The organism is Actinosynnema sp. NPDC050801 (assembly GCF_040673975.1).
Classification (GTDB): domain Bacteria; phylum Actinomycetota; class Actinomycetes; order Mycobacteriales; family Pseudonocardiaceae; genus Actinosynnema.
The window spans coordinates 351,068-408,738 of record NZ_JBFAQZ010000001.1; the positions used below are offsets into that span (position 1 = coordinate 351,068).

At 71.5% G+C, this 57,671-nt stretch carries 52 protein-coding genes and 3 tRNA genes (1 of these 55 cut by a window edge); 36 read left to right on the forward strand and 19 right to left on the reverse strand.

The window, feature by feature from the left end; all coding sequences use genetic code 11:
• Positions 1–231: 231 nt before the first annotated feature.
• Positions 232–3,348, forward strand: a complete 3,117-nt coding sequence (cydD, locus tag AB0K14_RS01725) for a thiol reductant ABC exporter subunit CydD (protein ID WP_360448277.1) — start codon at positions 232–234, stop codon at positions 3,346–3,348.
• A gap of 5 nt (positions 3,349–3,353) precedes the next feature.
• Positions 3,354–4,466, forward strand: a complete 1,113-nt coding sequence (locus AB0K14_RS01730; protein WP_360448275.1) for a GAF domain-containing protein — start codon at positions 3,354–3,356, stop codon at positions 4,464–4,466.
• A 79-nt stretch (positions 4,467–4,545) separates the two neighbouring features.
• Here the strand turns inward: AB0K14_RS01730 and AB0K14_RS01735 are convergent, their stop codons facing one another.
• Complete coding sequence (locus AB0K14_RS01735; RefSeq protein ID WP_360448273.1) at positions 4,546–5,175, reverse strand: response regulator transcription factor; 630 nt, start codon at positions 5,173–5,175, stop codon at positions 4,546–4,548.
• 60 nt (positions 5,176–5,235) lie between these two features.
• Here AB0K14_RS01735 and AB0K14_RS01740 point away from each other — a divergent pair, with 60 nt between their 5' ends.
• Positions 5,236–5,718 (forward strand): GNAT family N-acetyltransferase, encoded by a 483-nt coding sequence (locus AB0K14_RS01740; RefSeq protein WP_360448270.1) that lies wholly within the window; start codon positions 5,236–5,238, stop codon positions 5,716–5,718.
• Positions 5,719–5,777: 59 nt separating this feature from the next.
• On the opposite strand, the gene AB0K14_RS01745 is transcribed toward AB0K14_RS01740, so the two are convergent.
• Positions 5,778–6,392 (reverse strand): macro domain-containing protein, encoded by a 615-nt coding sequence (locus tag AB0K14_RS01745; protein ID WP_360448267.1) that lies wholly within the window; start codon positions 6,390–6,392, stop codon positions 5,778–5,780.
• Positions 6,393–6,494: 102 nt separating this feature from the next.
• Between AB0K14_RS01745 and pheA the strand changes: the two genes are divergently transcribed.
• A complete protein-coding gene (gene pheA, locus AB0K14_RS01750; protein ID WP_360448264.1) occupies positions 6,495–7,388 on the forward strand; it encodes a prephenate dehydratase in 894 nt (297 codons plus the stop codon).
• Positions 7,389–7,536: 148 nt separating this feature from the next.
• Entirely contained in the window at positions 7,537–7,983 is a 447-nt protein-coding gene (locus tag AB0K14_RS01755) for a histidine phosphatase family protein (protein WP_360448262.1), read from the forward strand.
• A 98-nt stretch (positions 7,984–8,081) separates the two neighbouring features.
• On the opposite strand, the gene AB0K14_RS01760 is transcribed toward AB0K14_RS01755, so the two are convergent.
• Together AB0K14_RS01760 and AB0K14_RS01765 are read right to left on the reverse strand one after the other, a co-directional pair.
• Positions 8,082–8,432 (reverse strand): metallopeptidase family protein, encoded by a 351-nt coding sequence (locus AB0K14_RS01760; RefSeq protein ID WP_360448260.1) that lies wholly within the window; start codon positions 8,430–8,432, stop codon positions 8,082–8,084.
• A 4-nt stretch (positions 8,433–8,436) separates the two neighbouring features.
• Positions 8,437–9,504 (reverse strand): septum formation family protein, encoded by a 1,068-nt coding sequence (locus tag AB0K14_RS01765; RefSeq protein ID WP_360448258.1) that lies wholly within the window; start codon positions 9,502–9,504, stop codon positions 8,437–8,439.
• A 120-nt stretch (positions 9,505–9,624) separates the two neighbouring features.
• Between AB0K14_RS01765 and AB0K14_RS01770 the strand changes: the two genes are divergently transcribed.
• The 4 genes from AB0K14_RS01770 (at position 9,625) to serS (ending at position 13,399) form a co-directional block, all read left to right on the forward strand.
• Complete coding sequence (locus AB0K14_RS01770) at positions 9,625–10,317, forward strand: hypothetical protein (protein ID WP_360448255.1); 693 nt, start codon at positions 9,625–9,627, stop codon at positions 10,315–10,317.
• Positions 10,318–11,481 (forward strand): glutathionylspermidine synthase family protein, encoded by a 1,164-nt coding sequence (locus tag AB0K14_RS01775; protein ID WP_360448253.1) that lies wholly within the window; start codon positions 10,318–10,320, stop codon positions 11,479–11,481.
• 94 nt (positions 11,482–11,575) lie between these two features.
• Entirely contained in the window at positions 11,576–12,028 is a 453-nt protein-coding gene (locus tag AB0K14_RS01780; protein ID WP_360448251.1) for a DUF350 domain-containing protein, read from the forward strand.
• A gap of 120 nt (positions 12,029–12,148) precedes the next feature.
• Complete coding sequence (serS, locus tag AB0K14_RS01785) at positions 12,149–13,399, forward strand: serine--tRNA ligase (RefSeq protein WP_360448249.1); 1,251 nt, start codon at positions 12,149–12,151, stop codon at positions 13,397–13,399.
• 560 nt (positions 13,400–13,959) lie between these two features.
• Here serS and lhgO read toward each other — a convergent pair.
• Positions 13,960–15,147, reverse strand: a complete 1,188-nt coding sequence (gene lhgO, locus AB0K14_RS01790; protein ID WP_360454373.1) for an L-2-hydroxyglutarate oxidase — start codon at positions 15,145–15,147, stop codon at positions 13,960–13,962.
• Between the two features lie 10 nt (positions 15,148–15,157).
• Positions 15,158–16,030, reverse strand: a complete 873-nt coding sequence (locus AB0K14_RS01795; protein ID WP_360454376.1) for an LLM class flavin-dependent oxidoreductase — start codon at positions 16,028–16,030, stop codon at positions 15,158–15,160.
• 47 nt (positions 16,031–16,077) lie between these two features.
• Here AB0K14_RS01795 and AB0K14_RS01800 point away from each other — a divergent pair, with 47 nt between their 5' ends.
• Together AB0K14_RS01800 and AB0K14_RS01805 are read left to right on the forward strand one after the other, a co-directional pair.
• The gene (locus AB0K14_RS01800) at positions 16,078–16,896 is read left to right on the forward strand and encodes an HAD family hydrolase (protein WP_360454379.1); all 819 of its coding nucleotides are present in this window, start codon (positions 16,078–16,080) and stop codon (positions 16,894–16,896) included.
• Positions 16,897–16,938: 42 nt separating this feature from the next.
• Positions 16,939–17,880, forward strand: a complete 942-nt coding sequence (locus tag AB0K14_RS01805) for an NAD-dependent epimerase/dehydratase family protein (RefSeq protein ID WP_360454382.1) — start codon at positions 16,939–16,941, stop codon at positions 17,878–17,880.
• A 66-nt stretch (positions 17,881–17,946) separates the two neighbouring features.
• Here the strand turns inward: AB0K14_RS01805 and AB0K14_RS01810 are convergent, their stop codons facing one another.
• The 4 genes from AB0K14_RS01810 to AB0K14_RS01825 are packed head-to-tail and all read right to left on the reverse strand — an operon-like array spanning position 17,947 to position 21,464.
• Entirely contained in the window at positions 17,947–18,333 is a 387-nt protein-coding gene (locus tag AB0K14_RS01810) for a DUF2304 domain-containing protein (RefSeq protein ID WP_360454385.1), read from the reverse strand.
• A 1-nt stretch (position 18,334) separates the two neighbouring features.
• A complete protein-coding gene (locus tag AB0K14_RS01815; RefSeq protein WP_360454388.1) occupies positions 18,335–19,024 on the reverse strand; it encodes a glycosyltransferase family 2 protein in 690 nt (229 codons plus the stop codon).
• Positions 19,025–19,069: 45 nt separating this feature from the next.
• Positions 19,070–20,209, reverse strand: a complete 1,140-nt coding sequence (locus tag AB0K14_RS01820) for a glycosyltransferase (RefSeq protein ID WP_360454391.1) — start codon at positions 20,207–20,209, stop codon at positions 19,070–19,072.
• Between the two features lie 10 nt (positions 20,210–20,219).
• Complete coding sequence (locus AB0K14_RS01825; RefSeq protein ID WP_360454394.1) at positions 20,220–21,464, reverse strand: hypothetical protein; 1,245 nt, start codon at positions 21,462–21,464, stop codon at positions 20,220–20,222.
• 96 nt (positions 21,465–21,560) lie between these two features.
• Here AB0K14_RS01825 and AB0K14_RS01830 point away from each other — a divergent pair, with 96 nt between their 5' ends.
• The 5 genes from AB0K14_RS01830 to AB0K14_RS01850 all read left to right on the forward strand — a co-directional run bounded on the left by AB0K14_RS01830 (position 21,561) and on the right by AB0K14_RS01850 (position 29,444).
• A complete protein-coding gene (locus tag AB0K14_RS01830; protein WP_360454397.1) occupies positions 21,561–22,331 on the forward strand; it encodes a glycosyltransferase family A protein in 771 nt (256 codons plus the stop codon).
• Positions 22,332–22,407: 76 nt separating this feature from the next.
• Positions 22,408–24,351, forward strand: a complete 1,944-nt coding sequence (locus AB0K14_RS01835) for a DUF6541 family protein (protein ID WP_360454399.1) — start codon at positions 22,408–22,410, stop codon at positions 24,349–24,351.
• Positions 24,352–24,385: 34 nt separating this feature from the next.
• On the forward strand, positions 24,386–25,621 hold the full coding sequence (glf, locus tag AB0K14_RS01840) for a UDP-galactopyranose mutase (RefSeq protein WP_360454402.1): 1,236 nt from the start codon (positions 24,386–24,388) through the stop codon (positions 25,619–25,621).
• A 7-nt stretch (positions 25,622–25,628) separates the two neighbouring features.
• Positions 25,629–27,500 carry a glycosyltransferase gene (locus tag AB0K14_RS01845; protein ID WP_360454405.1) on the forward strand — a complete coding sequence of 624 codons (1,872 nt, stop codon included), beginning with the start codon at positions 25,629–25,631 and terminating at the stop codon, positions 27,498–27,500.
• Positions 27,501–27,587: 87 nt separating this feature from the next.
• Entirely contained in the window at positions 27,588–29,444 is a 1,857-nt protein-coding gene (locus AB0K14_RS01850) for a glycosyltransferase (RefSeq protein WP_360454408.1), read from the forward strand.
• Positions 29,445–29,540: 96 nt separating this feature from the next.
• Here AB0K14_RS01850 and AB0K14_RS01855 read toward each other — a convergent pair whose 3' ends face one another.
• From AB0K14_RS01855 to AB0K14_RS01880, 6 genes are all read right to left on the reverse strand, one after another.
• Positions 29,541–29,753: a hypothetical protein gene (locus AB0K14_RS01855; protein WP_360454411.1), complete on the reverse strand. Its 213-nt coding sequence runs from the start codon at positions 29,751–29,753 to the stop codon at positions 29,541–29,543.
• 82 nt (positions 29,754–29,835) lie between these two features.
• A complete protein-coding gene (locus AB0K14_RS01860) occupies positions 29,836–30,732 on the reverse strand; it encodes a glycosyltransferase family 2 protein (RefSeq protein ID WP_360454414.1) in 897 nt (298 codons plus the stop codon).
• A 9-nt stretch (positions 30,733–30,741) separates the two neighbouring features.
• Positions 30,742–31,557 (reverse strand): ABC transporter ATP-binding protein, encoded by an 816-nt coding sequence (locus AB0K14_RS01865; RefSeq protein ID WP_360454417.1) that lies wholly within the window; start codon positions 31,555–31,557, stop codon positions 30,742–30,744.
• Positions 31,558–31,576: 19 nt separating this feature from the next.
• A complete protein-coding gene (locus AB0K14_RS01870) occupies positions 31,577–32,503 on the reverse strand; it encodes an ABC transporter permease (protein WP_360454420.1) in 927 nt (308 codons plus the stop codon).
• Positions 32,504–32,551: 48 nt separating this feature from the next.
• Positions 32,552–33,415, reverse strand: coding sequence for a class I SAM-dependent methyltransferase (locus tag AB0K14_RS01875; RefSeq protein WP_360454423.1), 864 nt, complete (start codon positions 33,413–33,415; stop codon positions 32,552–32,554).
• Positions 33,416–33,507: 92 nt separating this feature from the next.
• Entirely contained in the window at positions 33,508–34,059 is a 552-nt protein-coding gene (locus AB0K14_RS01880; RefSeq protein ID WP_360454426.1) for a bacterial proteasome activator family protein, read from the reverse strand.
• Between the two features lie 113 nt (positions 34,060–34,172).
• Between AB0K14_RS01880 and AB0K14_RS01885 the strand changes: the two genes are divergently transcribed.
• Both AB0K14_RS01885 and AB0K14_RS01890 read left to right on the forward strand, forming a co-directional pair.
• Entirely contained in the window at positions 34,173–35,372 is a 1,200-nt protein-coding gene (locus AB0K14_RS01885) for a cysteine desulfurase-like protein (protein WP_360454429.1), read from the forward strand.
• Between the two features lie 30 nt (positions 35,373–35,402).
• Entirely contained in the window at positions 35,403–36,044 is a 642-nt protein-coding gene (locus AB0K14_RS01890) for a class I SAM-dependent methyltransferase (protein WP_360454432.1), read from the forward strand.
• Positions 36,045–36,316: 272 nt separating this feature from the next.
• Here AB0K14_RS01890 and AB0K14_RS01895 read toward each other — a convergent pair whose 3' ends face one another.
• On the reverse strand, positions 36,317–37,285 hold the full coding sequence (locus AB0K14_RS01895; protein WP_360454435.1) for an NAD(P)H-quinone oxidoreductase: 969 nt from the start codon (positions 37,283–37,285) through the stop codon (positions 36,317–36,319).
• Positions 37,286–37,340: 55 nt separating this feature from the next.
• Between AB0K14_RS01895 and AB0K14_RS01900 the strand changes: the two genes are divergently transcribed.
• The 6 genes from AB0K14_RS01900 (at position 37,341) to AB0K14_RS01925 (ending at position 44,352) form a co-directional block, all read left to right on the forward strand.
• Positions 37,341–37,988 carry a GNAT family protein gene (locus AB0K14_RS01900; protein ID WP_360454438.1) on the forward strand — a complete coding sequence of 216 codons (648 nt, stop codon included), beginning with the start codon at positions 37,341–37,343 and terminating at the stop codon, positions 37,986–37,988.
• Positions 37,989–38,051: 63 nt separating this feature from the next.
• Positions 38,052–39,578 (forward strand): M28 family metallopeptidase, encoded by a 1,527-nt coding sequence (locus AB0K14_RS01905; RefSeq protein WP_360454441.1) that lies wholly within the window; start codon positions 38,052–38,054, stop codon positions 39,576–39,578.
• A 319-nt stretch (positions 39,579–39,897) separates the two neighbouring features.
• Positions 39,898–41,226, forward strand: a complete 1,329-nt coding sequence (locus AB0K14_RS01910; protein WP_360454444.1) for a hypothetical protein — start codon at positions 39,898–39,900, stop codon at positions 41,224–41,226.
• Between the two features lie 96 nt (positions 41,227–41,322).
• Positions 41,323–42,663, forward strand: coding sequence for a hypothetical protein (locus tag AB0K14_RS01915; protein WP_360454447.1), 1,341 nt, complete (start codon positions 41,323–41,325; stop codon positions 42,661–42,663).
• A 191-nt stretch (positions 42,664–42,854) separates the two neighbouring features.
• On the forward strand, positions 42,855–44,186 hold the full coding sequence (locus AB0K14_RS01920; protein WP_360454449.1) for a hypothetical protein: 1,332 nt from the start codon (positions 42,855–42,857) through the stop codon (positions 44,184–44,186).
• A 76-nt stretch (positions 44,187–44,262) separates the two neighbouring features.
• Positions 44,263–44,352 (forward strand) — tRNA-Ser (locus tag AB0K14_RS01925).
• 178 nt (positions 44,353–44,530) lie between these two features.
• On the opposite strand, the gene AB0K14_RS01930 is transcribed toward AB0K14_RS01925, so the two are convergent.
• Positions 44,531–45,001, reverse strand: a complete 471-nt coding sequence (locus AB0K14_RS01930) for a MarR family transcriptional regulator (RefSeq protein WP_360454452.1) — start codon at positions 44,999–45,001, stop codon at positions 44,531–44,533.
• Positions 45,002–45,134: 133 nt separating this feature from the next.
• Between AB0K14_RS01930 and AB0K14_RS01935 the strand changes: the two genes are divergently transcribed.
• From AB0K14_RS01935 to AB0K14_RS01945, 3 genes are all read left to right on the forward strand, one after another.
• Positions 45,135–46,862 (forward strand): bifunctional metallophosphatase/5'-nucleotidase, encoded by a 1,728-nt coding sequence (locus tag AB0K14_RS01935; RefSeq protein ID WP_360454454.1) that lies wholly within the window; start codon positions 45,135–45,137, stop codon positions 46,860–46,862.
• Positions 46,863–47,416: 554 nt separating this feature from the next.
• Positions 47,417–48,319 (forward strand): neutral zinc metallopeptidase, encoded by a 903-nt coding sequence (locus AB0K14_RS01940; protein WP_360454840.1) that lies wholly within the window; start codon positions 47,417–47,419, stop codon positions 48,317–48,319.
• A gap of 166 nt (positions 48,320–48,485) precedes the next feature.
• Positions 48,486–49,235: a sulfite exporter TauE/SafE family protein gene (locus AB0K14_RS01945; protein WP_360454457.1), complete on the forward strand. Its 750-nt coding sequence runs from the start codon at positions 48,486–48,488 to the stop codon at positions 49,233–49,235.
• A 4-nt stretch (positions 49,236–49,239) separates the two neighbouring features.
• On the opposite strand, the gene hisC is transcribed toward AB0K14_RS01945, so the two are convergent.
• Positions 49,240–50,307 (reverse strand): histidinol-phosphate transaminase, encoded by a 1,068-nt coding sequence (gene hisC, locus AB0K14_RS01950; RefSeq protein ID WP_360454460.1) that lies wholly within the window; start codon positions 50,305–50,307, stop codon positions 49,240–49,242.
• Positions 50,308–50,428: 121 nt separating this feature from the next.
• Between hisC and AB0K14_RS01955 the strand changes: the two genes are divergently transcribed.
• From AB0K14_RS01955 to AB0K14_RS01995, 9 genes are all read left to right on the forward strand, one after another.
• On the forward strand, positions 50,429–51,106 hold the full coding sequence (locus AB0K14_RS01955) for a dienelactone hydrolase family protein (protein WP_360454463.1): 678 nt from the start codon (positions 50,429–50,431) through the stop codon (positions 51,104–51,106).
• A 133-nt stretch (positions 51,107–51,239) separates the two neighbouring features.
• Positions 51,240–51,911 (forward strand): hypothetical protein, encoded by a 672-nt coding sequence (locus AB0K14_RS01960; protein WP_360454466.1) that lies wholly within the window; start codon positions 51,240–51,242, stop codon positions 51,909–51,911.
• Positions 51,911–53,254: a PPE domain-containing protein gene (locus AB0K14_RS01965; RefSeq protein WP_360454469.1), complete on the forward strand. Its 1,344-nt coding sequence runs from the start codon at positions 51,911–51,913 to the stop codon at positions 53,252–53,254. Before AB0K14_RS01960 ends, AB0K14_RS01965 begins: the two co-directional genes overlap by 1 nt.
• Complete coding sequence (locus tag AB0K14_RS01970; protein WP_360454472.1) at positions 53,251–54,015, forward strand: ESX secretion-associated protein EspG; 765 nt, start codon at positions 53,251–53,253, stop codon at positions 54,013–54,015. The genes AB0K14_RS01965 and AB0K14_RS01970 overlap by 4 nt, the downstream gene beginning before the upstream one ends.
• Positions 54,016–54,074: 59 nt before the next feature.
• The gene (locus AB0K14_RS01975; RefSeq protein ID WP_360454475.1) at positions 54,075–56,072 is read left to right on the forward strand and encodes an acetoacetate--CoA ligase; all 1,998 of its coding nucleotides are present in this window, start codon (positions 54,075–54,077) and stop codon (positions 56,070–56,072) included.
• A 128-nt stretch (positions 56,073–56,200) separates the two neighbouring features.
• A tRNA-Ser gene (locus AB0K14_RS01980) sits at positions 56,201–56,290 on the forward strand.
• Positions 56,291–56,329: 39 nt separating this feature from the next.
• A tRNA-Arg gene (locus AB0K14_RS01985) sits at positions 56,330–56,402 on the forward strand.
• Between the two features lie 412 nt (positions 56,403–56,814).
• Positions 56,815–57,465 carry a (d)CMP kinase gene (gene cmk / locus AB0K14_RS01990; protein WP_360454478.1) on the forward strand — a complete coding sequence of 217 codons (651 nt, stop codon included), beginning with the start codon at positions 56,815–56,817 and terminating at the stop codon, positions 57,463–57,465.
• Positions 57,466–57,576: 111 nt separating this feature from the next.
• On the forward strand, positions 57,577–57,671 hold the 5' portion of the coding sequence (locus AB0K14_RS01995) for an HIT family protein (RefSeq protein WP_360454843.1). It continues 403 nt past the right edge of the window; the window shows 95 of its 498 coding nt (coding positions 1–95); its start codon is at positions 57,577–57,579; its stop codon lies beyond the right edge, outside the window.

Below are 57,671 nucleotides of genomic sequence, written 5' to 3' on the forward strand. Positions count from 1 at the left end.
GGATCCCGCTGTGTCGGATCCCGCTGTGTCGGATCCCGCTGTGTCGGATCCCGCTGTGTCGGATCCCGCTGTGTCGGATCCCGCTGTGTCGGATCCTGCGGTGTCGGATCCTGCTGTGTCGGATCCTGCGGTGTCGGATCCTGCTGTGTCGGATCCTGCTGTGTCGGATCCTGCTGTGTCGGATCCTGCTGTGTCGGATCCTGCTGTGTCCGATCCTGCTGGGAACGCACCATGAGCTTCCCCGGAGCCCCTTCCGCCAAGAAGCCGGGGAAGGGCCCGCTCGGCGCGCTGCCCGCGCTCTCGCGGTCGGCGCGCCGGGCGTTGGTCCTGTGCGCGGTGTCGGCGGCGCTGACCGCCGGCGCGTTGGTGTGGCAGGCCGTGGCGCTGGCGTCGGCCCTGGTGACCGGCGGGTCGCTGTGGCTGCTGGCGGGCGCGGTCGTGGTGCGGGCCGGGTTGGCGTGGGTGACCGAGTCGGTCGCGGCGCGGGCGGCGGCGGGCGCCAAGGAGGAGCTGCGGGCGGCGGTGCTGGACCGGGCGCTGGGGCTGGGGCCGTCGTGGATCGTGGATCGTGGCCCGGCGGCGTTGGCGGTGGTCGCGACCAAGGGGCTGGACGCGCTGGACGCGTACTTCACCCGCTACCTGCCGGCTCTGGTGACGACCGCCGTGGTGCCGGTGGCGGTGGGTGCGTGGATCCTGTGGACCGATCCCACGTCGGCGGTGCTGATCGCGGTGACGCTGCCGCTGATCCCGGTGTTCGCCATCCTGATCGGCCGGTTCACCTCGGCGCGGGTGGCCGAGGCGGCGTCGGCGCTGGAGCGGCTGTCGGGGCGGCTGGCCGAGCTGGTGCGGGCGCTGCCGGTGCTGACCGCGTTCGGGCGTGCGGCGGCGCAGGCGTCGGCGGTGCGTGAGCTGGGCGAGCGGTACCGGCGGGCGACGATGGGGACGTTGCGGGTGGCGTTCCTGTCGGCGCTGGTGCTGGAGGTCGTGGCGTCGCTGTCGGTGGCGCTGATCGCGGTGGGGATCGGGCTCCGGTTGGTGTCGGGGGAGATGGCGCTGGTCACGGGGCTGGTGGTGCTGATCCTCGCGCCGGAGTGCTACCTGCCGCTGCGGGCGGCCGGTGCGGCGCACCACGCGTCGGAGGACGGTGTGGAGGCCGTGCGGCGGGTGGCGGAGATCCCGACCCCCGGCCCGGGGACGGCGGATCCGGCCGAGCCGGTCGAGGGCGTGGAGGTCCGTGATCTCCGGGTGCGGCGGCGGGGCCGGTTCGCGCCGGACGGGGTGAGCCTGCGGGTGCGGCCCGGTGAGGTCCACCGGCTGGCCGGGCCGAGTGGTTGGGGCAAGTCGACCCTCTTCGACGTGCTGCTGGGGTTCGTGCGGGCCGATGGCGGGTCGGTGGCGGTCGACCGGTCGGCGATCGCCTGGGTGCCGCAGCGGCCCGCGTTCGCCGGGCGGACGGTGGCCGACGAGCTGGAGCTGACCACCGGCCGGGTCGACCACGCGGTGCTGGCGTCGGTGGCGGCGGAGCACCTGGTCGGGCGGCCGATCGCCGAGCTGTCGACCGGTGAGCGGCAGCGGGTCGCGGTCGCGCGTGCGCTGACCCGGGTCCGGGACGGCGCGACCGTGCTGCTGCTGGACGAGCCCACCGCGCACCTCGACCCGCCGACGGCCGCCAAGGTCATGACCGCGGTCCACGCGGCCGCCGCCGGGGGTGCGGCGGTCGTCCTGGCCACGCACCGGCTGGTCGGCTCGCCCACCGCGGACGTCGCGGCGGCCCGTGAGGTCGAACGGGCGGCTGATCGGTCGGCCGTGCCGCGGTCGCCCCGACCCACCCGGCGGCTGCTGGCGGGGGCGTTGCTGGGCACGGCGGCCTCGTTGAGCGGCGTGGCGTTGACGGCGCTGGCGGCGTACCTGATCGCGAAGGCCGCGACCCAGCCGCCGATCCTGACGCTGTCCGTGCTGGTCGTGGGTGTGCGCACGTTCGCGCTGGCCAAGGGCGTGCTGCGGTACCTGGAGCGGTTGGTGACGCACGACGCCGCGTTCCGGCACGCCGAGTCGTTGCGGGTCCGGCTGTGGCGGAGCCTGCGGCCCGGGCAGGCCGAGCTCACCCGACTGGTGGACGACGTCGACACGGTCCGCGACCTGGTGCCCCGCGTGCTCCAGCCGCCGCTGGTGGCGGTGGGGGTGTCGGTGGCGGCGGTGGTGCTGTTCGCGGTGATCCAACCGGTGGCCGGGTTGGCCCTGGCGGTGGCGCTGGTGGTCGGCGGCACGGTGGCGCCGGTGGTCGCGGTGCTCACCGAACGTCGTGCCACGGCGGTGCTCGCCCGGGGTCGGCGGCAGGTGTCCGAGCAGGTGTTGACGCTGCTCACGGCCGCGCCGGACCTGATCGCGTTCGGGGCGGACGGCACGGTGCGCGCCGAGTTGGCCCGCCGGGACGCCGAACTGGCGCGGCAGGCCCGTCGCCAGGCTTCGGGTGCGGGTGCGGCGATCGCGGTCGTGCACCTGACGACCGGGTTGGCCTCGGCGGTGTGCATCGGCCTGGCCGGTGGCGTCGACCCGCTGCTGGTACCGGTGCTGGGGCTGGTGCCGCTGGCGTTGGCGGAGGCGTTGAGCGCCCTGCCCGCGACCGCGCAGCACCGCGCCGCGTTGCGCGAGTCGTACGGCCGGATCGTGCGGCGCTCGCCGAACCGGGAACCGGCGCCGGTCGAGCGCGGCCCGGCCGGTGGTTCAGCCGGTGGCCCGGTCGGTGGCGCGGTCGGGCTCGAAGGCGTGACGGTGCGGTGGCCGGGCAGCGCGGAGCCGGTGCTGGAACGGGTGTGCGTCGACCTGCCCGCGGGCGCCAAGGTGGCCGTGGTCGGGCCTTCGGGCGCCGGCAAGTCGAGCCTGTTCGCGCTGCTGCTGGGATTCCTGGAGCCGGAGCGCGGGTTGGTCTGGCGGCCCGAGCGGGTGGCGTGGTGCCCGCAGGAGCCGATGCTGGTGTCGACCACGGTCCGCGAGAACCTCCGGCTGGGCGACCCCCGAGCGGACGACGAACGGCTGCTGTGGGCACTGGACGTCGCGGGTGTCCGGCTCGACCTGGACACCGTGATCGGCCCCACGCTGCTGTCCGGTGGCGAGGCGCAGCGGGTGGCGCTGGCCCGCGCGTTGCTCCACGACGCCGACCTCGTGCTGCTGGACGAGCCGACCGCCCACCTCGACGAGCCGACCGCGACCGCGCTGCTGGCGCGGCTGGACGACGTGCTGCGGGACAAGACCGTCATTCACATCACCCACCGACCGGAGGAGGCCGACCGCGCCGACCTGGTGCTGCACGTCGCCGACGGGCGGCTGCGGGCCAGGGCCTACCGTTGAGCACCGTGGACCCAGCCCGCGTGCTCGCCGCCTCGACCGAGATCACCTCGGCCGCCCTGGCCGGTGACGACCCGGACGCCGTCCTGCCGCTCGTGGTGCGCAGCGCCGTCGAGCTCGCCGAGGCGGACCTCGGGCTGGCCATGGTCACCGCCGACGACGGCACGTTGACCGTCGAGGCGTCCTCCGGCGACGACGACCCGGTCGGCGTGGTGCTGTCCAGCCGTTCGTCGGCGGCACGGGCGGCGCGGACCGGCGTGCCCGTGGTCGCCGACGACTTCACCACCGACCCGCGCACCGCGCCGTTCGTGCCCAAGGCGCTGCGGGGGTACGGGCCGTTCGCCGTGGCGCCGTTCGGCACCAAGGAGCGCAAGATCGGCGCGCTCGCCGTCTACCGGCGCAAGGGCGAGCGGCCGTTCAGCCCGGACACCGTCGAGGTGCTGGCCGCGTTCGCCGCGCAGGCCGGTCTGGCGGTCGTGCTGGCCGAGGGGTCGACGGCGCGCCAGCGGGTGGCGGTCTACCAGGAGCGCGAGCGCATCGCGCGCGACCTGCACGACGTGATCATCCAGCGGCTGTACGCGACGGGCGTGCAGCTCGACCTGCTCGACCGGCGGCTCAAGCTGGAGGGGCGGGAGGCGCGGCGGCTCGCCGACGCGGTCGACCAGCTCGACCAGACCATGGCCGAGGTCCGCGCCACCGTCCGCGCGCTGCGCAGCGCCGACCCGGGCAAACCCGCCGACGTCGACCTGAGGGGTTCGGTGCTGGCGGAGGCGCGCACGGCGGGCGAGCTGCTGGGGTTCGAACCGGAGGTGCGGGTCGAGGGCGACGTCGCGGACGTGCCCGCGGAGCTCGCCGACCACGCCCGCGCGGCCCTGCGGGAGGCGTTGTCGAACGTGGTGCGGCACTCGGGCGCCCGGCACGTGGGCATCGCGCTGCGCCGCACACCCGACCGGCTGGACCTGGAGGTCACCGACGACGGCTGCGGCATCCCGCGCGGGGTGGCCAAGCGCGGGTTGCGGCACCTGGAGGAACGAGCCCTCGCCGCCGGCGGCGGGTGTGAGCTCACCTCGTCGCCGCGCACCGGCACGACGATCACCTGGCACGTGCCGCTGAGCGGTTGACGCGCAGCCCCACACCAAGCGACCGGGTGACGGAGCCGGGGTGTTGCGACTCGACGGATCCGCGTCGGTCTCGGCGCCACTAGCGCGACCGGCGGGCCACCCAGGCCGCCGCTTGGGTGCGGCGTTCCATGCCGAGCTTCGACAGCACGGCGGTGACGTAGTTCTTCACCGTCTTCTCCGCCAGGAACAGCCGTTCGGCGATCTGCCGGTTGGACAGGCCCTCGCCGATCAGGTCCAGCACCCGCCGTTCCTGCTCGGTCAGCGCGTCCAGCACGTCCACCTCGACCGGGCGGCGCATGCGGTCCAGGACGCGGGCCGTGGTCTGCGGGTCCAGCAGTGAACGGCCGGCCGCCACCTCGCGCACCGCGGTCACCAGGTCCTGTCCGCGCACCTGCTTGAGCAGGTACCCGGACGCGCCCGCCATGATCGCGCCGACCAGCGCCTCCTCGTCGTCGAACGCGGTCAGCACCAGGCACCTCGGCCCGTCCGGCAGCGCGCGCAGCCGCCGGCACAGCTCGACCCCGCCGCCGTCGGGCAGCCGCACGTCCACCACGGCCACGTCGGGCCGCGTCGCCCCGGCCCGGACCAGGGCCTCGCCGACCCCGCCCGCCTCGGCCACCACCGAGATGTCGTCCTCGTCCTCAAGGAGTTCGCGCAGCCCCCTGCGCACCACCTCGTGGTCGTCTACGAGCAGCACTCGCACCGGCACGAACCAACCATAGGGCGAATGCCGGTACCCACCGCGCCCGGCCGCCAAGACAGTGCAGGGATGCTCGTACGCGTGATCGAGGAAGCCGACCGGATCGTCGTCGGCAGGCTGGTGCTGGAGCTGTGGGGCGCGCACACCGCGGTCGCCCACGGCCAGGTGTTCTTCCCCGCGAGCCTGCCCGGGTTCGTGGTGGAGCAGCAGGACCAGGTCGTCGGGCTGCTCACCTACGCCACCCACGACGGCCACCTGGAGATCGTCACCATCGACGCCCTGCGAAGAGGCCGGGGTGTCGGCAGCTCGCTGGTCGACGCCGCCGTGCATCGCGCCCGCCAGCTCGGGTGCTCCCGGGTCCGGCTCACCACGACCAACGACAACCTCGACGCCCTGCGCTTCTACCAGCGGCGCGGCTTCCGGCTCACCGCGCTGCGCCCCGACGCGGTGCGCGAGGCACGTCGGCTCAAGCCGGAGATCCCCAGCGTCGGCGACTACGGCATCCCCATGACCGACGAACTCGACCTGGAGCGTTGGGTCGCGCCACGCTAGTTGTCCACAGGCCCCAGCCGGGCTGTCCACAGGTTGTGCACAGCCGGCGGGCCGCGGCGTCACCTGCTGGGCAGCGGGCTGAACACCTCGTCCCACGCGGCGGCGACCTGGCGGGCGCACGTGGCCGGCGCGACACCGCCGACACCCGTGCCCAGACCGGGCATCGCGATCGTGCGGACGACCTCGCGCAACGGCCGGCCGTCGTCCAGCCGCCCACCCAGCCACAGCCGCAGCACGGCCCGCGCGGCCAGGTACGGGTGCACGGTGTCGCCGGGCAGCAGCTCACCGGGCTGCCGCATGGTCGGCGCGCTGATCAGCCACTCGGGCTCCGGCTCGCCGGTCGGCACGACGAGTGCCTCGCCCACGGGCAGCTCACCGCCGTGCAACCCGAGCACGGCACTGCGCACGTTCCCCTCCACCAGCGGGAACGCCCGCGCGTACACCGCGTCGATGCCACCGCGCATCCAGCCGGACGAGTTGGCGGGGCTCACCACGGCCTCGGCGACGATGTCGAGCACCGAGCCCCGGTGCACCTCGACGCCGGTCCGGCCGTCGGCCACCGCGAGCCAGGCGCGGGCCAGTGGTTCGTCGACGGCGCACAACACCAGACGGGGAACTGCTACCGGAGCGTTGATCTCACCCTCCGTATCGGCGGCGGACACATCACCCAGCATTCCAGGAGAACCCGTTGCTGCGGAACGGGGGCGGGCACCCGCCGCACGGGTGATCCTCGCCTCAACACCGTCACCGGCCGTGGTGCTCGTATCGTTGCGGCCGTGCTCGCCTACTTCGGACCGCAGGGAACGTTCACCGAGCAGGCCGCACGCGGCTTCGCCACTCCGCAGCAGGAGCTGGTGCCGTTCGACACGGTGCCCGCCGCCCTCGCCGCCACCCGCCGGGGGGAAACCGAGTCGGCGTGCGTGCCGGTGGAGAACTCCGTCGAGGGCGCGGTGCCCGCGACGATGGACGCGCTGACCGAGGGCGAACCGCTGGTCGCGGTCGCCGAGGCGGTGCTGCCGGTGCGGTTCAGCGTGCTGGTGCGGCCCGGCGGCGCGCCCGTGCGCACCGTCGCCAGCCACCCGCACGCGCTGGCGCAGGTCCGGCACTGGCTGGCCGAGCACCTGCCGGACGCCGACGTCGTCGCCACGACGTCCACCGCCGCCGCCGCGCGCGCCGTGCTCGACGGCGGGTTCGACGCGGCCGTGAGCGCGCCGGTGGCCGTGCGGCACTACCCGCTGGAGGTGCTGGCCACCGACGTGGCCGACGTCCGGGACGCCAAGACCCGGTTCCTGCTGCTGCGCCCGCCGGGCGCGCTGCCCGAGCCGACCGGCCACGACCGCACGTCGATCGTCTGCACGGTGTCCGACCGGGTCGGCGCGCTGTCGGAGCTGATGACCGAGCTGGCGCTGCGCGGCATCAACCTGACCCGCATCGAGTCGCGGCCCACCAAGGGCAGGCTCGGCGAGTACCGGTTCTACATCGACCTCGACGGCCACGTGGCCGAGGCCAGGGTGGGCGACGCGCTGGCCGCGCTGCACCGGCACTGCCCGCGGACCCGGTTCCTGGGCTCGTACCCGAAGGCAGAGCCGGGCGGCGCGGTGGCGGGCAACGAGGAGTTCGTGGCGGCGGTCGAGTGGGTCGAAGCGGTCCGGAGGGGGCACGGCGCATGAGGTTGATCCTGGTCAGGCACGGCGAGACGGCGTCGAACGTGAAGATGGCGCTGGACTCGCTGCCACCCGGCCCGCCGCTGACCGACGCCGGGGTGGCGCAGGCCGCCGCGCTGGCCGGGTCGTTGGCCGCAGAGCCGGTGCGGGGGCGGTGCGCGCGCAGCAGACCGCGGCGCCCGTGGCGGCGGCGCACGGCCTGGAGGTCGAGGTCGTGCAGGGCGTGCAGGAGATCTTCTGCGGCGACCTCGAAGGGCGGCACGACCGCGAGGCGTTCGAGATCTTCATCGCCACCGTGAAGCAGTGGGCCGCGGGCGACCTCGACGTGCCGCTGCCCGGCGGCGAGAGCGGCCGCCAGGTGCTCGACCGCTACCTGGCCGCGGTGGACGAGCTCAGCGCCGGGCACCGGGACGGCGAGACGGTCGTGCTGGTCAGCCACGGCGGGTCGCTGCGGATGGCGGCGCTGGCGCTGGCCCGGAACGTGGGTCCGGCGCTGGCCGAGGCCGGTCTGCTGCCCAACACCGGCCGGGTGGTGCTCGAACGCGCCGCCGACGGCTGGCGCTGCACGTCGTGGACCGGCGTGGACGTGGTCGAGGGCTAGCCGGAGCAGGCGGCCGGCGGCAGGCGTCGACGGGAGCAGGTGTGGGCGGGAGCCCGCGGCCGGTGTGGGCGGGAGCCGGCGGCGGCGCCGGACGAGGGCTAGCCCCAGCCCAGTTCGTGCAGCTTGGCGTCGTCGATGCCGAAGTGGTGCGCCACCTCGTGCACCACGGTCACGACGACCTCTTCCACCACGTCGTCCTCGGTGCGGCAGATGTCCAGGATCGCCTCGCGGTAGATCGAGATGCGGTCCGGCAGGACGCCGCCGTAGTCGGTGGTCCGGCTGGTCAGCGCGATGCCCTGGTACAGCCCCAGCAGGCTCGGCACCTGCGGGTTCCGGTCCTCGACCAGGACCACCACGTTGTTCATCGCCGCCGCGAACTCCGGCGGGATGAGGTCGAGGGCCTCGCCGACCAGCTCCTCGAACCGTTGACGGGTCATCTCCACCGGCATGTCGTCACCTCGACGTCGTGGTCGTGGTAGTGGCTGTCGTCGTCTCGTCGGACTTCGGGGGCTTGGAGCCCGACGAGGGCGGTGCGGCGGAGCTGGAGTTGGACTCGGAGTGCAGGGGCGCGCCGGTCGGCTCGTCCTGCTGCACGGCGGTCGTCTGGGGCGGGTTGGCCGTGGTCAGCGGCGGTGCGTTGGGGTTGCGCACGCTGCCTTCCCACGCGACCAGGATGTTGTCGACCGGCTGCGCGCCGACCTTGCAGTTGGCCAGCCGCGAGCCCGCGGCCCAGCTCTCCGCCACCCTGGTGTCCCAGGAGACGAGGAGCCCGCGGGCCTTCAGGTCGGCGCCACCGGTGTACTCGGCGGTGATCCGGGTGCACTCGCGGACCATGAGCTCGCCCTGCTGCTCGTCCGACGGGAACTCGCCGGGCGGCATCGTCACCACGCCGGTGATCTCGAACGTGTGCGGCTCCGCGCAGTCCACCGGGTCGGCCACCGACTTGGTCTCGGTGATGCCCAGGCACACGCCAGGGTCGTAGACGTCGGACTGGTCCTGGGTGCGGGCGGTGCCGTAGGCGGGGAGCAGCCCGCCGGCCGGTCCGGCCACCTGCAGGCCGCAGCGCAGCGTGCGCTGGCCCTCGCCCCACAGCCGCTCGCCCGGGTTGAGCGGCCCGACGGTGTACTTGCCGAACGGGTCGAACTTGCCGCCGAGGTAGTCCAGCGACGTCTGGACGCACCGCTCCTGGCTGATCTGCTGCCACTGCGCGTCGTCCGGGAACGGCGCCTCCGGGCCGTGAGCGGCGGAGATGTCCGCCACACCGGTCACCTCGTACAGGTGCTGGGCGGCGCAGTCGACCTTCTCGACGTCCGACAGGTCCTTCTTCGTCCAGTTCAGGCAGTCGCCCGCCTGAGCGGCCAGGACCGGGTTCACCGGGGTCGTGGCCGTGCTGCCCAGGCCACCCGGGCCGACCGGCCAGGACGTGAAGGTGCTCAGGGCGAGCAGCAAGAACGCGCCAGCAGACGCGCCGAGCATGACCATGTGGTCACCCCGACGAAACCAGCGCGTGGTCACGGACATCTACTCCATGATGCCTGTGTAGGCCGACGAACCGTTCGGGCGGGTGGAGTGTGTTGCTTTTGGGACACTCGTCACCCATTCGGCGGCCGATCTCTGTACCGTCCCCGCCGGGAGTGGCTGATGACTGAGAACGACAACACCGGGACACCCGGTCAGGGTGGGCCGAACCGACCGGACGCGCCGGGGCCGCAGGGTGGTGGCGCGTCGCCGCCGCCGTACGTGCCGCCGACGTCCCAGGGCCAAGGGCCGCCGCAAGGAGCACCTCAAGGCCCACCGCAAGGGCCGCCGACGGGTGGTCGCGGCCAGATCCGCAGGCAGGAGCCGGGGCAGACCAAGCCCCGCCCCCCGACACTGGCCGAGCAGCGCGCCCGCGCCGCGGTGATCGAGCAGCAGCGCGAGCAGCAGCTCGCCGTCGAGGCCGAGGCGCAGCGCCGCAAGAAGCTGCGCAAGCGGCTGCTCATCGGCGGTGGCGTCGGTGTCGGCGTGGTCGGCGTGGTGGCCATCTGGTACGCCGTGTCCAGCCCCGACGACGTCGAGGCGCAGTGCACCCGTGACGACGTGGTGGTCGAGGACCAGTACTGCGACGAGAACTACGCCCGCTCCAACGGCGGGTACGTCAGCGGTGGGTTCATCTACATCGGCGGCAGCTCCTACCGCTACCACTACGGCGGCACGAGCACGCCGGTCGGCTCCAAGGTCAGCGGCGGCAGCTACACCATGCCCAAGGGCGCGAACGTCTCCACCAAGTCCGGCACCGTGGTGCAGCGCGGCGGGTTCGGCGTGTCCGGCGGCAGCAAGAGCGGGGGCAGCTGAGTGCGTCGGGAGTCCTCCACGCCCCGGCCGAACTGGCAGCGCACCGTCTCCGACCAGGGGTTGGTGTTCGGCGCGCCGGCGAAGGCCGTGGACGGCAGCCCGCGCCCCTACTGGGACGAGTCGGCGCACTACGTCTTCGAGATGAGCGACGTGCTGTCGCTGGAGGCGGACGTCGAGCTGCTGCACAACATGTGCCTGGAGGCCGTCGACAACGTGGTGCTCACCGAGCGCTACCGCGACTTCGGCATCAACGAGTGGCTGTGGCCCGCGATCGCCGAGTCGTGGAAGCGGCGCGACCCGCACGTGTACGGGCGGTTCGACCTGCGCTACGACGGGCGCGGACCGGCCAAGCTGCTGGAGTACAACGCCGACACGCCCACGTCGCTGCTGGAGGCGTCGGTCGTCCAGTGGAACTGGAAGACCGACGTGTACCCCGAGGACGACCAGTGGAACTCCATCCACGAGAAGCTGGTGGAGCGCTGGGCCGAGATCGGCAACCGGCTGCCGTCCAACGAGCTGCACTTCACCTGGTCGGGCGCGGACCCCTCCGGTGAGGACCACGTCACCGTGGCCTACCTGCAGGAGACCGCGGCCGAGGCGGGCATGGACACCGTCGGCCTGGCGATCGAGGAGATCGGCTGGGACTCGCTGCTGCGGCGGTTCGTCGACCTCGAAGACGCGCCGATCAGCACGGTCGTGAAGCTCTACCCGTGGGAGTGGGTGGTGGACGAGCAGTTCGGCCACTACGCGGTGGAGACCCTGCCCGGCACCCTGTGGGTCGAGCCGCTGTGGAAGATGCTGCTGTCCAACAAGGCGCTGCTGGCCGTGCTGTGGGAGATGTACCCGGGCCACCCGAACCTGCTGCCCGCGTTCCTGGACGACCCCGGCCTGCTCACCGAGTACGTGCGCAAGCCGCGGCTGGGCCGTGAGGGCCAGAACATCCAGATCGTCGCCCCCGGCTACGAGACCCAGACCAGCGGGGTCTACGGCAAGGAGGGCTTCGTCTACCAGCTGTTCGACCCGCTGCCCGAGTTCGACGGCTACCGGCCGGCGCTCGGCGCGTGGGTCGTCGGCGACGCCTCGGCGGGCCTCGGCATCCGCGAGACCGTCGGCCTGGTCACCGACGACGGCGCGGCGTTCGTGCCGCACAGGATCGTCGAATGACCTGCTCAGCCACCCCCGGCACCACGCCACACCCGACGTCACCGGCTCCTTCACCGGCGGCACAACCGATCAACCTGCATACCACGGAGGGTCTGTGATCTCCCCACTCGCGTTGGACGCCGGCTTCGGCGCCGCCATCGGCCGGGGCGTCGGCGCAATCGCGCTCTACGCGGTCGTCGGTCTGGTGCTGATGATCGTCGGCTTCTACGCCATCGACTGGACCACCCCCGGCAAGCTCAGCGCGCTCGTGCGCAACGGCGCCCCGAACGCGGTCATCGTGACCGCGGCGGGCCTGGTGAGCATGGCGCTGATCGTGGTCGTGGCGATCTACAGCTCGGCGGGCAAGCTCGACGAGGGCCTGCTGTCGTCGCTGATCTTCGGCTTCGTCGGGATCATCGTCCAGGTGCTCGCGGTGCGGCTGCTGGAGTGGGTGACCAGGCTCGACATCGGCTCGCTGATCGAGTCGGACCGCTTCGCGCCGGCGAGCGTCGTCGTGGCCGCCGCGCACTTCGCGCTCGGCCTCGTGGTCGCCATCGCGATCTCGTAGCGCTCCGGTCCGAACCAGGGACACCACACCGCTCCCGACCCGACCACCCGGTCGGGTCGGGAGCGGTCGTCGTCTCCAGCGGCCTGTAAACCGCTTCCGGTCGGGTACTACGCTGCCGGTGTGATTGACCTGAAGGCACTGCGCGAGAACCCGGAAGCCGTCCGCGCGTCGCAACGCGCGCGTGGCGAGGACGAGACCGTGGTCGACGCGCTGCTGTCCGCCGACGAGCGCCGCCGGGCCGCCATCGCCCGTGCCGACGCGCTGCGCGGCGAGCAGAAGACGTTCGGCAAGCAGGTCGGCCGCGCCAAGGGCGAGGAGCGCGACGCGCTGCTGGCCAAGGGCAAGGAGCTGGCCGCCGAGGTCAAGGCCGCCGAGGCCGAGCAGTCCGCCGCCGAGGCCGAGCTGACCGAGCTGCACCGCGCCGTGCCGAACGTGGTCCACCCCGACGCGCCCGCGGGCGGCGAGGACGACTACGTCGTGCTCAAGCACGTCGGCGAGCGCCGCGAGTTCGACTTCGAGCCGCTCGACCACCTCGACCTCGGGGTGCGGCTCGGCGCGATCGACATGGAACGCGGCGCGAAGGTGTCCGGCTCGCGGTTCTACTTCCTCACCGGCGTCGGCGCCCAACTGGAGCTCGCGCTGCTGAACATGGCCGTCGCTCAGGCCACCGCGGCCGGGTTCAAGCTGATGATCACCCCCACCCTGGTCCGGCCGGAGATCATGGCCGGCACCGGGTTCCTCGGCGCGCACGCGAGCGAGATCTACCGCCTCGAAGCCGACGACCTGTACCTGGTCGGCACGTCGGAGGTGCCCCTGGCGGGGTACCACGCGGACGAGATCCTGGACGGGCCGAAGCGGTACGCGGGCTGGTCGTCGTGCTACCGGCGCGAGGCGGGCTCGTACGGCAAGGACACCAGAGGCATCATCCGCGTGCACCAGTTCAACAAGGTCGAGATGTTCGCCTACGTCAAGCCGGAGGACGCCGAGGCCGAGCACGCGAAGCTGCTGGCCTGGGAAGAGGAGATGCTGGCCAAGATCGACGTCCCCTACCGGGTCATCGACACGGCCGCTGGCGACCTCGGCAGCTCGGCCGCGCGCAAGTTCGACTGCGAGGCGTGGATCCCGACCCAGCAGGCCTACCGGGAACTGACCTCCACCTCGAACTGCACCACCTTCCAGGCCCGCCGCCTCAACGTCCGTTATCGGGATGAGAACGGAAAGCCCCAGATCGCCGCCACGCTCAACGGCACCCTGGCCACCACGCGCTGGATCGTGGCGATCCTGGAGAACCACCAGCAGGCCGACGGTTCGGTCGTCGTCCCGGAAGCCCTCCGCCCATTCCTTGGCCTGGAAATCCTCAAGCCGAACTAAAGCCATCGGACGCCCGGACGGCCGGAAGGCCAGCGGTGATCGACGAGGTCACGCGCACCGGACTCGCGCACAACGGACCCGGAACCGACCCACCGAGGCCCGATTTGACATGGGTTCGGGTGCCATAGGCTGGACGAAGCCGGGCAGGCTTGGCGGGCGCTTTATCCGCCAGGCCTGCCCGGCTTTGGCCTGCCTGGGGTGCCCGTAAGGGCCCCATGTCAAATCGAGCCGGACTGAACAATTGGTACGTGAAGAACCCCTAAAAAACAAAAACAAAGCAAAAGCAAGAGCGTCCTCGCCGGACGGGCAGATCAGCAGGATGGTGGGGTTCCTAGGCCAACTCCCGTACCAGCGTGGTCCGGACTTCGTGCCATCCCGCCGACCTCCACAAGGGCAACCACACGTGTCAAGGGGGCGGCAAAGGACCCACGACCGGGCAAGCCTGAACAGTGCCCCCTTGACACGCGCGGTAGGGCTGCGCCAGGTCGGCGGGATGGCACGAAGCCCTCCCTTTTGGGGAAAGGACGTGGCAGTTCACGATCAGGGAAAGGGGTGGCAGTTCACGACCAGCTGAGTTCGGTCTGGGCGGCGACGTGGTGGCCGATTTCCAGCGCGGAGGTCGCGGCGGGGGAGGGTGCGTTGAGGACGTGCACCTGGCGTGGTGCGGTGTCGATCAGGAAGTCGTCCACCAGGGAGCCGTCGGAGCGCATAGCCTGCGCGCGCACGCCGGCGGAAGCGCGGACGAGGTCGTCCTCACGGATCGCGGGCACGAGGCGGGCCAGGCTTTCGGCGAAGCGCTTGCGCGACAACGATCGCAGCACCTCCTCGGCGCCGGTGCGGGCGAACCGGCGGGCGAGTCGCCAGGTGCCGGGGAACCGGGCCACGTCGGCCACGTCGGACGGCGAGAAGTCACGCCACCGGTAGCCCTCGCGGTGCAGGGCGAGCACCGCGTTGGGTCCGGCGTGCACGCTGCCGTCGAGCATCCGGGTCAGGTGGACCCCCAGGAACGGCAGCGCCGGGTCGGGCACGGGGTAGATCAGCCCGCGCACCAGGCGTCGCCGGTCGTGCCGCAGTTCGTAGTACTCGCCCCGGAACGGCACGATCGCCGCCGACGGGGTGACGCCCGCCAGCCGCGCCACCCGGTCGCTGTGCAGGCCCGCGCAGTTCACCAGCGCGTCCGCGCGCACCACGCCCCGCGTCGTGGCCACCTCGACCCCACCACCGCTGAGCGCCCGCCGGATCGCCAAGGCGGGCGTGTGCAGGCGCAGGTCGTGGCCGTTCAGCTCCCGCACGAGAGCCGCGCACACGGCCGGGAAGTCGATGATGCCCGTGCTCTCCACCCGCAGCGCGGCCACCGCGGCCACCTCGGGCTCGTACTCCCGGGCCTCGTCCACGCCGATCCGGCGGGCGGGCACGCCGTTGGCCGCGGCGCGCTCCGCCAGCGCCTCCAGTCGCGGCACCTCGTCCGGCGAGGTGGCGACGACGAGCTTGCCGCACACGTCGACCGGCACGCCGTGCTCCTTGGCGTAGGCGACGATCGAGGCGTTGCCCGCGACCGACATCCGCGCCTTCAACGACCCCGGCTTGTAGTACAGGCCCGCGTGCACCACGTTGCTGTTGTGCCCGGTCTGGTGCGCCGCCCACCGCGGCTCCTTCTCCAGCACCACCACGTCGTGACCGCGCCGGGCCAACTCCCGCGCGGTCGCGAGGCCCACGATCCCGCCACCGATCACCACGACTCGTCGCACGGCGGAGACGCTAGCCGACGAGTTCGGGCAGCACGTCGGCCGCGACCTGCTCCAGCACCGACTCGCTGCCCGCGTACACGCCATCCGCGCGCGGCCAGTGCACGACCAGGTCGGTGAAGCCCAGTTCACCGGCCCGACCGGCCACGTCCCGGAAGTGCTCCACGCCGCTCAGCGAGTACACCGGGCAGGAGTCGGCGTTGAGGTGGAAGTCGATCGACTCCTTGGCCCGCCCGATGCCGTCCAGCACCTCGCGGAACCGCTCGGCCATCCCGGCCACGCCCCGCCACCACGCCGCCTCGTCGTCGGTCTCCGGCCCGGTGGTGACCCAGCCGGTCCCGTACCGCGCCGCGACGCCCATCGCCTTCGGCCCGTTCGCCGCGACCACGAACGGCACCCTGGGCCGCTGCACGCAGCCGGGCGCCCCCCGGGCCTCGCGGATCTCGTAGTGCTCACCGCTGAACGTGGTCCGCTCCCGGGTCAGCAGCAGGTCCAGCGCGGTCACGAACTCCTCGAACCGGCCCTGCCTGCCGCGCGCCGGCGTGGCGCCCATCACCTCCGTGTCGTACCCCACACCGCCGGCGCCGACGCCGAGCGTGAAGCGGCCGTCGGAGAGGTCGTCGAGGGCGAGCAGCTCACGGGCGAACGGCACCGGGTGGCGGAAGTTCGGCGACGCGACCAGCGTGCCGAGGCGGATCTTCCCGGTCACCGAAGCCGCTGCTGCCAGCGTCGGAACGGCGCCGAACCACGGTCCGTCGACCAGTGAGCGCCAGCCCAGGTGGTCGTAGGTCCAGGCGTGGTGGAAGCCGTACTCCTCGGCTGCCTTCCACTTGTGTTCGGCCATCCACCAGCGGTGTTCGGGCAGGATCACAATCCCTGTGCGCACCCGGCGACGGTAGCCGAGTCCCTCCTCCGGGAGTGCACCATGTGGGGGTGCAGAGACCTTCCCTTGTGGCATCCGACGTCGACGGCACCCTGCTGACCCCCCTGGGACGGGTCAGCCCGCGCACGGCGGGCATGGTCGGCCGGGTGCTGGCCGCCGACGTCCCGTTCGTGCTCGCCACCGGCCGCCCGCCGCGCTGGGTGCCGGACGTGGCCGCGGCGGCGGGCCTCACCGGCTACGCCGTGTGCTCCAACGGCGCGGTGCTCTACGACATCGGCGGCGACCGCGTGGTCTCGGCCGAACTGCTCACCCCCGAGCAGCTGACCGACCTGGCCTCCGTGCTGGACGAGGCGCTGCCCGGCTGCGCGATGGCGGCCGAACGCGTCGGCGAGTCCGCCCGCAACCCGGCGGCGGCCGAGTTCATCGCCGACGAGCGCTACCTGCACCCGTGGGACGAGGGCGGGCAGCCGCTGCCCGGCCACCAGCGGGCCCAGCTGCTCGGCAAGCCCGCGGTGAAGCTGCTGGTCCGGCACCCGGGCATGACCTCGGACGAGATGGCGCGGGCGGCCGGACCGCTGGTCGGCGACTCCGTGGCGCTGACCTGGTCGACCAACGAGGGCCTGCTGGAGTTCGCCGCACCCGGCGTGACCAAGGCGTCGGGCCTGGCCGCGGTCGCGGAGCTCCTCGGTGTGCCCGCGCGCGGCGTGCTGGCGTTCGGCGACATGCCCAACGACGTGCCCATGCTGACGTGGGCGGGCCACGGCGTGGCCATGGCCAACGCCCACCAGGACGCCTTGGACGCCGCCGACGAGGTCACCGCGGCCAACTCCGAGGACGGGGTGGCACTGGTGCTGGAGCGGTGGTTCTAGGCTGCCCGTGACGACTCCCCGACCGACTCTGGAGAAACACCCGTGCGCGCACTCGTGACCGGCGGTGCCGGCTTCATCGGTTCGACCCTGGTCGACAGGCTCCTGAGGGACGGGCACGAGGTGCACGTCGTCGACGACCTGACCAGGGGCAAGCGGACGGCGCCCGCCGATCCGGCCCACGCCGACCGCTACTCGTTCTCGCGGGTGGACATCACCTCGCCGGAGCTGGCCGACGTGGTGGCGTCGTTCGGGCCCGAGGTGGTGTTCCACCTGGCCGCCCAGATCGACGTGCGGGTGTCGGTGGCCGAGCCGCTGCTCGACGCCAACAAGAACGTGCTGGGCACGGTCAACCTCGCCGAGGCCGCCCGCCGCGCGGGCGTGCGCAAGGTGCTGTTCGCCTCGTCCGGCGGCTCGATCTACGGCACGCCCGAGGCGCTCCCGGTGGCGGAGACCACGCCGATCAACCCGAAGTCGCCCTACGCGGCGTCCAAGGTGTCCGGCGAGGTGTACCTGAACACCTACCGGCAGCTGTACGGCCTGGAGTGCACCCACCTGGCGCTGGCCAACGTGTACGGCCCCCGGCAGGACCCGCACGGCGAGGCGGGCGTGGTGGCCATCTTCGCGTCCGCGCTGCTCGCGGGCCGCCCGACGAAGGTGTTCGGCGACGGCGGCAACACCCGCGACTACGTGTTCGTGGAGGACGTCGTGTCGGCGTTCATCGCGGCCTCCGGTGAGGCGGGCGGCGGTCGGCGCTACAACATCGGCACCGCGCACCAGGTGTCCGACCGCGAGCTGCACACCCTCGTCGCGCAGGCGGCGGGCGTGGCCGACGAACCCGAGTTCGCCCCGGCCCGCCTCGGCGACCTGCGCGCGTCGGCCATCGACCCGTCGCTCGCGCAGGCCGAGCTGGGCTGGAAGCCCGAGGTGGACATCGCCACCGGCGTGCGGCTGACCGTGGACTACTTCCGCTCGCTGGAGGGCTGACCGCGCACGGCGAACGGGCCGGTCACTCCCACCCGGGAGTGACCGGCCCGTTCGCGTAGGTCCAGGTCAGGCGGTGTGCGCCGGGTCTTCCGCGCGCTCGACGACCGCGGGGGCGTCGGCCGGCTCGGGAGCCTCCGCGTTGCGCAGCGCGATGGCGCGGGCCAGGCGCGCGTAGCGCAGCTCCAGCTCCTTGAACCGCAGGTAGGTGTTGATGGTCTGGAAGCCGAACGCCACGACCAGGGCGTAGAGCAGCAGGTCGGTGCCGCGGCCGACGCCGACGAACTCGGCGACCTTCGAGACCTCCACCGGCCTGACGACGGCGACCACCGCGAGCACCAGGAACAGCAGGAAGCCGATCTTGACGCCGGCCGCGGTCTTGGTCGTGCCGTGGTTCTTGAGGAAGAACACCAGCAGCACGATGACCGCGGCGATGAGCAGGAACTGGATCAGCATGTCAGCGCCTGGACCCCGTCTTGAGAGCCGAGTCGAACAGGATGTTCACGCCGTTGATGAGCGACTGCCCCTTGGACATCGAGTACTCCGTGTAGAGGATCTCGACCTGCTCCTCGGTGACCCGCCACCCGCGCTGCGAGATCATGTCGACGATCTGCGACGCGTGGCCCATGCCGTTCAGCGTGATGCGGAGCTCGTCCGCCACCTTCTTGTTGAACACCCGCAGCCCGTTGTGGGCGTCCGACAGCTTCAGCTTCCGCAGCCGCGGGCTGATCGCCACCACGGTCCGCAGCACCACGCGCTTGATCAGCGGGATGTGGGAGGCGTCGCCCTTGAACCGGGTGCCGACGATGATGTCGACCGGTTCGGCGCGCAGCCGCTCCAGCATCCGCACCACGTCCGCGACCTGGTGCTGGCCGTCGGCGTCGAAGGTCACGAAGTACTCGGCGCCCGGCCGCGCGCGGGCGTACTCGACGCCCGTCTGGATCGCCGCGCCCTGGCCGAGGTTGACCGGGTGCTGCACCAGGTGAGCGCCCGTGCCGCGGATCGCGTCCGCTGAGCCGTCCCGGCTACCGTCGTCGACGCACACGATGTTCGGGAACGTCTGGAGCGCGTTGCGCACCACGTCCGCGATCACCTGTGCTTCGTTGTAGACGGGCACGACCAGCCATACGTCAGACTGGTCCGCCACGGCGGCCTCCCTGGCGAGTGAGTCGGATGGGGTTCGCGCAACAGGCTAGCGCGCGGTCCGGTCCCCGCCGTCGCCGACCAGCATTGCGGTGAACTCGGCGATGGTCCGCTCCCACGAGAAGCGCTCGCGGGTGATCTCGCCGAGCTTCGCCGCGCGGGCCTCGCGCTCGGGGTCGGACACGGCCGACTCCAGCGCGACGGCCAGCGCCTCGGGGTCCCGCGCGGGCACCAGCCAGCCGGTCACGCCGTGGTCCAGGATCTCGGCCGTGCCGCCCACGTCGGTGGCCACGACCGTGCAGCCGATGGCCGCCGCCTCCAGCACGGTGGTCGGAAGGCCCTCGGTCCAGCTCGGGTTGACGAACAGGGTGGCGCAGGCCATCTCGCGCAGCGCGGTGTCGTGGTCGACCTCGCCGAGGAACTCGACGCTCTCGTCCAGGCCGAGCCGCTCCACCTGGGCGCGCAGCTCCGCCGCGGCCGGGCCGTCGCCGCACAGCCGCAGCCTCAGCGGCACGCCCCGCCGGTGCAGGGCCGCGGTCGCGGTGAGCAGGTCGGCCACGCCCTTGCCGTTGATGAGCCTGCCCACGAAGCAGGCCACCGGGGGGCCGTCGCCGACCGGTCGCGAGGTCACGCCCTCGGGCAGCTCGATGCCCCGGTACAGCACCGTCGCCTCGCGCTTGGCCAGGTCGCTCACGAACCGCCCAGCCGACTGCGACACCGCGACCACGCCGTCGGCCCAGCGCAGCACCGGTTGGCTGGTCAGCAGGTCGACGGTGGCGGCGACGAACCGGACGAACCAGCCGCCGCTCTGCACCGGGCTCGACCCGTGCTCGACGTGCAGCCTGCGCAGGCCCTTCCGCTTGGCGAACAGCGCCGCCCACAGGTGCGGCCAGTAGAACCGGGTGTGCGTCATCAGCACGGTGTCCGGGCCGCACAGCGCGCGCAGCTTCCTGGTGAAACCGGGGTAGGGCACGGGGTAGTGCGAGATCACCTCTCGCCCCGGCCAGCGCACCACGGTCCACCGGTCGCCCAGCCGCTGCACGCCCGCCGGCGCGCCGACGGCGGAGGTGAACACGGTGATCCGCAGGTTCGGGTCGGCCTCCAACATGCGCCGGTGCAGTTCGTGCGCGTACGCCTCGACCCCACCCTTGTGCGGCGGGTAGTAGACCGGCATGTCGACCAGGTGCACGGCCACGAATCTAAGCCCTGTCCCGATGCCCGAGCAGGCCGCCCCAGGCCAGCGCGGCGGCGGTCAGCCACGCCAGCACCATGCCGAACGCGACGCCCATGACGCCGAACAGCAGGCCCAGGCCCGCGACGAGGGCGATCTCGGTGACGAACTGGACGGTGCGCACCCTCGGCCCGAGCCACGCCCGACCGCTCGCCTTGCCCGCGACCAGCGCCGTCTGGGCCGTGGCCAGCAGGAACGCGTACGCCAGCAGCACCAGCACGACCGGCCGCAGGCCTTCCCACGGCGTGCCGAGCGCGGCGGTGAGCAGGTCGGCGGGCGCGACCAGGGTCAGGCCCGCGAACACCAGGCTGACCACCGCGGCCAACCCGGAGACCAGCACCGGCGCCCGCACCACCTCGCGGGCCGACCGGCCGGCCAGGTGCGCGAGCAGCGCGTTGCTGATGCCGATGAACAGGACGGTGAGCGCGGTCACCGGGACCAGCGCCTTGCGCAGCAGGCCGAGCCCGTCCAGGCCGACGACCCACGCGGTCACGCCGAACGTGGCCCAGGTGCCCGCGGTCAGGTAGATCGCGTCGATGAGGAACCCCGGCAGCAGCGACCGGCGGTCCCGCAGCCAGTCGCGCACCGCGCCGACCGCGAACGGCCCGCCGGTCAGCCACGCGCAGGCCGCCGCCACGGGCACCGCGGTCAGCGCCCAGATCAGGTAGGTGGACGAGGCGTCCAGCTCGCCGACGAGCACGGCCACGCCGACCGCGCCGAGGAACAGCACCAGCCACGAGCCGTCCAGCGCCAGCGCCCGCAACGGCCGCTGCCGCGCGTACGAGACGTACCGGCCGTGGTCGAGCACCGCGGTGAACGGCGAGGCCAGCGCCTGGATCAGCAGCAACGTCCTGGCGGGCCCGTCCAGCAGCAGCCCGACGACCAGGCACACCACCCCGATCGCCAGACCGAGCAGCAACGAGGTCGCCGCCGCGCCGCGCACGCCGCGCGCGTCACCGTTCGCGACCGCCTTGGCCACCAGCAGCGGTTCCGCCGCGACCGCGCGACCGAGGTACCACTGGCCGATCTGCACGATCGCGACCAGCGAGAACACCCCGAACTCGGCGTCGGTCGACACCGGCGCGGCGACCAGCTGGACGGCGAAGGTGATGGCGCTGAACACCAGCTGGTCGATGGTGACCGCGGACTGGCGCACCGCCGTGCCGGCCAACGCGCGCAGACCGTCGAGCCTGGATCTGTTCGCCGCCGTCACGGTGTCCTCTGCTTGCGGGGTGCGGATGCTCAAGGGTGCTGGAGCGGGCCTTACTGTACGGCGTTGGCCGATCCCTCCCCGCAGCAGGAGAACCCCATGCCATCGCCGGTGTCCGTGGTGATCCCGTGCGCGCCCGAGGCGGACTTCCTGCCCGAGACGCTCCGCTCGGTCGCCGAGCAGACCCACCAGGACTGGGAGGTCGTGCTCGTGCTGGACGGCGAGTGCGAGCGCAACCGGGCCGCCGCGCGCACCCTCCCCGACGACCGCGTGCAGGTGCACCTCACGCCCGCGCCGCGCAGCGGGCCCGCCGTCGGCCGCAACATCGGGCTCGACGCCGCCAAGCACGACCTGGTGGCCTTCCTCGACGCCGACGACCTGTGCATGCCGCAGCGCCTGGCGCACCAGGTCGCCGTGCTGGAGCAGCGGCCCGGCCTCGGCCTGGTCGGCGCGTGGGCCCGGCAGATCGACCCGTCCGGCCAGGTCGTCGGCGAGATGCACTCGGCCATCGGGCCCGAGGTCGCGCGCACCATGCTGCTCTTCAACTGCCTCATCACCTCGACCGTCGTCGTCCGCAAGGAGCTGGCCGCGCAGGTGGGCGGCTTCGACCCGCGCCTGGTGCGGCTGGAGGACTACGACCTGTGGCTGCGCGTGATGGCGCGCGCGGACGGCGACGTGCTGCCCGAGGAGCTGGTCGGCTACCGCGTGCACCCCGGCCAGTACAGCCGCGGCGCGCTCATGGGTCGGCACACCAAGCTGTTGCGGCGGTCCAAGCAGGCGCTGGCCGAGCGGATCGGCGTGAGCGGCCTCGGCGTCGCCGCCCGGCACGCCGCGTGGCTGGGCGTGCAAGTGGCCCACCGCCGCTGGTGAGGACCGCGCGGGTACTCTGCGGTCGCGAGCGGGACGGGGACCCGCGCCCACGCCAAGTGATCGGGTTGCTGACACGATGAGTGCTGCACTGCTGGTGCTGTTGCTGCTCTGGGTGCCTGGCCTGTTGTTCGGCGCGGCCATCCGACTGCGGGGGTGGACGCTGGTCGCCGCGGCGCCCGCGCTGACCTACGGCCTGGTCGCGATCGGCGGCCTGCTGCTGGGCAAGCTCGGCGTCTCGTGGACGCTGCTCACCTTCGGCGCGTGGGCGCTCGCTGCCTCGGTCGTGCTGTTCGCCGTGACCACGCTGGTGCAGCGCCGGTGGCCCGCCCGGGTCGAGGACGACGAGCCGCGCGTGTCGCGCCGCGGCCACCTGGTCGTCGCCGCCGGTGTCGCGATCGGCCTCGCGGTCGGCGCGGTCACGTTCCTGCGCGGCATCAGCAGCCTCGACCGCCTCGCCCAGGACTGGGACGCGCCGCACCACGGCAACCTCGTGCGCTGGCTCGCCGAGCACCAGACGTCGCTGGTCTCCAGCGCGGGCGCGATCGGCAACCAGCCGGAGAACGCGAACTACTTCTACCCGGCCACCTACCACCAGCTGCTGGCGCTGCTGCTCGACCAGTTCGGCGTCACGCTGCCGCAGCTGCTCAACTCCGGCGCGCTGAGCACGGTCCTGGTGTGGCCGGTCGGCATCGCCGCGATGGGCCTGGCGTGGAAGCTGCCCGCGCGCATGGTCGCGCCGGCCGCCGCCGTGTCCACGTGGTTCTCCCCGTTCCCCTACGACTCGCTGTGGCGCGGCCCGCTGTGGCCCTACGTCGCGGGCATCGCGCTGCTGCCCGCCGTGCTGGCGCTGGTCACGTACCTGGTCCGGCCGCGCGGCATCACCGGGCCGGTCGCGATCGCGGTGTCGGCGGCGGCGCTGGTCGGTCTGCAGCCCAGCCTGGCGTTCATCCTCGCCGGCCTGCTCGGCGTGATCTTCCTGGCCTGCGTGCTCCGGCTGGTGCCGGTCGACTGGAAGCGCGCGTGGCCGACGCTGGCGGCGGTGGCCGTGCTGGGCGCGCTCGGCGCCGCGCCGCTGATCCTGCCCTCCATGGGCGCGGCCGACGGCGTGGCCGCCATGGTGTGGCCCTCGGAGGCCACGCCCGCCGGCGCGTTCGGGCAGATGCTGACCTTCTCCGGCGTGGTCGACTTCCCGCAGTGGTGGATCGGCGTGCCCGCGCTGTTCGGCATCGTGGTCATGGCCCGGCGGCGGCTGATGGTGTGGATGGTCGGCGTGTGGCTCGCGTTCGGCGGGCTGTACGCGGTGACCGTGTCGCTGGAGGGCGCGATCATCCAGCGCCTGACCGGCTACTTCTACAACGACCACTGGCGGCTCGCGGTCATGCTGCCGCTGCCGGGCGCCATCGCGTTCGGCGTGGCCGTGGTCGCGGTCGGCACGTGGGTCGTCGACCGCTACGCCGGCCGCGTGCCCGCGCTCGCCCGCTCACCCTGGGCGCCGGTGGCCGTCAGCGTGGTGTTCTTCCTGCTCATCGGCCTGATCAGCGGCGCGTACATCGGGCGCAACAGCGCTCGCCTGGCGGGCAACTACCAGAACGGGCCGACGGTCAGCGACGGCGAGCTGGCCGCCTACCGGTGGCTGGCCGAGCACGTGCGGCCCGGCGAGCGGGTGATGAACGACGTGTTCGACGGCAGCGGCTGGCTCTACGCGATGGCCGAGGTCGAGCCGGTCGAGTGGACGTTCTACGGCACGCCCGCGGGCACGCCGAGCAACTACCTGGTCAAGCACCTCAACGAGCTCGACGAGGACCCGGAGGTGCGCGAGGACCTGACCGAGCTGAAGGTCCGGTACGTGATCATGGGCCGCGGTTTCGTGCGCAAGGAGAACCGCATCGCACCCGGGTTCGTCGGCCTGGACCGCACGCCGGGCTTCACCGAGGTGTTCCGGAACTCCGATTCGGTGATTTACGAAATCGAGGGCCAGGCGAGCGCGGTCGAAGGCGCCTCGGCGGGGGCCGGCCGGTGAGCGTATCGACCCGTCAGAGTCTTGCTTTCACCCCATGGGGTGTGGGCAGTCGCGTCCGGTCACTGCCGTACCCTCGACTGCTGTGAGCTTCGCTGGATTTGACCTGATCGTCGTCGGTTCCGGTTTCTTCGGCCTGACGGTCGCCGAACGCACCGCATCACAGCTCGGCAAGCGCGTGCTCGTGCTGGAACGCCGTGCCCACATCGGCGGCAACGCCTATTCCGAGGCCGAGCCCGAGACGGGCATCGAGGTGCACCGGTACGGCGCGCACCTGTTCCACACCTCCAACAAGCGGGTGTGGGACTACGTCAACCAGTTCACCGAGTTCACCGGGTACCAGCACCGGGTGTTCGCGATGCACGCCGGCCAGGCCTACCAGTTCCCCATGGGCCTGGGCCTCATCTCGCAGTTCGTCGGCCGCTACCTGAGCCCCGAGGAAGCCCGCGCGTGGGTCGCCGAGCACGCCGCCGAGATCGACTCCAAGGACGCGAAGAACCTGGAGGAGAAGGCGATCTCGCTCATCGGCCGCCCGCTGTACGAGGCGTTCGTGCGCGACTACACGGCCAAGCAGTGGCAGACCGACCCGAAGGAGCTGCCCGCGGCGGTCATCAGCCGCCTGCCGGTGCGCTACACCTTCGACAACCGCTACTTCAACGACACCTACGAGGGCCTGCCCGTCGACGGGTACACCGCGTGGTTGGAGCGGATGGCGGACCACCCGAACATCGAGGTGCGGCTCGACACCGACTACTTCGACGTCCGCGACGAGATCCCGGCGGGCACGCCCGTGGTCTACACCGGCCCGCTCGACCGCTACTTCGACTACAGCGAGGGCTGGCTGGGCTGGCGCACGCTCGACTTCGAGCAGGAAGTCCTGCCGGTGGGCGACTTCCAGGGCACGCCGGTCATGAACTACAACGACGCCGAGGTGCCGTACACCCGGATCCACGAGTTCCGGCACTTCCACCCCGAGCGCGAGTACCCCGCCGACAAGACGGTCATCGTGCGCGAGTTCTCGCGGGCCGCGGAGAAGGAAGACGAGCCGTACTACCCGATCAACACCGCCGAGGACCGGGCGAAGCTGGAGCGCTACCGGGAACTCGCGCGGCGCGAAGCCGCCGAGCGTAACGTCGTCTTCGGTGGTCGACTGGGCACCTACAAGTACCTGGACATGCACATGGCGATCGGTTCCGCGCTGAGCGTGTTCGACAACAAGATCGCCCCGCACCTGGCCTCCGGTCGGGCGCTGGACGGTTCGCTGGAGGACTGATTCGGTTATGTCGGGCAACTCCACCCTCGTCGAGCACGAGGCTCCGGAGAAACTGCTGGCGCAACGCGGCCTGTTCGCCGGGCCGTCGCAGATCGTCTCGGAGGACCTCTACGCCGAGATCTCCCAGGGCATCGCCGACCGCGAGCGGCACCGCCTGGTCGTGCACCCGCACGCCACGGTGTCGATGAACACCTACTTCGGCCGGTTCCCGGCCACCTACTGGCAGCGGTGGTGCGTCAGCCCCGAGGTGGAGCTGAGCCTGACCCTGACCGGTTCCGGCACGGTCTCGGTCGTCGCGTCCGACGCCGAGGGCGAGTCCCGGACCATCGTCGCCGAGCAGGTCTCCGGGGCGAAGACCCAGGTCGTCACCATGACGGCGAAGATCGACAAGTTCACCGACGGCGGCGCGCTGTGGTTCGACGTCGTCACCGGTGAGCACCAGCTGGTCGTCGAGCAGGCCCGGTGGACGGTCGCGCCGCCCAGGCGGGTCCGGCCGACCGCGATCGTGATCTGCACGTTCAACCGGGTCGAGGACTGCCTCAACACCATGGCGGCCCTCGCGTCCGACTCCGAGCCGCTCGGCCTGGTCGACGCGGTGTACGTGGTGGACCAGGGCAGCGACGCGGTCGAGTCGCGGCCCCGGTTCGCCGAGGTCTCCGCCGCGCTGGGCGACAAGCTGCGCTACATCCGCCAGCCCAACCTCGGTGGCGCCGGCGGCTTCACCCGCGGCCTCTACGAGGTCATGGAGGTCGACCACGCCGAGCACGCCAACGTGCTCTTCATGGACGACGACGTGCTGTGCGAGCCGGAGATCGTGGTCCGCACGACCGCGTTCGCCAACCGCACCGCGCAGCCGGTCATCGTCGGCGGCCAGATGCTGTACCTGCTGCACCCGAACCACCTGCACGTGGGCGCGGAGTACGCCAACCTCGACACGCTGGCCCCCGGCCAGGTCGTGGAGGGCGCGCTGCACGACGCCGACCTCACCGGGTACGACGAGGAGACCGGCAAGCGCAACGTGCAGGACCGCCGGGTCGACGCGGGCTACAACGGCTGGTGGTCGTGCCTGATCCCGTCGGAGATCGTCAAGGCGGTGGGCTACCCGCTGCCGCTGTTCTTCCAGTGGGACGACATCGAGTACGGCTTCCGCGCGCGGGCGCACGGGTTCGCCACGGTCACGCTGCCGGGCGCGGGCGTGTGGCACGCCGACTTCCACTGGAAGGACTGGGACGACTGGCACCGGTACTTCAACCTGCGCAACGCCCTGATCACCTCGGCGCTGCACAGCCAGTTCGACCCGAAGCGGATCTGCCGGTCCATGGCGGGCCAGCTCGCCACCTACCTGGTCGGCATGCAGTACGGCCTGGCCGCCACCCAGCTCAAGGCCATCGAGGACTTCCTCAAGGGCCCCGACGTGCTGCGTGACGGCGGCGTCGAGGCGGCGGCGGAGATCCGCAAGCTGCGCGCCGAGTTCCCCGAGACCATCAAGCACCCGGCCTCGGAGGTGCCCGGCATCTCGTCCGGCGACCTGCCGCTGATCACGGCGCCGCCCGCGCCGCGGCTGTTCGCGCCGGTGCTGGCCAAGCGCGTGGTCAACCAGCTCCTCGGCCGCAGCGTGCACGACGTCGGCGCGGTGGCCGCGGGCGACTCGGCGTGGTGGCACGTGTCGCTGTTCAACACCGCGGTGGTCACCGACGCGTCCCAGGAGGGCGTGCGGGTCCGGCGGCGCGACCGCGAGCTCGCCATCCGGCTCGGCAAGCAGGGCACCAGGCTGCTCAAGGAGCTGTACCAGCGCGCTCCCGAGATGCAGCGCGCCTACCGCGACGCGATGGGCGAGCTGACCAGCCGCGAGAACTGGCAGCGGTTGTACGACCTCTGATCGGTGTGGCGGGGCGGCCCTTCGCGGGTCGCCCCGCTTCTCTTCCTCCCCGTCCTCCTCACGCGCTTCTCACCGTAGGGACCTGTTGTGGACGCAGTGCACCGGATCATCCTGCCGAGGGACGACGACCCGCTGGACGTCCGGCCGATGTACCTGGACGAACCGCAGAACGTGCACTGCCAGGTGGACTCCCGGCGCGGCCTGACCGTGCCCGAGCACGCCAAGGTGTCGTTCGCGACCTACTTCAACGCCTTCCCCGCCAGCTACTGGAAGCGGTGGACGGTCGTGGACGAGGTCGTGCTGCGGATGCGGGTGCGCGGCTCCGGCCGGGTCGACGTGTACCGCTCCAAGCCCAGCGGCGACGTCGTGCACCTGGAGGGCGAGTTCGTCCGGGACGCGGCGGACTGGACGACGCTCGAGTTCCCGGTGTCGCTGCGGCCGTTCGAGGACGGCGGGCTGATCTGGTTCGACGTGTTCACGCACGAGGCGGTGCTGGAGATCCAGGACGCCGAGTGGGCCGTGCGGACGCCGTTGCCGGCGAAGAAGGTCGCGGTCAGCATCACCACCATGCGCCCGCACGACGCGGTGGCGGCGCTGCGGGCGCTGGGCAGCGACCCCGCCGTGCTCGACGTCGTGAGCAACGTGTTCGTGGCCGACCAGGGCGCGGTGAAGGTGCGTTCGGTGGCGGGCTTCGCGGAGGCGGAGGCCGGGCTCGGCGGCCGCCTGGAGGTCATCGAGCAGGACAACCTCGGCGGCGCGGGCGGGTTCACCCGGGGCATGTTCGAGGCGGTCGAGCACACCGACGCCGACCAGATCATGCTCATGGACGACGACATCCGGCTGGAGCCGGAGGCCGTGCTGCGGTCCAACGCGTTCGCGCGGGCGGCGGCGTCGCCGGTCATCGTCGGCAGCCACATGCTGAACCTGCAGGCCAGGACCAGGATCCACAGCACGGCGGAGATCGTCGACCTGGGCACCTGCTTCTGGCGGGCCGCGCCGGGCGCGGTGACCGACCACGACTTCGCCACGTCGTCGCTGCGCGAGACGCCCGAGCTGCACCCCAGGGTCGACGCCACCTACAACGGCTGGTGGATGTGCCTGTTCCCGCGCGAGGTGGTGGAGCGGACCGGCTACCCGCTGCCGCTGTTCATCAAGTGGGACGACGCCGAGTACTCGCTGCGGGCGCTGGAGCACGGCTACCCGACGGTGTCGCTGCCGGGTTCGGCGGTGTGGCACATGCCGTGGACGGACAAGAACGACTCGACCGACTGGCAGGCCTACTTCCACACCCGCAACCGGCTGGTCCTGGCCGCGCTGCACAGCCCGTACGACGTGCGTTCGGTCATCGTGAAGCACGGGTTGAAGCTGTCGCTGCGGCACCTGCTGTCCATGGAGTACTCCACCGTGGCGTTGCAGCAGAAGGCGATCGAGGACTTCCTGGCGGGCCCGGCGGGGCTGTTCGACTCGCTGCGCACGGCGTTGCCGATGGTGCGGGCGATGCGGGCGGAGTTCAGCGACGCCCAGCGCCTGGAGTCGGCGCGCGAGTTCCCGCCGCCGACGTTCGACATGGTGCGCGCGGAGGCGTTGCTCCAGCCGTCGAGGAGCAAGGCGACGATCGCGGTGCGCGCGGCGAAGTCCGTGCTGCACAACCTGCGCCCGCCGCAGCCCGCCGCAGGCGACCGGCCGCAGCTCAACGTGCCCGCCCTCAACGCCCGGTGGTTCCTGCTGGGCAACCTGGACAGCGCCACGGTCTCCACGGCCGACGGCACCGGCGTCGCGTTCTACAAGCGCGACCCCGAGCAGTTCCGCACCCTGATGGCGAGGGCCGTCCGCAACTACCGCAGGCTGGGCAAGGAGTGGCCCCGGCTGCGCCGGCAGTACCGCGACGCCCTGCCCGACCTCACGTCGGCCGAGCAGTGGCGCAAGGTGTTCGAGAACCGCTGACGCCCGCCGACCGCTGAGGCACTGAGGACCGCCGACCGCTGAGGCGCTCGTGACCGCCGGGGACCGTCGAAGGCCGCCGGTCCGAGGGCCGCGTGGCTAGTCGAAGTGCGCGGCGACGACGTGGCTGAAGTTGACCACGAACTCCTTGCCGTCGGCGGTCGTGATGGCCTGGGTGTGGCCGTTGCGCACGACCTGGATCAGGCGTGAGCCGAGGTCTTCGGCGGTCTCCTGGGATATCTTGACGGAGATCGGGTTCGGGTTCGCGGCCAGGTGCAGGACCAGCGTCGTCTTACGCGCTTCAGAAGTCATGCCGACAGCCCACCATCGGTGGGTTGACCAGGCAAGACAGGTTCGCCGTCAGCGATTCCGCGCCAAGCTGAACGCGGGCGGCTCACTTGCGGAAGAAGCGCTCCCGCTGACCCAGGCGCACCAGCTTCAGCCACTCCAGGAACGCCTTCGGGTCGCGCCGCACCGCGATGAAGTACAGCCCGAACCGGAACGCCTCCAGCAGCCCCAGCTTGCGCATGCCCGGCTGCGACAGCAGGTACCCGCGGTTGCGGTAGGTGTAGTAGCGCTTGACCGCGTTCTCCGGGTCCTGCGCGTGGAACCGGCCGCCGAGCATCGGCTTGAACTCGTCCGAACCGTCGGGGTGCAGGTAGGCGACCTTCAACGACGTGCCGAACGGCAGGCCGGTGCGCACCAGCCGCCGGTGGATCTCCACCTCGTCGCCCCGGAAGAACAGCCGGTAGTCCGGCACGCCGATGACGTCCACCGTGGACGCCTTGAACAGCGCACCGTTGAACAGCGACGCGATGCCCGGCAGGAAGTCGGTGCCCAGCTCGGCCGCGTTCCGCTTCCACGTCAACCCGCGCCGCAACGGGAACGCGAGCTTCTCCGGCCGCTCGATGTTCGTCACCATGGGCGAGATCGCGGCCAGCTTGCGCCGCTTCGCCTCCTCCAGCAGCACGGCGAGCACGGTCTCGTCCGCGGGTCGCCCGTCGTCGTCGGCCAGCCACAGCCAGTCCGCGCCCAGCGACAGCGCGTGCAGCATCCCCAGCGCGAACCCGCCCGCGCCACCCAGGTTGCGGTGCGAGGCCAGGTAGGTGGTCGGGATCGGGCACTGCGCGACCAGGTCGTCGACCGGCTGGTCGGGCCCGTTGTCCACGACCACCAAGTGGTCGAGGGGGCGGGTCTGCGAGGCCAGCACCTTCAACGAGTCGGCCAGCAACTCGCGCCGGTGCCGGGTCACCACGACCCCGACGACGGAGCCCTCCGGCAGTGCGCCCACGACGCTCACCTACTCGCCACCGTTCCCGCTCAGCACCCTCGGCTGACCGATCCGCTCCAGCGTCTCCGGGGCCATGTTCTCGAACGGGTCACGCCCCTTGTAGGAGGTGAGCACCTCCCGCAGCGATCCCTGCATCTTGACCTTGCCCTCGTCCATCCAGATCGCCGTGGTGCAGAACTCGGCGAGGAAGTCGTCGGAGTGGTTCGCGAACACCAGGATGCCCGATCGCTTGACCAGGTCGTTCATCCGGTCGCGCGCCTTGGCCATGAACGCCGCGTCGACGGCGCCGATGCCCTCGTCCAGGATCAGGATCTCCGGGTCGATCGACGTCACGATGCCCAGCGCCAGCCGCACCCGCATACCCGTCGAGTAGGTGCGCAGCGGCATCTGCAGGTAGTCGCCGAGCTCGGTGAACTCGGTGATGTCGTCGACCCGCTTCTCCATCTCCTTGCGGCTCATGCCGAGGAACAGACCGCGGATCATGATGTTCTCGTACCCGGAGATCTCCGGGTCCATGCCGACGCCGAGGTCGAACACGGGCGCGACCTTGCCGACGACGCGCGAACTGCCCCGCGTGGGCTCGTAGATGCCCGCGAGCAGCCGCAGCAGCGTGGACTTGCCGGCGCCGTTGTGGCCGACGAGCCCGACCCGGTCACCGTGCCGCAGCGAGATGTTGATGTCGTGCAGGGCTTCGATGATCGGGACGCGGCCCTCGGAGCCGATCTTGCCGCCGACCTTGCCCAGCGCGAGCTTCTTCAGCGACCTCGACTTGGCGTCGAAGATCGGGAAGTCGACCGAGGCGTTCCAGACGTCGATGCTGACCATGATGTGTTTGCGGCCTCACTCAGACCCAGTAGGAGACGCGGGCACGGTAGTTCCGCATCGCGATCAGCGCCAGTCCCCAGCCCACGACGGTGAACGCGCCGACGACCACCCAGTGGTGCCAGTCCTGCGCGTGACCGAGCATGGGGGCGCGGACGATCTCCACGTAGTGGTAGATGGGGTTCAGCTCGGCGATCAGCATGCGCCAGTCGCCGTTCTCACCGCTGCCTTCGCCGCCGGTGACCTTGTTGAGCACGCCGACGTGCCAGACGATCGGCGTCATGAAGAAGATCAGGTTGATGAAGCTGCTGATCACCGGCGGGATGTCGCGGAACCGGGTGCTGATGATGCCGAACAGCAGCGCGACCCACACCCCGTTCAGCACGACGAGGGCGAGCGCGGGGATGGCCAGCAGCACCGTCCACGACAGGCCCGGCTGGAGGATCTTGTCGCCTTCCATCTTGTAGCTCTCGGTCAGCGTCGGGAAGAAGATCGCGACGACGACCAGGTAGACGACCAGGTTGTGGAAGAGGAAGAGCGTCTGGCGCCACACCATGCGCAGCACGTGCACCGTTATGGGCGCGGGCAGGTGCTTGATCAGGCCCTCGTTGGCGATGAAGACCTCGGTGCCCTCGGTCACCACGCCGAGGATGAAGTGCCAGATGATGAACCCGGCCGTGACGTACGGCAGGAACGTGCCCAGCTCCTGGTTGAACAGCTGCGAGTAGAGCAGGCCGAGCGCGAGCGCCGTGGTGCCCATGGAGATCGTGATCCACAGCGGGCCGATGACCGACCGGCGGTACCGCTGCTTGATGTCCTGCCACCCCAGGTGGCCCCACAGCTCCCGCTGCCGCCAGGCGTCGCGCACGTCGCCGAACGCGCGCGCGAACGTGCGCGAGTTGGGTGCCAGGGGAGCGGGAGGCCGCTCGACCGTACTCGTGGGTTGCACGAGTGGTGAGACTACCGGCGACGGGGTGTGGGCCCTGTCGCCGGGCTGTCACGGTGCGGTCACCCCTGCTTCGCCGGCCTCCGGCACCGCGGTCACCTTCATGATCACCTGTTCGTGATCGTACGTGTACCCGCAGTAGTCGAACTCGATCCCGGTGCGCTCGACGTACTCCGTCCAGGCCTTGTGCTCGTGCTCCTGCCACCCCGGGTAGTTGAAGTACTCGTCGAAGACGATCACCGTGCCGGGCACCAGCCGCGGCCCGACCAGGTCGAGCACGGTCTTGGTGGAGGAGTACAGGTCGCAGTCGACGTGCAGGAACGACACCGGGCCGGGGTGGCTGTCCAGGAAGGCGGGCAGGGTGTCGTCGAACCAGCCGACGACCAGCTCGGCGCCGTCCACGTCCGGCAGGCCGTCCATGCCGAACAGGCCGGCCGGGAAGCCGTTGCGCCAGTCCTCGGGCAGGCCCTCGAACGAGTCGAAGCCGTACACGTCGCGGCCCTCGAACGCGGTGGCGATCAGCTTGAGCGTGCCGCCGGTGTAGACGCCGAACTCCAGCGCCATGCCCTTGGCCTCGACCAGGCCGAGGCCGTGCTCCAGCGTCGCGTGCGGGTGGCCGAAGTGCGGCGCGGTCGGCAGGTGCCTGCGCACGAACCGGGCGCTCTCCAGGGCCGCTTCCTGCTCACCGGCGAACACCAGGTCGCGCCGCGCGCGGACCTCGTACTGGACCGTGGCGTCGACCGCCCGGTCGGCCTGCCTGCGCAGCTGCTCCACCTCGTGCTGGAGCCGGGCGATCCGCTGGGCCTGCTCGTGGTGGTAGGGGCGCACGACGTCGTCGATGACCCGGAAGATCTTGCCGCGCACGCGCTTCCGGAATTCTTCGACGAACGGGCTGTGCCGGACTTTGTCGAGCACTTGACGGCTCCTCTCGCGGGTGTGGCGGTGAACACGTTCGGGCAGCGCGGTGCCCGTTGTCCAGTCCACGACCTCACCGCCGCACCGGAACGTTACAAGTACTGACCAGTCCCCCGGATGTGCGGACCGCTCTCCCCGTCGGCGTGACCCGTGCCGGCGGGCAGCGCGCGACCGCGCATCTGCTCCAACTGGACGCGCGCGGCCATCTGCTGGGCGAACAACGCCGTCTGGATGCCGTGGAACAAGCCCTCCAACCAGCCCACCAGCTGCGCCTGGGCGATCCGCAGCTCCGCGTCGGAGGGGGTGCCCTCCTCGGTGAACGGCAGGGAGAGCCGCTCCAGCTCGTCGCGCAGCTCCGGCGCGAGGCCGTCCTCCAGCTCGTCGATGGACCGCTTGTGGATCTCCTTGAGCCGGTTGCGGCTGGCCTCGTCCAGGGGTGCGGCGCGCACCTCCTCCAGCAACTGCTTGATCATCGTGCCGATCCGCATGACCTTCGCCGGCTGCTCGACCAGGTCGGTCACGTCCTGGCCGCCCGCGTCGTCGCCGGACGGCAGCCGTGCGGCGCCCACCGGGGCGCCGTCCGGGCCGACCACGACCACGTGCCGCTCGTTGTCCACCTGATCGTCTCGGGATGCCTCGCTCATGCCTCCCATCCTGGCCCGATCGGGTGGCGCACGCCGAACCGGGTCACAGATCGGGTGGCAAACCCGCGGCCCCTGCTGTCGCTCGGGGCGGCGTCCTCCGTACGGTGTGCGGCATGGCGTTCGACGTCGCCCGAGTCCGTGGGCTGTTCCCCGCGCTCGGCGACGGCTGGGTTCATCTGGACGCTCCTGCGGGGATGCAAGTACCCGAACAGGTGGCCACGGCCGTCTCCACCGCGCTGCGCGCACCCGTCTCCGGGCCGGGTGGCATCTTTCCCGCCTCGCAACGCGCCGAGGCCATCGTCGACGCGGCCCGGCGGGCCGTGGCCGACCTGGTCGGCGCCGACCCGGCCGGCGTGGTGCTCGGCCCGAGCTCGGCGGTGCTGCTGCAACGGCTGTCCGACGCGCTGTCCGAGGGCTGGTTCCTCGGCGACGAGGTCGTGGTGTCGCGGCTGGACCACCCGGCGAACATCGCGCCGTGGCAGCGGGCCGCGCAGCGCACCGGCAGCGTGGTCCGGTGGGCCGAGGTCGACATCGAGACCTGCGAGCTGCCCGCCTGGCAGTACGACGACCTGGTCACGCCCAAGTGCAAGCTGGTCGCGGTGACCGCCGCGTCCGGCTCCGTCGGCACCCGACCGGACCTGCGCAAGATCGCCGAGGCCGCCCGCCGCACCGACGCGCTGGTCGTGGTGGACGCCTCCTCCGCCGCGCCGTTCGTGCCGCTGGACATCACCGCGATGGACGCCGACGTGGTGGCCGTCTCGGCGAACAACTGGGGTGGGCCGCCGGTGGGCGCGCTGGTGTTCCGCGACCCTTCGATGCTCGACCTGCTGCCCTCGGTGGCCGTGGAGCCCGGCGCGCGGGGTCCCGAACGCCTGGAACTGGGCCCGCACGCCTACCCGTTGCTGGCGGGCCTGGTGGCATCGGTCGAGTACCTGGCCGGGATGGACGACGCCGCGGTGGGTCCGCGCCGGGAGCGCGTGCTCACGTCGCTGGGTTCGGTGAAGGCCTACCAGGCGGGACTTCTGGCTAACCTCATCAACGAACTGCGATCGCTCCGTCACGTCATGGTGATCGGCGACGCCATGCGGCGGGTGCCCGCGCTGGCGTTCACCGTGGCCGGCGTGAAGGCGACCGACGGCGTCGAGCACCTGTCCGAGCGGGGCGTGTGCGCGTTCGCGGACTCGGGGCAGCACGGCGTGTTCTCGGTGCTGGGCGTGGGCGAGGTCGGCGGGGCGATCCGCGTCGGCCTGGCGCACTACACGAACGCGGTGGAAGTGGACGAGCTCGTGCGGGCGGTCGCCGAGCTGGGGTGAGGTCGGGTGTGCTGAGACCGGGGGAGATGGGTGGACGACCTGCTGTCACGGGAGCTCGCCGATCTCGCCGCCCTGCACCGCCTGGCGCCCCTGATGTCGGAGTACCTGCCCAACACGGCGCACGAGCTGCGCCCCGCCGCGCTGGCGGCCGTGGTGGACGAGGTGCTGCTCGGGTCGCGGACGGTGCTGGTCGAGTGCGGGTGCGGGGCGTCGTCGGTGGTGCTGGCGCGGTTGCTGGCCCGGCGCGGGTTCGGGCACCTGCTGTCGGTCGAGCACGACGAGCGCACGGCGGCGTTCGTGGCCAGCCAGTTGCGGCGCGAGGGTCTCGGGCACGTGGCGCGGGTCGTGCACGCGCCGCTGACGCCGCACCCGGCGGCGTTGGGGAACGCGCAGTGGTACCACCCGCAGCTCGTGCACGACGAGGTGTCGGCGTACGTGGAGCGGTACGGGTTGGTGGACCTGCTGCTGGTGGACGGGCCGCTGTTGGGTGATGCGAGGTATCCGGCGTTACCGGTGTTGCGCGGGGTGCTCGCGCCGGGGGCGGCGGTGTTGGTGGACGACGCGGAGCGGCCCGGTGAGCAGACGGTGTTGTTGCGGTGGGCGGAGGAGTTCGCGTTGAGGTTCCGGACGACGCCGCGGACGTTCCTGGCTAGTGCGACGGCGTTGGAGTGAGTCGCCAAGAGGGAAGATCAAAAAACAAAGAGCGTCCTCGCCGGACGGGCAGATCAGCAGGATGACGGGGTTTGGACGGTCTGTGCGGCTGTGTTGGTGGTCGGGTTCCGTGTCATCCCGCCGACCTCCACAAGGGCAACCACACGCGTCAAGGGGGCCGCTCCAGCGCAAGGTGCGGTAGGGATGAGAGTGCCCCCTTGACACGCGCGGTTGGGCGTAGCCAGGTCGGCGGGATGACACGGAACCCTTGTTCTGGCGAGGTGGGTGAAGGGTCAGGTGGTGAGGACGAGCTTGCCGAAGACGTGGCCGGCTTCCAGGGCGCGGTGGGCGTCGGCGGCGCGGGTGATCGGCAGGTGGTCGTGGACGATGGGCTTGACCTGGCCTGATGCGATCAGTGGCCAGAGGTGCTCGCGTACTTCGGTGACGATCCGGCCCTTGCCGTTGGGGCCGTCGACCGGGCGGAAGCGCAGGCCGGTGCCGGTGACGCTGGCGCGCTTGGACAGCAGTTTGCCGATGTTCAGCTCGCCCTTGACGCCGCCCTGGAGGCCGATGATCACCAGGCGGCCGTCCGGCGCGAGGACGTCGACGTTGCGGTCCAGGTAGGCGGCGCCCATGTTGTCCAGCACGACGTCCGCGCGGCGGACCTCGGAGACGAAGTCCTGCTCGCGGTAGTTCACGAGGACGTCCGCGCCCAGTTCGGCGCACCGCCGCAACCGCTCGGCCGAGCCGGCGGTGACGGCGACGCGGGCGCCGAGCGCCTTGGCGACCTGGATGGCGTGCGTGCCGATGCCGCCCGCGCCACCGTGCACGAGGAACGTCTCGCCGGCTTCCAGGTGCGCCGCCATCACGACGTTCGACCAGACCGTGCACGCGACCTCGGGCAGTGACGCGGCGGTCACCAGGTCGACGCCCCCCGGGAGGGGCAGGAGTTGGGCGGCGGGGACGACGACCCGTTCCGCGTAGCCGCCGCCGGCCAGCAGCGCGCACACCTGGTCGCCGACCTGCCAGCCCGTGACGCCGTCGCCGAGCGCCGCGACGGTGCCCGAGCACTCCAGGCCGAGCACCTCCGACGTGCCCTTCGGCGGCGGGTAGTGGCCCTGGCGTTGCAGCAGGTCCGCCCGGTTCACCGCGGTAGCGGCCACGTCCAGCAGCACCTCGCCCGGCCCGGGTTCGGGATCCCGAACCTCCGTCCAGGTCAGCACGTCCGGTCCGCCGGGTCCACGAGTGGTGATCGCGCGCATGATCCGACGGTAATCCGGTCGCCCTCCGCACGCGCGGTCGCCACCATCGACGGGCATGAAGCACTGGCCGCTGCACGACCTCGTGCTCCGCACGCCCCGCCTGGAACTGCGCCCGGACGACGACGAGGGCCTGGCCGAGTTGGCGGACCTGGCGCTGGACGGCGTGCACGCGCCGGACTGGATGCCGTTCGGCCTGGAGTGGACCGACGCGCCGCGCGACCGGCTGGGCGTGAACACCCTCCAGCACTACTGGCGGGTCCGCTCGACGCTGTCGCCGCGGCGGTGGACGGTGAACTTCGTGGTGCGCCTCGACGGCCGGGTGGTCGGCACCCAGGGCCTGGGCGCCGAGGACTTCCCGGTGCTGCGCGAGGTCACCACGGGGTCGTGGCTCGGGCTGCGGCACCAGGGTCGTGGGATCGGCACGGAGATGCGGGCGGCGGTGCTGGTGTTCGCGTTCGACCACCTCGGCGCGGTGGCGGCGCGGTCGAGCGCGTTCGCCGACAACCTCGCGTCGCACGGCGTGAGCCGCAAGCTCGGCTACCGGCCGGACGGCACGTTCACGCAGGTCCGGCGCGGTGAGCCGGCCGAGCAGATCCGGCTGCTGGTGACACCGGCGACGCTGCGCCGACCCGACTGGGCGCTGGAGGTGACCGGTGTCACGCCGTGCTTGCCCTTGCTCACAGGGCGAGAACCCACCGAGTGACGGATTGTTTTCACCCCCGTCACTTGTGATGGTTCGGCATCCGTAGTGAAGGGGAACTCGATCATGTCAGGTAGAACAGGGATCCGACGCGCGGCGATCCTCGCAGCGTCCGCGTCCCTCGCACTGGTCGCCGTTCCGGCCGTCAACGTCGCCTCGGCATCGACGCTCGACGGGCCGAAGCTGGCCAAGAACCTCACCAAGAACGTCACGGTGGAAGGTGTCCACCGCCACCTCATCGCCTTCCAGCGCATCGCCGACCGCAACGACGGCAACCGCGCCGCGGGCACGCCGGGCTACGACGCGAGCGTCGAGTACGTCGCGGGCAAGCTGCGCGGCGCGGGCTTCGACGTGACCACGCCGGAGTTCACCTACCCGGTGCAGATCACCGACGCCGCGACCGCCAAGGTCGGCTCGACGACCTACGAGAACATCCCGCTGGAGTTCTCGCCGCAGACGCCGGTCGGCGGCATCACCGCCCCGCTGCGCGTCGTGCCCGAGGACACCACCCCGGGCTGCGAGGCGACCGACTTCGCGGGGCAGGACTTCGCCGGCGCGGTCGCCCTGATCCGCCGCGGTTCGTGCACGTTCGACGTCAAGCACCGCAACGCGGCCGCCGCGGGCGCCGTCGCGGTGATCATCTCGAACAACCGCGAGGGCACGCTGGCGGGCGTCACGCTCGGCTCGCCGGGCCTCGTGCCCACTGGCGGCGTCACCCAGGCCGACGGCAACGCGCTGGCCCAGCTCGGTGGCCAGCCGGTGACCGTCGACCTGCGCTACCACGAGGAGGACCGGGTCTCGCGCAACGTGATCGCGCAGACCAAGACCGGTCGCACGGACAACGTCGTGATGGCGGGCGCCCACCTCGACAGCGTCGAGGACGGCGCGGGCATCAACGACAACGGCACCGGCTCGGCCGGCCTGCTGGAGACCGCGCTGAAGCTCGGCGGGTCGCCGAAGGTCAACAACGCGGTGCGGTTCGGCTGGTGGGGCGCCGAGGAGCTCGGCCTGGTCGGGTCGACGAAGTACGTGCAGTCGCTGACGTTCGAGCAGCAGCTCGACATCGCGCTGTACCTGAACTTCGACATGATCGGCTCGCCCAACGCGGCGTACTTCGTCTACGACGGTGACAACTCCGACGGTGTCGGCGCGGGCGAGGGCCCGTACGGCTCGGCGCAGATCGAGCAGGCGTTCGTGCAGTACCTGACGGTCGAGAAGGGCGTGCAGACCGAGGGCACCGACTTCAGCGGCCGTTCGGACTACGGCGAGTTCATCGCGCAGGGCATCCCGGCCGGTGGTCTGTTCACCGGCGCCGAGGGCATCAAGACCGAGGCGCAGGCGGCGAAGTGGGGCGGCACGGCGGGCGTCGCCTACGACCCCAACTACCACGGTTCGGGTGACAACCTGGGCAACCTGGACCGCGTCGCCCTGGACCGCAACGCCGACGCGCTGGCGTGGGTGGCGGCGTCGTACGCGATCAGCACGGAGAGCGTGAACGGCGTGCCGGCGCGGGCGCAGCGGGCCGAGGCCCGTGCGGCGTCCCTGCGTTCGCTGCACGTGGAGGAGCACCACTCGCACGCCGATGTGGCGTGAAACACGGCTGAACGAGTAACGAAAAGGCCGGTCCCCCACGGGGCCGGCCTTTTTCGTCCGGTCCGGACAGTCCACAGAGGAATGGCCGGCCCGCCGGCGGGACAGCCATTCCGCGCACCGCACGGAAAAAGTGAAAACCGACCACATTTCGCTTTCGCGCGGTCGTGTTCCTGGGGTAGCGTCCCGGCCGTTCGGTCGAGTCGGGGGCTCGTCCCACGGGGGGGTCGCGTACCGCGCTGCCCACGTCCGCGAGTCTGCGCCGCGGACGGGTTGGTGGACCGACGTCGCCAGTTCCCCTTGCAGCCAGGAAAGAGGATCAATGCGTCGTTCCACCGCGCTGCTCGTCGCCGCGGCGGCGAGCGCGGCCGTGGTGACGGCCGCGGCTCCGGCCTCCGCCGAGCCCGCGCCCGTCGACAACGGGGACCGGGTCGCCCGCACCGAGGCGTCGTTCGACCGGGTTCCCTTCGGCACCAAGAAGACCGACGGCCAGGGGGTGGGTGCCGAGTCCTACGGCGCCGGGCGGTTCATCCCGTCGCCGGCGCCCCGTCGCGTCCTGGACACCCGCAGCGGTCTCGGCCGTGACGGTGTCACCGCGCCGGTCGGCGCCGGCGGCCGGATCGAGGTCGCCATCGCCGAGCTGCCGAAGTTCACCTTCGCGGTGGTGCTGAACGTGACCGGCACCTCGCCGAGCGCCTCCACCTACGTGACCGTGTGGGAGGGCGGCGCCGTGGACAGGCCCGGCGTGTCGGTGCTGAACCTGGTGCCCGGTGAGACCCGCGCCAACTCGGTCACCAGCTCGGTGTCGATCGACCACAAGATCAACCTCTACAACAACGCGGGCAGCACCCACCTGATCGCCGACGTGGCGGGCGTCTACGTCTACGACTACCCGAGCCCGGACTACACCACCCCCGGTCGGTACTTCGCCAACGGCCCGGCCCGCGTGTACGACTCCCGCAACAGCGGTGGCCCCTTCTGGGCCGGCCAGACGCGCACGGTCGACCTCGCCCCGGCGGGCGTGCCCTCCGGCGCGACGGCGGTGTCGCTGAACGTCACCGGTGTCGACGCGACGGAGAACACCTACGTGACCGCGTGGCCGTCCGGCTCCGACCGGCCGACCGCGTCGAGCCTCAACGTGGCGCCCGGTGCCACCACGCCCAACGGCGTGACCGTCGGGATCGGCGCCGACCGCAGGATCAACCTGTACAACAACGCGGGCTACCTGAACCTGGTCGTCGACATCACCGGGTACTACCTGCCCACCGAGAACGGCGGCGCGGACTTCTACCCGGTCACGCCCACCCGCTCGTACGACACCCGCGAGCACGGCTGGCCGATCCTGCCCGGCGACACGATCACGCTGCTGTTCATGAGCTCCGACGTGGTGACGGGCAACAGCCTGCTGATGAACCTCACCGGCACCGAGCCGACCCAGAACACCTACATCACGGCGTACCCGGCCGGCGAGGCCAAGCCCAACACCTCGGTGCTGAACCTGGCCCCCGGCCAGACCGCGCCGAACATGGCCACGGTCCGCCTCGGCAGCGCGTACGACGACCGTGACGGCACGTACCGCCCCGCGCACTCGTTCTACAACAACGCGGGCAACACGCACCTGGTCGTCGACGTGTTCGGCATCTTCGCCTAGTCGAGCCCCGGGAGAGCGACGGAGGGCCGGTCCGCCTGCGGGAGGCCGGCCCTTTCGCTCTTCCACCTACTTCGCCCTGCCCAGAAACGAGGATCGATGCGTCGTTCCACAGCGCTGCTCGTCGCCACGGCGGCGACCGCGGCCGTGGTGACCGGCGTGGCCCCGGCCACCGCCGAGCCCGCCCACAACGGGGAGAAGATCGCCCGCGCCGAGCTGGCGCCGGGCGGTGCCGGTCGTCTCGGCCGCCCCTTCGGCGCGAAGGAGGCCGGGAGCACCGGCCAGGAAGCCGAAGCCGAGCCGTTCGACGGCACGCGGTTCATCCCGACCGCTCCCCGTCGCGTCCTGGACACCCGCAGCGGCCTCGGCCGCGACGGCGTCACCGCGCCGGTCGGCGCCGGCGGCCGGATCGAGGTCCGCGTCGGCGACGTCCCGCAGTACACCGAGTCGGTCGTGCTGAACGTGACCGGCACCTCGCCCACCGCCGCCACCTACGTGACGGTGTGGGAGGGCGGCGGCATCACCAGGCCCGGCGTGTCGACCCTGAACCTGGTGCCGGGTGAGACCCGCGCCAACTCCGTCACCACCTGGGTGTCGCCCGACAGCACGGTCAACCTCTACAACAACGCGGGCAGCACCCACCTGATCGCGGACGTCGCGGGCTACTACGTCCGCGACAATCCCGGCGTCGGCTCCACCCCCGCCAAGTTCTTCGCCACCGGCCCGGCGCGCGTCTACGACTCGCGCAGCACGTCGCGTGGCGCCTTCTACGCCGGCGAGTCGCGCGGCATCGACTTCACCTCGGCGAGCGTGCCCTCGGGCGCGACCGCGGTGTCGCTGAACATCACCGGTGTCGACGCGACCGAGAGCACCTACGTGACCGCGTGGCCGTCCGGCTCGGACCGGCCGACCGCGTCGAGCCTCAACGTCGTGCCCGGTGGCGCCACGCCGAACGGTGTGACCGTCGCGCTGGGTGCCGACCGCAAGGTCAACCTGTACAACAACGCGGGCTTCCTGAACCTGGTCGTCGACATCACCGGGTACTACCTGCCGACCGAGAGCGGTGGCGCCGACTTCTACGCGGTGACACCCACCCGCTCGTTCGACACCCGCGAGTACGGCGAGTCGATCTGGCCGTCGGAGACGCTCACGCTGCTGTTCATGCACCCCGACGTGGTGCCGGGCAACAGCCTGCTGATGAACCTGACCGGCACGGAGCCGACCGCGCACACCTACATCACCGCGTACCCGGCCGGCTACAGCAGGCCCAACACGTCGGCGCTGAACCTGGTGCCCGGTCAGACCTCGCCGAACATGGCCGCCGTCCGCTTCGGCAGCGCGTACGACTACGACGCCGGCGTGTACCGCCCCGCGCACTCGTACTACAACAACGCGGGCTACACGCACCTGGTCGTCGACGTGTTCGGCATCTTCGCCTAGCACAGCGACGAAGGCCGGTCTCCCCGCGCGGGAGGCCGGCCTTTTCGTTCGCCCACGACGAAACCGGGTCGGGGATGCCCGGAATCCGCCGCCCGTGATCACCCCGCCGGGATAGCGTCGGCGTCCGTGCCGCGGACCGGTCGGTGGACCGACGTCGTCACCCACCTCGCCCCGTCCGGAAATGAGGATCGATGCGTCGTCCCGCAGCGCTGCTCGTCGCCACGGCGGCGACCGCGGCCCTGGTGACCGGCGTGGCCCCGGCCACCGCCGAGCCCGCGTCCGGCCGCGACGGCGACCGGGTCGCCCGCACCGGGGTGTCGTTGACCGGCACCAGCCGCCCGTACCGCACCGGGAGCACGGGCCGAGGGCTCGGTGCCGAGGTGTACGACGGCACGCGGTTCATCCCGTCCGCCCCGCGACGAGTCCTGGACACCCGCAGCGGCCTCGGCCGCGACGGCGTCACCGCGCCGGTCGGTGCCGGTGGCCGGATCGAGGTCGCCGTCGACGGCCTCCCCGAGCACACCCTCGCGGTCGTGCTGAACGTGACCGGCACCTCGCCGACGGCCGCCACGTACGTGACGGTGTGGGAGGGCGGCGCCGACGTGCCCCGGCCCGACGCGTCGTCGCTGAACCTGGTGCCGGGGGAGACCCGCGCCAACTCGGTCACCACGTGGGTGTCGGCGACCGGCACGGTCAACGTCTACAACAACGTGGGCAGCACCCACCTGATCGCCGACGTCGCGGGTTACTACGTCCGCGACGACCCGGGTGCCGCGCACCCCACCCCGGGCCGGTACTTCGCCACCAGCCCGACCCGCGTGTACGACTCCCGCACCACCGGTGGCGCGTTCTGGGCCGGTGAGTCGCGCGGCATCGACTTCACCTCGGCGAGCGTGCCCTCGGGCGCGACCGCGGTGTCGCTGAACATCACCGGCGTCGACGCGACCGCGACCACCTACGTGACCGCCTGGCCGGCCGGCTCGGACCGGCCGACGGCGTCCAGCCTCAACGTCTCGCCGGGTCGCACCACGCCCAACGGCGTGACCGTGGCGCTGGGCGCCGACCGCAAGGTCGACCTGTACAACAACGCGGGGTTCCTGCACCTGGTCGTGGACATCGCCGGGTACTACCTGCCCACCGAGAACGGGGGCGCGGACTTCTACCCGATCCGCCCCACCCGCGCCTACGACACCCGCGGCGACGGCGAGCCGATGTGGCCCACCGAGACGATGACGCTGCTGTACACGGACCCCGACGTCGTGCCGGGCAACACCCTGCTGATGAACCTGACCGGCACGGAACCGACCGCGCACACCTACGTCACGGCGTTCCCGACGGGCTACGACCGGGCCGGCACCTCGTCGCTGAACCTGGCGCCCGGCCAGACCGCGGCCAACACCGCGGCGGTCCGCTTCGGCAGCGCGTACGACCCGGCGGCAGGCGTCCACCGCCCGGCGCACTCGTTCTACAACAACGCCGGCTACACGCACCTGGTCATCGACGTGTTCGGCATCTTCGCCTGATCGGACACCCGCGCGGGGCGGCCCCGACCGACGGCGTGCCTCGCCGAGGACGCCCGTCGGCTAGGCTCCTGGGCGAGGTAGCGTGCCCGAGCGGCCTAAGGGACACGTCTTGAAAACGTGCGAGGGTTGATCCCCTCCGTGGGTTCAAATCCCACCGCTACCGCCACGGCAGGTGTCGGAGACAGGGGACGTCGCAAGACGTCCCCTGTCAGTCTTCACCGCGCTCGCCTGGTCGGGATTTCATGATCTTGCGTCCGGGACGAACACCGAATCGGAAATCCGCGACCGGGATGGTGGCCCCGGACGGTGTAACGCGTTCAGGCGTCCCGGCAACCTCCGAGCGGTTACCCGTTCACGTCCCGCAGGTGCGTGATGATCCGCTCGAAGACCTCGGCCACCACCCGCTGCTCCTCGCGCGACAGCAGGTCGATGATGTGCTCGCGCACGCCCTCGACGTGGGTCGGCGCGGACGCCTCCAGCAGCGCCATGCCCTCGTCGGTCAGCTCGGCCAACACCCCGCGGCCGTCGTCGCGGCACTCCCGCCTGCGCAGCAGCCCTTCCCGCTCCATCCGCGCCACCTGGTGCGACACCCGGCTCTTGGACGACGCCACCTCGTCGGCCAGCTGCGACATCCGCATCCGCCGCCCCGGCCGTTCGGACAGCCGGACGAGCACCTCGTAGTCGGCGAGCGACACCCCGTGCCCGTCCTGCAGTTCGCGGTGCAGCCGGTCGGCGAGCATCGACGCCCCGACCACGTAGTTGCGCCAGGCGCGCATCTCGCCATCGTCCAGCCACCGCGGCTCGTGCTCAGTCACCCCTCAAGGCTATGCCGCACATCTCCGTTAACGGACGATCCATGAACATGTCTGGTGCCGGACAGCTCCGGGAGGCAAACTCCTGCGCCGTACCGCGCCCTCCTACCGGGGCGCCGCAGGGAGGAACCACCCCATGACCTCGTTCAGACGCACCGCGCAGCGCTCCGCCGCGCTCGCGGTCACCGCCGCCGCGGCGCTGGCGGTCACGCTCGTGCAGAACCCCGCGCAAGCCGACAACAAGCCGGCGCGCACGGTCGACGTGCGCCTGATCGGCATCAACGACCTGCACGGCAACATCGAGCCGCCCACCGGCTCCTCGGGCCGCGTCACGCTCTCCGACGGCACGCAGGTCGAAGCGGGCGGTGCCGCCTACAACGCCACCCACATCCGCAACCTCCAGGCCGAGGTGCGCAACTCGGTGATCGTCGGTCAGGGCGACCTGATCGGCGCCTCCCCGATCGTGTCCGCGCTGTTCCACGACGAGCCGACCATCGAGGTGCTCAACAAGGTCGGCATGGACACCACGGCGGCGGGCAACCACGAGTTCGACGAGGGCTACCAGGAGCTGCTGCGCATGCAGCGCGGCGGCTGCCACCCGACCGACGGCTGCCAGTTCCGCGACACCTACGAGGGCGCGGACTTCCCGATCCTCGGCGCGAACGTGACGCTGGCGCAGAACGGCCGCCCCGCGCTGCCGCCGTTCTGGGTGGAGTTCCGCGACGGCGTCCCGATCGGCTTCATCGGCATGCCGCTGAAGGACGTGCCGATCCTGGTCGACCCGAACGGGATCAAGGAGCTGGCGTTCGGCGACGAGGTCGCCGCCGCGAACCGGTACGCCGACCTGCTGAACTGGCTCGGCGTGAAGTCGATCGTGCTGCTGATCCACCAGGGCGACAGCACCTCCGGCGGCGGCCCGAACGACTGCCGCACCGTCCCGAGCGGCCCCGGCCGGACCATCGCCGAGCGGGTCAGCCCGAAGATCGACGCGATCTTCTCCGGCCACAGCCACCAGCACTACAACTGCACGGTGAACGACCCGGCGGGCAACCCGCGCCCGTTCATCGAGGGCCTGGCGTTCGGCCGCGAGCTGTCCGTGGTCGACCTCAAGATCGACAAGCGGACCCGCGAGGTCGTCCGGTCCGCGACGGTCGCCCGCAACCACGTGGTGACCAAGGACGTGCCCGCGGACCCGGAGGTCCAGTCGATCATCGACCTGGCCAAGTCGAAGTCCGGCCCGATCGCCAACCGCCCGGTCGGCACCATCGCGCAGGACATCCTGCGCGCGCAGAACCCGGCGGGCGAGTCGGCGCTGGGCAACCTGATCGCCGACTCCCAGCTGGCCGCCACCACGGACAACGGCGCGGTCCTCGCGCTGATGAACCCGGGCGGCGTGCGCGCCGACCTCACCTACGCCTCCTCGCCCGCGGGCGAGGGCAACGGCGTGGTGACCTACGGCGAGGTGTTCACCGTGCAGCCGTTCGGCAACATCCTGCAGACGGTCACGTTGAGCGGCGCGCAGCTCAAGGCGGCGCTGGAGCAGCAGTGGCAGGTCGTCAACGGCGCGACGCGGCAGATCATCCTCCAGCCGTCCGAGGGCCTGACCTACTCGTGGTCGGCGTCGGCCCCGATCGGCTCGAAGGTGTCGGGCATCGTCCTCAACGGAACGCCGTTGGACCCGGCCGCGAACTACCGGGTCACGATCAACAGCTTCCTGCAGGGCGGCGGTGACGGCTTCAGCGCGTTCACCGGCGGCACCGCGATCACCGGTGGCGGGATCGACCTGGACGGCTTCACCGCCTACCTGACCGCCAACCCGAACACCGCCCCGCCGGCGCTCGGCCGCATCACCACCACCCCGTGAGAACACGCGCCGTGGGCGGGCGCCACGGCGTCCGCCCACGGCGCGCTCACGGTGCGCGACGGCCGGCCCACCGAGCTGGATGAATCTCATTTCACCAGTTCAGGGGCTTCTCCAGCGGTTGTGCATCGCGCCGATCAAGCGCATGCTCGATGCAGGACCTGCCACCGGCGGAACCCGAGCTGACCCGCCGATGGCACGCCCGGAAGGGGTAGGTGGTGCGGTGCAGGTAAGTCCTCGCGGTGACGAACCGCGTTCGAGCCGCGACCCCGCGGGCGGAGCGGTCCCTAGACCGGCCCGATCGCGAACGTGAGCGGTTCCGACGAGGGGTTTCGAGCGCACGGCGCCACCGGCGCCATCGCCGCGCTTGACGATGTTGACCCGGGATGTCTCAGAGTGCCGTCTCCACCGTCGGCACCGACCGGAGTCCACGCCGACCTCGTCACGCAGGTTTCGTCACTTCCACATGGGAAATCCCAGGTGCGGTGCCCCGACGTCGGGTCCCGCACCTGGGACTCGTGCTGTCCGGGTTCGGTGCGCAACTGGGAGGCCTCGCGGTGCAGTTCAACGAGAACGCCGAGCTCGACACGTCGCAGGTCACCGATCAACGCGGGGTCGGCGGCCGGGTCGCCCTCGGCGGCGGTGGGCTCGGGATCGTCGGTCTGATCATCTACTTCGTGCTGTCGCAGCTCGGCGGTGGCGTGCAGCTGCCGTCCGGCTCCGGGTTCGGCGACGTCACCGACGGCCAGCAGGTCGGGTCCGAGGCCATCAAGGAGAAGTGCCGGACCGGCGCGGACGCCAACCGCGAGTCCGACTGCCGCGCGGTGGCGTTCATCAACTCGATCCAGGCCTACTGGACCGACCAGTTCGCCCGGTCGGGCCGGACCTACCAGCCCGCGCAGACCAACTTCTTCTCCGGCGGCGTGTCCACCCGGTGCGGCAACGCGTCGTCCGCGGTGGGGCCGTTCTACTGCCCCGCGGACGGGCAGGTGTACATCGACCTGGGGTTCTTCCAGGAGATGCAGCAGAAGTTCGGCGCCACGGGCGGGCCGTTCGTCGAGGCCTACATCCTGGCCCACGAGTACGGCCACCACGTCCAGAACCAGCTCGGCACGTCCGACCGGGTGGACCGGGAGTCCGGGCCGACGTCAGGCTCGGTGCGGCTGGAGCTGCAGGCCGACTGCTACGCGGGCGCCTGGGCCAACCACGCGCAGAACGTGCCCACGGCGTCCGGCCAACCGCTGATCACCGGCGTGACGCAGGACGACGTGAACGCCGCGCTGGACGCCGCGGCCCGCATCGGCGACGACTTCATCCAGGGCGAACTGGGCGGCGGCCACGTCGACACGACCAAGTTCACCCACGGCTCGTCCGCGCAGCGCCAGAAGTGGTACACGACCGGCTTCGACACCGGCGACCCCACCCGCTGCAACACCTTCGACACCGACAACCTGGGCTGACCCGCCGCGCTCGAACCGCGATGATCCTCACTTCCGAGGGCCACGTTCCCCCGTTCGCCCTAAACTGCCCACCAATGTCTCTGGACCTGACCACCACTACCGCGAGGTCGCGACTTCCAGGCGACCTCGCCGCCGTCTGCGGAGCAACGGCCGTTAGACACCTCTCATGACGACGCTGGAAGCGGTCATCGTCGTCCTGGCCGGTGTGTTCGCCGGTGGGATCAACACGGTGGTGGGTTCGGGCACCCTGGTGACGTTCCCGGTGCTGCTGGCCGTCGGCTACCCGCCGGTGGTGGCCAACGTGTCCAACAGCCTCGGTCTGGTGCCCGGCTCGCTCAGCGGCGCGTGGGGCTACCGCCGGGAGCTGAGCGGCCAGGCGGGCCGGGTGAAGCGGCTGCTGCCCGCCTCGGTGCTGGGCGCGGTGGTCGGCGCGATCCTGCTCGTGGTGCTGCCGGAGGACGCGTTCTCCAGGATCGTGCCGGTGCTGATCGCCATCGCGCTGGTGCTGGTGGTCGCCCAGCCGTGGCTCAACCGCAAGCTCGCCGAACGGGAGCGGCACGAGCACGGCGGCCTCGCGCTGTGGATCGGCGTGTTCCTCGCGGGCGTCTACGGCGGCTACTTCGGCGCGGCCCAGGGCGTGCTGGTGATGGGCCTGATGGGTGTGCTGATGAGCGAGCACATCCAGCGGATGAACGCCCTGAAGAACGTGCTGACCGCGTTCGTGAACCTGGTCGCGGGCGTGCTGTTCATCTTCATCGCCGACGTGGCGTGGCTCGCGGTGCTGCTGCTGGCGGTCGGCTCGGTGGTCGGCGGCCAGCTCGGCGCGAAGGTCGGCCGGCGACTCCCACCCGCCGCGTTGCGCGCGGTGATCGTGGTGGTGGGAGTCGTGGCCATCACTCAGTTGCTGACCCGCTGAACGCTCAGCCGGTGAAGGACCGGGCCGCCGCCAGGAACGCGTCGTTCTCGTCGGGCTCGCCGATCGTGACGCGCGCGCCGTCGCCGACGAACGCCCGCACGACCACCTTGTGCGCCAGGCAGTGCTCGTTGAACGCCGCGGTCCGCTCGCCCAGCGGCAGCCACACGAAGTTCGCCTGCGACTCGGGCACCTCGAACCCGGCGGTCAGCAGCTCGCCGCGCACCCGTGCCCGCTCGGCCACGATCGCGCGGCACCGCGCCATCAGCTCGGCCTCGGCGTCCAACGACGCCAGCGCCGCGACCTGGGCCAGCGCGTTCACGCTGAACGGCACGTAGACCTTGCGCAGCGTCTCGGCCACCGCGGGCGAGGCCACCGCGTACCCGACCCGCAGCCCGGCCAGCCCGTAGGCCTTGGAGAACGTGCGCAGCACGGCCACGTTGTCCCGGCCCGCCGCCCACTGCGCCTTCGCCAGCTCGACGCCGTCGGGCACGTCGGGGTCGTCCACGAACTCCTTGTACGCCTCGTCGATCACCACGAGCACGTCCGACGGCACCCGCTCGATGAACCGCTCGACCTCCGCCCTGCGCAGCGCCGTCCCGGTCGGGTTGTTCGGGTTGCACACGAACACCAGGCGGGTCTTCGGCGTGATCGCGTCGGCCATCGCGTCGAGGTCGAGCCCGTGGCCCGGCGTCAGCGGCACCTTGGCCTGCCGCGCGCCGACGACCGCGGTGATGATCGGGTAGGCCTCGAACGAGCGCCAGGCGAACACCACCTCGTCCGCGTCGGCGCAGGTGGCCTGCACCAGCTGCTGGCACAACGTCACCGAGCCGCAGCCGACGGCCAGCTGCTCCACGGGCACGCCGAGCTTGTCGCCCAACCGGGCCACGAGGTCGGTGGCGGCGGTGTCGGGGTAGCGGTTCACGGCGGTGGCCGCGTCCGCGATGGCCCGCACCACGCTGGGCAGCGGTCCGGCCGACACCTCGTTGCTGGCCAGCTTGATCGCGCCGGGGATGGTCTTGCCGGGCACGTATCCGGGCAGGGCAACGAGGTCGGCGCGGGTTCGCACGGTCATCCAAGGACTCCCTTCGGGGTTCTGAGCTGGACGTTATCCGGTGAAAGAGCCGTATGGGTCATACCTGCCGTACCGATGCTCACGTTGACTGGCGTTCACCCCCACGTGGAAGGGTTGGCCCATGATTCCTACCCGCACCGAGACGCTCTCCCTCACCGACGGCCGTGAGCTGCGGCTGACCGTCGCCGAGCCGGAGAACGCCGTCCGCGGCGGCCTGGTCGTCCTCCACGAGGCGCGTGGCGTCACCGACACGGTCCGCGTCCTGGTGAGCTCACTGGCGGCCGAGGGGTGGTTGGCGGTCGCGCCGCACCTCTACGACGAGGTGTCCGGCGACGAGGCGCCCGCGATGGTGAGCACGCTGTCCGGTGACGCCGTGCTGGCCGACACCGACGTCGCGTTCGTCTGGTTGGGACAGCAGGGCGTGAGCCAGGACCGGATGGGTGTCATGGGTTTCGACCTGGGCGGATCGGTCGCGATGGTGGTTGCGGGAAGCCGAACCATCGGTGCCGCGGTGACCGTCGGAGGTGGTGGGATCCTGGATCCGCTGGCCGAGGGGCTCCCGTCGCTGGTGGAGGTCGCGGAAGAGCTGACGTGCCCGTGGCTCGGCCTGTACGGTGACGACGACGCCGAGATCCCGTTCAGCGACGTGGAGAAGTTGCGCGACGCCGCGGCGGCGGCACCCGTCGCGACCGACGTGGTCCGGTTCTCGCACACCAGCCACCGGTTCGACACCACGCCGGAGGTCAGCGCGGAGGCCTGGCAGCGGGCGTTGAACTGGTTCGACTCGCACCTGCGTTAAGCCTCTGGTCGGCGGCTTGGAACCGAACGTGCTTCCCGGTACATCTAAGGGAGGCGTCCGGAACGCCTGGTTCCTCCTCGTCGTCGGCTAACGCGCGGTGGGCCCGCGGCGAATCGCAGTGCAGGGGGTAGTGATGAGCGACGGGAACACGGTTCCACTCGCGGGAGCACCCACGGTGCAGATCCCGCCTGGTTTCACGCCGTCCGCGGCTCCGCCACCGGCGGTCGCGACGCCGGCGCCTGCCGACGTGCCCGCGGCCCCGGCGGCCCCGGTCGCCGCCGCGCCGCCGGAGCCTGCCGCGCCGCCGGAGCCTGCCGCGCCGCCGGAGCCTGCCGCCGACACGGGTGCCACGGTCACCGTGCCGGCCGCGGCCGAGCCCGTCGCGGTGAAGCCGGTGACGGAGAGCTTCGCGACGGCGGCGCAGGCCGACCTCGACAAGGCCACCACCGCGTTGGGCGCGGTGGACAAGGGCTCGGTCCAGCTCGACCTGGACAAGCAGGGCGTCGACGACCTGCTCAAGCTGGTCTCGAAGGCCCGCAACCTGGTCGACACGGTGCACAGCCGCGCGGTGAACAACCTCGACGTCGAGCTCAAGTTCGGCAACAACTGGGTGAGCGACGCGATCAGCCGACGGCTGCGCGAGGTGGCGGTGGGCAACGAGGAGTCGGCGGTCAACGTGATCGGTGACTTCATGCAGGTGCTCTTCGAGGTCGAGGAGACCATCCGCGAAGCGGCGCGGAACCTGGAACGGGCCGATGACGAAGCGGCGGACGCCTTCGGTTCCGCCGGGGAGGCCAAGGGCTGATGGGCGACAACAAGCACGGCGGCAACCACGGTGGCCACGGCCAGGGTCACGGTGGCCAGGGCCACGGCGGTCACGGCGGCGGTAACCACGGTGGCCACGGCAACGGTCATGGCCACGACAAGCCCTCCGACCTCGGCCAGAAGGTCGACTGGATGACTTACAGCCACCAGCAGCTGTGGGACATGATCAACACCGGTGTCGACCTCAAGGCCGCGGGCAGCGCCCAGGCCGACTGGGCGGCCGTGGGCAACGCGCTCGGCGAGGTGCAGTCACTGCTCGCCAAGGCGATCGGCCAGTCCAGCCAGGCGTGGACGGGCGAGTCCGCCGAACGCGCCCGCGAGGCGCTGGAGTCGGTGGAGAAGTGGGCGCTCAACACCAGCGACCACGCCGACAACGTGGCCAAGTGCATCGCCACCGAGATCGACCACGTGCAGACGGCGCGCGAGATGATGCCGCCGCCCGCCCCGGCGCCCCCGGTCGTCACGCCGGTCGCCGGCACCGCGGTGACCCCGGTCGCCACGCCCACCCCGGTCGCCTCGCCGCGCTCGCCGCTGGTCGGGCACCGGACGGTGGACGACGTCGGCGGCTTCCGCACCCCGGTCCCGGTGTCCGACGAAGGTCTGGTCGCGAGCCCGAACCTGCCCAGGTCGGTCGGCGCGTTCACCGGCATCGACAGCATCGCCGCGCCCGCGGTCGACTCGGTCCTCACCGCCGACGCGACGCACCGCCAGGCCGCCGAGGTCATGGCGATGTTCCAGCTGAACTCCTACGAGGTCGACCGCACCGTGCCGTCCTTCGCCCCGCCGACCAACCCGGTCGCGCCGCCCCCTCCGCCGCCCGTGGTGATCACGCCCAACCCGCCTGTCGGCGACGGCGGTGGTGGCAGCGGTGGCGCCGGCCACCCGGTCGCGGCACCCACTACCAACCCCGGTGGTGCCGCCAACCAGCGGCCCGGCGGCACGTCCGCTCAGTTCGGTCGCGGTGGCGCCGGCGGTGGTCGTGGTGGCTTCCGCGGTCGCGGCGCCATGCCGACGCCCGTCGGCGCGAGCGGTGGCGGTGGTGGCGGCGGCCCGATGGCCGGTCCCGGTGGCGTGACGGGTGCGCTCGGCGGCGGCGACCGCGGCGGCTCCGGTGCCAACCCGGGCAGCGTGACCAGCCAGTTCCAGGCGCCCAAGTCGGTGACGCCGCAGTCCGGCATGATCGGCGCCGCGCCGATGGCCGCGCCGCCGCCCGTCGCCGGCGCCGGTGGTGAGAAGGACCGCAACCGCCCCGGGTACCTGGAGGACGACGACAACGTCTTCGGCGTCGACCGCAAGGCCGCACCACCGGTGATCGGCCTGTGACCGAGCGCATCTTCCGGCTCAGTGAAGTGGAGTTCTTCCTGCTCTGGCAGGCGGTCCACCGCGACGCCCACCCGGTCCCGCTCGGCACCAGGCACTTCGGGCACACCCAGCGGGAACGCTCCGCGCTGATCGAGACCGCGTCCCGCGACCTCGCGGGACGCGGTCTGGGCACCGTGCAGCGGCCCGACGAGGAGTTGTACGGGTTGCTGCGCGGCCTGGCCGAGTTCGAGATCGGCCTGGAGGTGTTCTTCACCGTGCGCGGCGCCCCGGCACGCGGGCTGGCCACCGCCGCGTGGCACGGCGCGTTCGCGGGCAGGCTCGGCAACCAGGTGCAGGTCGCCGGGTTCCGGCCGACCGCGCTGGCCGCCACCACGGTCAACACCCTGCCGCCTGCGCCGCCCGGCACCGGCCGGTCGGTGAACGTGCGCTGGGACGACTACCTGGCCGCCGGCAAGGCGGGGGAGGACGACGGCAGCGAGGGGTTCCTCGACTCGCTGCGCGCCGTCGGCCTGCGCGAGCCCGAGGCCAACACGCTGATGCGCGCCGTGACCACGCGCAGCGGCGGCGGCCAGGTCGGCGTGATCGCCCGCAACCGGGCCGGCTACCTGCACCCGACCGGCGCGGTCGTGTCCTGGCTGGACACCGCCGACGGCCGCTACCTCGTGCGGCGGGACGACGGGTGGCTCGTCGTCGCGCCCACGGACGCCCAGCGGCTGATCTCCGCGGTCGAGGGACTGGTGGCGAGCGCCGGCCGGAACTGACCCGGTGTGTGGGTGGTGACTGTGGTTCCGGGCCGTCGGATCGGCTAGGAACTTCAGGTATGACCGAGATGCGTGCCGGCACCGCCGCCGGCGAGGTGGAAGTCCTGTGGCGCCCGGACCCCGACCGGGTCCAGGACACCAGGATGACCGCGTTCCGCTCCTGGCTCGCCTCGTCGAAGGGCCTGGATTTCCCCGACTACCCGTCGCTGTGGGAGTGGTCCACCTCCGACCTGGAGGGGTTCTGGGGCGCGATCGCGGAGTTCTTCCAGGTGGTGTTCCACAGCGCGCCCACGGGCGTGCTGGAGGCCCCGGTGATGCCCGGCGCGGTCTGGTTCCCCGGTGCCACGCTGAACTACGCCGAGCACGCGTTGAGGGGCCCGGACGGCGACCTGGCCGTCGTGTTCCACCGGGAGGACGGGCTGTCGTCCCAGCTCACGTACGGGGAGCTGCGCCGTCGGGTGGCCGCCGTGCGCGCCGGGTTCGCGGAGCTCGGCGTGCGGCGCGGTGACCGGGTGGTCGCGCTGGTGCCGAACTCGCCGGAGGCGCTGATCGCGTTCCTGGCGGCGGCGTCGCTCGGCGCGACCTGGTCGTCGTGCTCGCCGGACTTCGGGGCGCGGGCGATCGCCGACCGGTTCACCCAGATCTCGCCGACCGTGCTGGTGACCGTCGACGGGTACCGGTACAACGGGCGGGCGTTCGACGTGCGGGCGACGGTGGAGGCTCTGCGGTCGGAGATCCCGTCCCTGCGCGCCACCGTGATGATCGACTACGTCGGCGGCACCCCGCTGCCCGGCGCCGTGACGTGGGACTCACTGCTGGCCTCGCACGCCGACGCCCCGCTGGCCTTCGAGCCGGTGCCGTTCGACCACCCGCTGTGGGTGCTCTACTCGTCCGGCACCACGGGCCTGCCGAAGGGCATCGTCCAGGGGCACGGCGGGATCGTGCTCGAACACCTGAAGATGCTGGCGCTGCACAGCGACCTCGGGCCGGGCGACCGGTTCTTCTGGTTCACCACCACCGGCTGGATGATGTGGAACTTCCTCGTCTCCGGCCTGCTGGTCGGGTCCACGGTCGTGCTGTTCGACGGCAGTCCCGCGCACCCCGACCTCGACGTGCTGTGGCACCTGGCCGAGCAGCACCGCGTGACGTACTTCGGCACGTCGGCGCCGTACATCCAGTCGTGCCTGAAGGAGGGCGTCCACCCGGCCGACCGCTACGACCTGACGGGGCTGCGCGTCGTCGGCTCCACCGGCGCGCCCCTGACCCCCGAGGGTTTCCGCTGGATCGCGTCGGCCGTCGGTCCGGACATCCAGATCGCGTCGGTCTCCGGCGGGACCGACCTGTGCACCGCGTTCGTCGCCGCGGCCCCCGACCTGCCGGTCTGGCTGGGAGAGCTGTCGTGCCGGGCCCTGGGAGCCGCCGTGGAGTCGTTCTCGGAGGCAGGCGTCCCCGTGGTCGAGGAGGTCGGCGAGCTGGTCATCACCAAGCCGATGCCCTCGATGCCGGTGTTCTTCTGGGGCGACGAGGACGGCTCGAAGCTGCGCGAGGCCTACTTCTCCACCCTCGAGGGCGTCTGGCGGCACGGCGACTGGATCAAGATCACCGGACGCGGCTCGGCGGTCATCTACGGCCGCAGCGACTCCACCCTGAACCGCGGTGGCGTGCGCATGGGCACCAGCGAGTTCTACCGCGTGGTCGAAGGTCTGCCCGGCGTGGCGGACTCGCTGGTCATCGACACGTCCGGCGCGGGCCGGACCGACGGCGAACTGCTGTGCTTCCTGGTCCTGGAGCCGGAGGTCGCCCTGGCCGACCTGGAGCCCCGCCTGAAGGCGGAACTGCGCACCAACCTGTCACCGCGCCACGTGCCGAACCGGTTCGTGGCCGTGGAGGAGATCCCGAGGACCCTCAACGGCAAGAAGTGCGAGGTCCCGGTGAAGAAGATCCTGGCCGGCACCCCGCCCGAGCGGGCGGTCAGCCTCGACGCCCTGCGCAACCCGGCGTCACTGACGCCATTCCTCGACCTGGCACGAGACCTACCTCACGCCACCACCCCCTGAACGCCCGGTGAACGCCCCCCTCCACCCACCTGTACCGGCTCTGACCAGCGAGGATGCCGTAAGGAGGGGGGCGTTTTGCCTGAGCACCGGGGGCATGTGTAATCTATGCGTCGTAGCCGAGGGCTCCGGGAGGCTTCGCCTAGTCTGGTCTATGGCGCCGCACTGCTAATGCGGTTTGGGTTTATCGCCCATCCCGGGTTCAAATCCCGGAGCCTCCGCAACACCCGGCTTCGGCCGGGTGACAACTGAAGAACGATGCGCTCGTAGCTCAACGGATAGAGCATCTGACTACGGATCAGAAGGTTGCAGGTTCGAATCCTGCCGAGCGCGCACTGGTCAGAGCCCCTGTGGAGAACTTTCCACAGGGGCTCTGACCGCATTGTGACCGCAGTTCACTTCTCGGCCGCCTCATCGAGGGCGCCTCGCCGGTCCAGTGGGCACGACGCCCACGCTGGAACGCCATCGCATCGCTGGACCGTCGTTGTGGGCGATCACTACAGAGGGTCACCTGGTGACCACGCATGCCCGTGACAGGCTGTCACCGTGTCTCGTTTGGCTTGCTTCTGAATGACCCTAATGGGCGAGGCATGCTTGTTGTGCAGCGGAAACGTAGAAACCGCTCGTCGTCTCCGCATATTTGCGGAACTTATGCGTGGTAATGTTCGCGCCCTGGTGATGCGCAGGCTTCGGCCGCCATACGATTCTTGCAGGGGAAACCATGGCTAATGTTGCCCTGAGTCATGTGGTCGTAGCGGTCGACGGGCCTGCGGCCGCTGGTAAAACCACGACTTGTCTCGCGCTCGCGGACACCTTCGGGCTGAAATATCTTGAGAGCGGTAGGACCTATCGCCTCCTTGCTTTTGAGGCGTTGCGGCGGAGTATTTCCGTCGACGACGAGTCGGCTGTGGTCTCTCTGTGCGAAGAGCTCATCAAGTCGAACCGGACCACGGGCCTGCTCGAGGTCGACCGGCACGACGTCGGCGACCTCCGCTCGGGAGCCGTCAACATCGCGGTCTCCGCCGTGGCCAAGTTCCCCGAGCTGCGCAGGCGGGTGACCGAACTGGTCCGCGTCTGGGCTGGCGCCCAGGGCGGGTGCGTCGTCGAGGGGCGCGACATCGGCACGGTGGTCTTCCCCGCGGCGCCCATCAAGTTCTACTTGACGGCCACACCTGAGGCCAGAGCGGCTCGCCGCGTCGTCCAAGAGCGTGCGGGGTCGTACGAGGACGTCCTGAGGGACGTGGTGCGTCGCGACGAGGCCGATATGTCCAGGGCTGCATCCCCGCTGGTACCAGCTGACGACGCCGTCGTGATTGACACCACCGACCTCGCGGTGCACCAAGTGGTCGACCTCATGACCTCGCTGTGTCGACGCTGCGGAGTGGCGATTCCATGATCGTCAGGCTTGGAAACGTGTGACCAGGAGAGTCACGTGACATTCACCCGGTGAGTTGGTCGAAGTGTGCCGAAAGGGTTCAGTCTGGCTCTGAAGCACGCTAGGTTGACCATGCTGGCAGAACGGCAAGTGTTCGAATCGGTGGTGACGTGTGAGGCGAGAGGTCTGATGGGGCATTCAGCAGTAATGAAAAACGCCGAGGTCGC

Bases quoted from the DNA above. Each gene is read 5' to 3' on its own strand.
- cydD (WP_360448277.1), top strand. From the start codon at position 232: ATGAGCTTCCCCGGAGCCCCTTCCGCCAAGAAGCCGGGGAAGGGCCCG.
- AB0K14_RS01740 (WP_360448270.1), top strand. From the start codon at position 5,236: ATGCTCGTACGCGTGATCGAGGAAGCCGACCGGATCGTCGTCGGCAGG.
- AB0K14_RS01745 (WP_360448267.1), bottom strand. From the start codon at position 6,392: ATGCTGGGTGATGTGTCCGCCGCCGATACGGAGGGTGAGATCAACGCT.
- AB0K14_RS01760 (WP_360448260.1), bottom strand. From the start codon at position 8,432: ATGCCGGTGGAGATGACCCGTCAACGGTTCGAGGAGCTGGTCGGCGAG.
- AB0K14_RS01765 (WP_360448258.1), bottom strand. From the start codon at position 9,504: ATGTCCGTGACCACGCGCTGGTTTCGTCGGGGTGACCACATGGTCATG.
- AB0K14_RS01770 (WP_360448255.1), top strand. From the start codon at position 9,625: ATGACTGAGAACGACAACACCGGGACACCCGGTCAGGGTGGGCCGAAC.
- AB0K14_RS01810 (WP_360454385.1), bottom strand. From the start codon at position 18,333: ATGCTGATCCAGTTCCTGCTCATCGCCGCGGTCATCGTGCTGCTGGTG.
- AB0K14_RS01830 (WP_360454397.1), top strand. From the start codon at position 21,561: ATGCCATCGCCGGTGTCCGTGGTGATCCCGTGCGCGCCCGAGGCGGAC.
- AB0K14_RS01835 (WP_360454399.1), top strand. From the start codon at position 22,408: ATGAGTGCTGCACTGCTGGTGCTGTTGCTGCTCTGGGTGCCTGGCCTG.
- glf (WP_360454402.1), top strand. From the start codon at position 24,386: ATGGGGTGTGGGCAGTCGCGTCCGGTCACTGCCGTACCCTCGACTGCT.
- AB0K14_RS01845 (WP_360454405.1), top strand. From the start codon at position 25,629: ATGTCGGGCAACTCCACCCTCGTCGAGCACGAGGCTCCGGAGAAACTG.
- AB0K14_RS01855 (WP_360454411.1), bottom strand. From the start codon at position 29,753: ATGACTTCTGAAGCGCGTAAGACGACGCTGGTCCTGCACCTGGCCGCG.
- AB0K14_RS01865 (WP_360454417.1), bottom strand. From the start codon at position 31,557: ATGGTCAGCATCGACGTCTGGAACGCCTCGGTCGACTTCCCGATCTTC.
- AB0K14_RS01880 (WP_360454426.1), bottom strand. From the start codon at position 34,059: ATGAGCGAGGCATCCCGAGACGATCAGGTGGACAACGAGCGGCACGTG.
- AB0K14_RS01885 (WP_360454429.1), top strand. From the start codon at position 34,173: ATGGCGTTCGACGTCGCCCGAGTCCGTGGGCTGTTCCCCGCGCTCGGC.
- AB0K14_RS01895 (WP_360454435.1), bottom strand. From the start codon at position 37,285: ATGCGCGCGATCACCACTCGTGGACCCGGCGGACCGGACGTGCTGACC.
- AB0K14_RS01900 (WP_360454438.1), top strand. From the start codon at position 37,341: ATGAAGCACTGGCCGCTGCACGACCTCGTGCTCCGCACGCCCCGCCTG.
- AB0K14_RS01905 (WP_360454441.1), top strand. From the start codon at position 38,052: ATGTCAGGTAGAACAGGGATCCGACGCGCGGCGATCCTCGCAGCGTCC.
- AB0K14_RS01910 (WP_360454444.1), top strand. From the start codon at position 39,898: ATGCGTCGTTCCACCGCGCTGCTCGTCGCCGCGGCGGCGAGCGCGGCC.
- AB0K14_RS01915 (WP_360454447.1), top strand. From the start codon at position 41,323: ATGCGTCGTTCCACAGCGCTGCTCGTCGCCACGGCGGCGACCGCGGCC.
- AB0K14_RS01920 (WP_360454449.1), top strand. From the start codon at position 42,855: ATGCGTCGTCCCGCAGCGCTGCTCGTCGCCACGGCGGCGACCGCGGCC.
- AB0K14_RS01935 (WP_360454454.1), top strand. From the start codon at position 45,135: ATGACCTCGTTCAGACGCACCGCGCAGCGCTCCGCCGCGCTCGCGGTC.
- AB0K14_RS01945 (WP_360454457.1), top strand. From the start codon at position 48,486: ATGACGACGCTGGAAGCGGTCATCGTCGTCCTGGCCGGTGTGTTCGCC.
- hisC (WP_360454460.1), bottom strand. From the start codon at position 50,307: ATGACCGTGCGAACCCGCGCCGACCTCGTTGCCCTGCCCGGATACGTG.
- AB0K14_RS01955 (WP_360454463.1), top strand. From the start codon at position 50,429: ATGATTCCTACCCGCACCGAGACGCTCTCCCTCACCGACGGCCGTGAG.
- AB0K14_RS01960 (WP_360454466.1), top strand. From the start codon at position 51,240: ATGAGCGACGGGAACACGGTTCCACTCGCGGGAGCACCCACGGTGCAG.
- AB0K14_RS01965 (WP_360454469.1), top strand. From the start codon at position 51,911: ATGGGCGACAACAAGCACGGCGGCAACCACGGTGGCCACGGCCAGGGT.
- AB0K14_RS01975 (WP_360454475.1), top strand. From the start codon at position 54,075: ATGACCGAGATGCGTGCCGGCACCGCCGCCGGCGAGGTGGAAGTCCTG.